We start from the raw sequence: 56,374 nt of genomic DNA on the forward strand, positions 1-56,374 counted from the left end.
CGCTTCGACCAAGCCATAGCGACCTTCGCCGAACGATACGCCGACCAGAACGACGCCGACTACGCCGCACTCAAGAACGCCGTCGACACCGGACGCGTCACCGCCGAAGTCGGACTCTAACCACCCGGACCAGACACCAGCGGCGATCGGTGCCTCCTGGGCACCGCCCTAATACATCATCCGCGGGTCGTCGTAGTGCTTGAACTCGAGCAGGTTCTGTGACGGGTCGGCCAGCACGAACGTGTCGTGCGCCTCGACGCGGTCATCGAACCGGCGGAACGGCTCGGCGAAGAACTTCAGGCCGCGGGCCCGGGCCAGCCGCAGGAGCCGGTCGAAGTCGCCGCGGTCGGCGAACGTGACGCCGAAGTGGCGCGGGTACAGCTGCGGTTCGCGGTCCCAGAGCTCTGACAAGTGGCAGACCACCTGGTCGCCGAAGAAGTCCAGCGTGATGCGGTCGTCGTAGCGACGGGCGAGCTTGCAGCCCAGCCCCGTCACGTAGAAGTCCTGCGCCTCGTCGAGGTCGGCGACGGGGATAGCCAGGTGGAAGGCGTCGTGCGTGGTCCGCATCAGAGCGTCTCGCACAGCATGGTGTCCGACCGCAGGCCAAGCCGCAGCGTCTCCAGCGCGATCACGTCGTCGGCGCGGATGTTGCCCAGGTTCACCGACGCGCCCAGGCGCTTGATGAAGAAGCACTGCAGCTCCGTGGTGGGCGCCTCGAACAACAGCCGGTCGACATCGAAACCACCGTCCAGGACGTCGTCGACGACGTCGGCGCGGGGGGTGCCGTCGGGGAGGCAGAGACCGCCACGCCCGCTCTCGCGAGCCTCGGTGATCACCAGGGTCGCGCCGGCGGCGAGGTCTTCGCCGATCGCGTCGACCCACTGGGCCGACGTCATCGTCGTCGCCCGGCCCTGGTCCTTGAAGCCGACCTCGCTGACGACGGTGAACTCCCCCGCGAGCCGCGCGACCCAGCGTGCCTTCTCCGCGTTCGACATCGGGATCGTGCCGTTCGAGACCTCTACGTGGGTGGCACCCATCGTGCGGCACAGGGCGCGCCAGTCGTCGACCATGCCGGACATGGCGAAGCGCTCGAACAGGGTGCCGCCGAGGTAGAAGTCGATCCCGGCCTCGTGCAGGATGTCGACCTTCCGCTTGATGTCGGGCGTGACCAGCGCCGTGCACCAGCCGAACTTGACCAGGTCGACGTACTGGCCGACGCTCTCGACGGCGTCGGCGAACCGCCCGGTGTGGAGGCCGGGGTCGATCACCATCGTCAGGCCGCGCCGGCGCGGTGCGCTCTCACGTGCGGGCAGCTCCAGCCGAGTGTCCATCATCTGCTCCTTCGTGCTCGCGCGCGTTCACCGGAAGATCCCAGGTCTAACGACGGTGGCTCCACCTCGCCTGTGGGCTCGCTGAGCGTCAGCCATGCGAGCGGCTCACGTGGACGGGCCTGCTGCGCGCCCGCCCAGGCGGCGTAGGCCACGGCGACGAGCCATCTCTGTGGCCGACTCGGGCGCGCTGTGCATCCTCGCCTCCGGGTACACGTCGTCCGTGGATCGTGGGCGGGGTGAAACTCCTTGCCGCTGAGGACCTCATGCGGTCAGAGTGACCGCGACCTCGCCGTTGCCATAGAAGGAGATGCCCATGGACACTCGCGCCGTCACGACAGATCTCGCTCCGGCAGCGCTGGGCCCCTACAGCCAGGCGGTTATCGCCGGGGGCTTCGTTTTCTGTTCAGGGACTGCCGGGATCGACCCGGTCACGGGTGCGATCGCCGACGGCATCGAGGCTCAGACCGAACAGGCCCTGCGCAACCTCGCCGCCATCCTCGACGAGGCCGGTAGCTCCCTGCGAGACGTGGTGAAGACGACGATCTTCTCTGCGGACGTCGACGACTTCCCGGTCCTGAACGCGGTCTACGCGAGGCACATGCCGGACCCGCCCCCAGCGCGCTCGGCACCGGCCAACGTCACCTTGCCCCGGGGCCTGCTGCTGTCGATCGAGGCGATCGCGGTGCTGACCGACGGGTCGTCGATCGCGGCCGCAAGCCCCGCAGTCTGACCAGGGCGTGCGCTGCCCCATCACACCTGCGCAGGGTGATTTCTGCCGGGATTCATGCGTGCCATCACCGGTCCGCCCGACCAGAAGGCCGCTGGTGGCCACGCTGCTGTTCGTCCTGCTTCCGCGTGCACCGAAGCGGAGAACGCGGCGAGCCCGGCGTCGACCGGGACCGGACCAGGAGCGGGCATCCTCCAACCGACTCCAGCACCCACGACGAGCGACTCGACGTCGGCGACGTGGCCCGGCGCCAGGGCCGTCCGGGAGGAGAACGCCAAGCCCGGGGAGGCGACGTGGGCCGCCGGCATCACCGAACCGCCCAGCACGCGGGTAGAGGGTTTCGCCGGCCGGGCCCGCGTGGCACCGGGAGAGTCTCTCCCCATCTTCATCCACTCGCTGGACGGCCCGGTGGTCGTCAAGGCCTACCGGATCGGCTGGTATGCCGGTGCCGGAGCGCGGCTGGTCTGGACGTCGCCCGATGTGACGCAGGTCGACCAGCCGAAACCGACGTTCGAACCGGCGACCCGCACGTGGCCGCGTCGAACTGGGGGCCGTCCGCGACCGTGCCCACCGACGACTGGCCGCCCGGCGACGATGTCCTGAAGCTCCTGGCCAAGATCGGCACGGTCAACCTGGTCCCGTTGCCGGTTCGATCCGCCACCACCCGCGATGCGGTCGTCATCGTCAACGAGAACACGACCTGGCACGCCTACAACCGATGGGGCGGCGCCAGCCTCTGCCGAGGTGCGACGGGATTCGCCGACCGCGCGTACGCCGTGTCGCTGGACCGCCCGATCGACGACGGGCTGGGCACTGGCGGCCCCGATCGGACGGCTGGCCGAGAAGCTGGGCCTGCCCGTCGCCTACGTGACCGACACCGACCTGCACCGACCCGCACCTGCTGGACGGAGCCCCAGCGGTCATCCCCCTCGGCCACGACGAGTACCACAGCCAGGCGATGTGGGACGCCCTCGTCGCCGCGCGAGACCAGCAGGGCACCAACCTGGCTTCCTCGGCGCGAACGCGATGTACCGGCACCTCCGACTCGGTCCCACACCGATCGGCGAGAACCGGCTGGAGACCGACGACAACGACGCCAGCATCGAACCCATCCTCAAGACGAACCCCGCCGAGGCCACCTCCCAGTGGCGTCAGCCGCCCGTGCCTCGGCCGGAGAGCGTGGTCACCGGCGTCTACTACCAGTGCAACCCGGTCAAGGCGGACATGGTCGCCGCACAGCCCGGCTCATGGCTGCTGGCCGGGTCGGGGCTCAGGCGGGCGACAAGCTCGCCCACCTGATCGGCTCCGAGTACGACCAGGTCAGGCCCAGCGTGCCCACGCCGCGCCCGATCGAGGTGATCTTCCACTCGCCGGTCACCTGCCTGGTGCACCACCAGTTCTCCGATGCGGCGTACTACACCACCGCGAGCGGCGCCGGAGTCTTCGCCTCCGGCACCAGCTCCTGGATCTGCGGCCTGGTGGACGAGTGCACCATCCACCCTCAGGAGCAGCACCTGGTCGACGTCGTCACCACCATCACCACCACCCTGCTTCAGGCGTTCGCCGCCGGCCCCGCCGGGAAGGCCCACCCCGCCCGCGACAACCTCGCCCCGCTCAACATCTCGGCTACCACGATCCGGGACATGACCCGCTAGTCGCTGACTGGAGGTGTGGGGAGAGTGACCTGGGCGCCGTGCGCGTCAGGGGGACACTGCCTCATCGAGCACGTCGGCGAGGGTTCGCCGGATCGACCCGGCCGCCAGGTCGGCGCTGGCGGCCCCCCCTGGTTCGGTGTCCATCTGCAGCGCGGCGCGGTTCTTCCGAGCGAAGGCAGGCGCGACGGGTCGGGTCACGGTCGCGAGGAGCCGCAGCACCTGCGGCGGGACGTGCCGCGGCAGTCCGGTCCATCCTCGAGCCCGTTGGAGGGCGTCGGCCAGCTCGTTCATGGTGAGCGGCGGGCCGGAGATCTCGAGGACCTGACTGCGGTATGCGACATCCGTGGCGGCGGCCGCCACCAGGGCAGCGACGTCCGCGGCCGAGACGAAGCCCAGCGGTTGCTCGCCGTGACCGAAGATCACTGGGCGACCTGCCTTTCCGGCGGTCTGGGTCAACACGTCGAGCCAGGTCTCGAGGAACGGTCCCGAGCGCACGATGGTCCATGACGCACCGCTGTGCGTGAGGTACCGCTCCGCCTCGCCCTTGGCCCGGAAGAGATCGACAGGGCTGTCCGTGGCCGCCGGAAGCACCGAGACGAGCACCATGTGGGCGCCGTTCGCACGGGCGGCGTCGGTGAGGTGCGCGTTGCCGCGGACGTCGACCTCGGTGGGACCGGCACCCCGACCCCCAAGGAACCCGTGTACGGCACTGACCACGGCGGATGCGCCCGCCACCAGCTGGCCGAGCCCGTCCGGTCGGCGCACGTCAGCGGCCACCACCTCGACCCGCTCCCCGACGACGGACTCGGCGTACGCGGCGTTGCGGGCGAGTACCCGGACTTGCTCGCCCGCTCTGGTCAGCTCGGAGACCACGGACCGCCCCAGCACACCGCTGCCTCCGGCGACGACGATCATGCCGACGTGCCGGAATGGATCTGGTCCGCAACGGCCTCGTGCACCGAGGAGGTCGCCTCGTCCACCGGCTCGAGGTAGAAGCGCGCCTGCGCCGCCCGTTCGCCGTCCACGCCGAAGACGATGACGCCTCGGAGGTGGTGCCGCGTGTGATCGAGACGGGTGCCGGTCATCTCCCATTCGGACCAGATCTGGTCCCCGTCGACCGCGTGGTTCACCACCTCGGCGTGGACGTCCGGGACGAACGCGAAGATCTGTCGCCAGTTCGACCGGACCTGCTCCCGCCCGCGAAACGCGCGGCTGGGATGGGCGGGAGCCTCGTTGCGGTACTCGGGGGTGAAGCAGTCGACCAGGGCGTCGAGGTCGTGCGCGTTGGTGGCGGTCACCAGCCGGCGGAGGAAGGGGTGGACGTTGGTCGGCATGGCCGCCTCATTTTCGTTACACTTGGTTACCTCTAATTCTGCGAGTATGGACGGGGGCCATGGCGGGCGTCAAGAGGCGATACGACGGAACGGCTCGGCGGGCCAAGGCCGAGCAGCTGGGGCAGGCGCTCATCGCTGCTGCATGGCGTCAGTTCGAGGCCGTCGGGTACGCCGCGACGACCGTCCAGACGGTCGCCGAGGCCTGCGGAGTCTCGGTCGAGTCCGTCTACCGCCGGTTTCCCGGGAAGCCGGCCCTGGTCCGGGCGGTCGTCGAACAGGCCCTGCGCGGCGAGGGTCCGATACCGGCCGAGGCCCGCTCCGACGAGCTGCCCTCGGCGGACCTCGAGGCGCTGCTGAGTGGGTGGGGTCATCTCTCGGCCGAGATCGCCCCGCGGGTGGCGCCCATGCTGCTCCTCGTTCAGGCGGCCGCCGCACAGCACCCCGAGCTCGACGACCTCGTCCACGAGCTCGACGAGAACCGGCGGATGCGCATGACCGACAACGCCGGCCGTCTCGCGTCCGCCGGGCACCTGCCCGCATCCGTCTCGGTGTCGATCGCCGCTGACCTGTTGTGGACGTACAGCTCCCCGGAGATCTACGACCTGCTGGTGCGACGGAGCGGCTGGAGCGTCGAGAGGTACCAGGACTTCATCGTGGCCGGACTCAGGGGCCAGCTGGCGTCTGAACCTGGGTGACGCGCTCCGATGACCTGGTGCCCCCGTCGGCGCTCTCACGTCGTGACGAGCGCCTGTTACTTCTGCCGGGGGCACCACGCCCACCCTGTTCGGCCTCGGTGCCCCGGCAGTGCGATGTCCTGAGACATCACATCGGTGCCCCCGGCAGGATTCGAACCTGCGCTTCCGCCTCCGGAGGGCGGCGCTCTATCCCCTGAGCTACGGGGGCCGGATGGTGGTCGTGCGCGGGCGGACCCGCTGGCATACCGGCCTTTTGGTGCCCGGTGAGGCTAGCAGCCTAGGGTGCCCTTCATGGAACCGGGAGGCAGCCCGCCGCCGGTCCGGACGGAGTCCGGAACCGGGTGGGTCCTCGTGTGCGACGACACCGCGTCGATCCGGCTGTTGATGCGGATCAACCTGGAGCTGGCCGGTTTCGAGGTGCTGGAGGCCGGCGACGGCCAGGCCGCCCTCGACGTGCTCGACCGGAACCCGGACCGGCTGCCGGCCGTCATCCTCCTCGACGCGCAGATGACGCCCCTGGACGGTTGGGGAGCCGTGGCGGCGATCCGTGCGGACCCCGCCCTCGCGCACCTGCCGGTCGTCATGGTGACGGCGAGCCTGCAGCAGCGCGAGAAGGAGCGGTCGATCGCGGCCGGCGTCGACGCCTTCGTCGCCAAGCCGTTCGAGCCGGAGGACCTCGTCGACCTGGTCGGCGACCTTGCGGTGTCGGGACGGCGCACGCCCCAGCCCTAGGCTGGACGCCATGCGGGCACACGAGGCCGGGGCGCTGCACGCCGACGGGTACGGCAGCCCGGCGTGGCTGGCCCTTCCCCGCGACGTCAACGCGCTGATCCCGTCCCTCTGGGCGTCGTCCGTCGGGCGCGGTACGGATGGCGCGCTGACGGTCGGTGGCGTGTCCGTCCACGACCTCGCACGCGAGATCGGCACCCCCGCCTACATCCTCGACGAGGCCGACTTCCGCGCCCGTGCCCGCGACTTTCGCGACACCTACACCGAGGTCTTCGCCGATCTCGGCGGGGGCGCCGACGTCTACTACGCCGGCAAGGCCTTCCTCTGCACCGAGGTGGCGCGGTGGATCCGCGACGACGACCTGCGGCTCGACGTCTGCACCGGCGGTGAGCTCGCGGTCGCCATGCGGGCCGGTATGCCAGGCGCCCGGCTCGGCCTGCACGGCAACAACAAGTCGGTCCCCGAGCTGGAGCAGGCGCTCCGCTACGGCGTGGGCCGGATCATCGTCGACTCCTATGACGAGATCGACCGGCTGACCGACGTGGCTCGCCGGCTCGACACCGTCGCGCGGGTCATGGTCCGGGTCACCGTCGGCGTCGAGGCGCACACCCACGAGTTCATCGCGACGGCCCACGAGGACCAGAAGTTCGGGTTCTCGCTCAGCGGCGGCGACGCGGCCGAGGCGGTCCGCCGCATCCTCGGGGCGGCCCCTCATCTCGAGCTGATCGGGCTGCACAGCCACATCGGCTCGCAGATCTTCGACACGTCGGGGTTCGAGGTGTCCGCCCGGCGGGTGCTCGCCCTGCACGCGGCCGTCGCCAAGGAGCACGGGGTCGAGCTCCCCGAGCTGGACCTCGGCGGTGGCTTCGGGATCGCCTACACGACCGAGCACGACCCGCTGCCGCCGAAGCACCTCGCGGCCGGCATGGCCGAGATCGTCGACCGCGAGTGCCGGGCCAGCGGGGTCTCCGTGCCCCGCATCTCGGTGGAGCCCGGTCGGGCCATCGCCGGGCCGAGCACCTTCACGCTGTACGAGGTCGGGACGGTCAAGGTGGTCGACCTGGACGGCGGCGCCGCCCGGGCCTACCTCTCCGTCGACGGTGGCATGAGCGACAACATCCGTACCGCTCTCTACGAGGCGAACTTCTCCTGCACCCTGGCCGGCCGGACCAGCACGGCGCCACCGCGCCTGTCCCGCGTGGTCGGTAAGCACTGCGAGAGTGGCGACATCGTCGTCATGGACGAGTTCCTGCCCGCTGACGTCGCGCCCGGCGACCTGCTCGCCGTGCCGGGTACGGGCGCCTACTGCCGGTCCTTGTCCAGCCAGTACAACCACACCCCACGGCCTCCGGTGGTCGCCGTGCGGGACGGTCGCGCACGGGTCCTGGTCCGCCGCGAGACGGTCGACGACCTGCTGGCCCTGGACGTCGGGTGACCGCCTCCGTGACCAGATCTCGAAACATGTCCGTCCCGATGGGTGGACGAACGGCAGGATCGACGCCGTGAGCGAGCCGAGACCGGACGAACCGCTGCGCGTTGCGCTGCTCGGCTGTGGTGTCGTCGGCTCCGCCGTGGCCCGGCTGCTCACCCAGCACCGCGACGACCTCGCGGCCCGGGTCGGCCGCCCGATGGACATCGTCGGCATCGCCGTGCGCCGCGCCGGCCGCGACCGCAGCGACCTCGGCCTCGACCCCGCGCTGTTCACGACCGACGCCGAGGACCTCGTCACCCGCGCCGACGTGGTCGTCGAGGTCATCGGGGGCATCGAGCCCGCCCGGTCGCTCATCCTGCACGCCATGAAGCACGGAGCCTCGGTTGTCACCGCCAACAAGGCGCTCCTCGCCCAGGACGGTCCCACCCTGTATGCGGCGGCGCAGGACGCCGGCGTGGACCTCTACTACGAGGCCGCGGTGGCCGGCGCGATCCCGCTGCTGCGTCCGCTGCGCGAGTCCCTGGCCGGCGACGACGTGCGCCGCGTCCTCGGGATCGTCAACGGCACCACCAACTACGTCCTCGACAAGATGGACTCGACCGGCGCCAGCTTCCACGACGCCGTCGAGCAGGCCCAGGCCCTGGGCTACGCCGAGGCCGACCCCACCGCCGACGTGGAGGGGTTCGACGCCGCCGCCAAGGCCGCGATCCTCGCGTCGCTGGCCTTCCACACCCGGGTCTCCGGCGCCGACGTCCACCGCGAGGGCATCACCGAGGTCACCGCCGCCGACGTGGCCGCCGCCAAGGAGATGGACTCGGTCGTCAAGCTGCTGGCCATCTGCGAGCGCACCGACGAGGGCGTCTCGGTCCGCGTCCACCCGGCCATGATCCCGAGGTCGCACCCGCTGGCCGGCGTGCGCGAGGCCTTCAACGCGGTGTTCGTCGAAGCCGACGCCGCAGGCCAGCTGATGTTCTACGGCCGTGGCGCGGGTGGCGACCCGACCGCCTCCGCGGTCCTCGGCGACGTGGTCGCCGTCGCCCGGCACCGGATCGGCGGCGGCCGCGGACCGGGGGAGAGCTCCTACGCCGACCTCCCGATCCTGCCGATGGGCCGGGCCCAGACGAGGTACCACATCAGCCTCGACGTGGCGGACCGCCCGGGTGTCCTCGCGGCGGTGGCGTCGGCCTTCGCCGACCACGAGGTGTCCATCGAGACCGTCCGTCAGCAGATCGTCCCGGCTACCGACGAGGAAGGGTCCGAGGGGCGCGCCAGCCTGGTCGTCGTCACGCATACGGCGCCCGACTCGGCGCTCTCGGCGACCGTCGAGGCGCTGGCGGCCATGCCCATCGTCCGCGCCGTCGACTCGGTCATGCGCGTCGAGGGGTCCTGACGTGGCTCACCAGTGGCGCGGCGTGATCCGCGAGTACGCCGAGCGGCTGCCCTCCCTGGACGGGATGCCGGTGGTCACCCTTCTCGAGGGTGGCACCCCGCTGATCCCGGCGGAACGCCTCTCCGCCCTGGTCGGGGCCGAGGTCTGGCTCAAGTTCGAGGGGCTCAACCCGACCGGCTCGTTCAAGGACCGGGGCATGACGACGGCCATCTCGGTGGCCGCGGGACACGGCGCCAAGGCGGTGATCTGCGCGTCGACCGGCAACACCAGCGCGTCCGCGGCGGCGTATGCGGCGAAGGCCGGCATGACGTGCGGCGTCCTCGTTCCCGAGGGCAAGATCGCGATGGGCAAGCTGAGCCAGGCGATCGCCCACGGCGCGACGCTGCTGCAGGTCGAGGGCAACTTCGACGCCTGCCTGACCCTGGCCCGCAAGCTCGCCGAGGCCTACCCGATCGACCTCGTCAACTCGGTGAACCCGGCCCGGATCGAGGGTCAGAAGACGGCGGCCTTCGAGGTCGTCGACGCCCTCGGCGACGCTCCCGACATCCACTGCCTGCCCGTCGGCAACGCCGGCAACATCACCGCATACTGGCTGGGTTACCAGCAGTACCAACAGAACTCGGCCCAGCCGGGGCCAGCGACGCACACGCCCAGAATGTGGGGATTCCAGGCCGCGGGAGCCGCGCCGATCGTGCTCGGGCACCCGGTCGACGAGCCGGAGACCGTCGCGACGGCGATCCGGATCGGGAACCCCGCCTCGTGGACACAGGCCGAGGCGGCGCGCGACGAGTCCGGTGGGCTCATCCACGCGGTCACCGACGAGCAGATCCTCGCTGCGCACCGCCTGGTCTCGTCCAAGGAGGGCGTCTTCGTCGAACCCGGGTCGGCGGCTTCGGTAGCGGGCCTCCTCGCCTCACACGAGGCCGGGCTCGTGCCCGCGGGCGCGCGGATCGTCTGCACGGTCACCGGACACGGCCTCAAGGACCCGCAGTGGGCGCTGCGTCAGGCCGACGGGTCCGAGCTCGTCCCGGTGCGGGTGTCGGTCGACGCCGTGTCCGCGGCCGTCGCGCTCGGCCTCGACGGATGAGCAGGGGTATGCCAGTCCGACCCGCTGTCCGCATCCGCGTCCCGGCCAGCACGGCGAACCTCGGCCCGGGGTTCGACTCCGTCGGGCTCGCCCTCGGCCTCTGGGACGAGTACGACGTCAGTGTCGGCGAGGACGACGGTCTGCAGGTGTCCGTCTCCGGTGAGGGGGCCGAGGAGGTTCCCCGGGACGCCACGCACCTCGTCGTCCGCGCCATGGCGCACGGGTTCGCCCGGCTCGAGTCGCCCATGCCCTCCGGCCTCTGCCTCGTCGCCCGGAACGGCATCCCGCACAGCCGCGGCCTCGGGTCCTCGGCGTCGGCCATCGTCGCCGGAGTCGTTGCGGCGCAAGTGCTCTCGGATCTAGAGGCGCTGGCCCGGACCGAGCCGGGGACCGTCGTCGACGTCGACCTCGACGTCGCCACCGACCTCTCGACCGAGCTCGAGGGCCACCCCGACAACGCCTCGGCGAGCGTCCGCGGCGGTATGACGGTGTCGTGGAGCCGCGACCCCGACGACCCCTCGCCGTCCGCGACCGGCACCGCATCGGTCGTGACCCATCCCGAGGTCACGGCGGTCGTCCTCGTACCCCGCGAGCAGCTCGCGACGCATACCGCACGGGCCGTCCTTCCGCCTCACGTCGACCACGTCGACGCCGCCCTCAACTCGGGCCGCGCGGCGCTGCTCGTCGAGGCGATGACCCGGCGTCCCGACCTCCTGCTGCCGGCGACCCGGGACTGGCTGCACCAAGGGTTCCGGCGGGCGGCGTTCGCGCCGTCCATGGACCTCGTCGACGCGCTCCGGAGTGAGGGACACGCGGCCGTGATCTCGGGAGCCGGACCCAGCGTCGTGGTCCTCACCACGCACGCCCGTGCCGGCGGCGTGCTGGTCCCGGCGAACCGTGTCGGGTGGACCCGGCTCGAGCCGGGCATCCCCTCCACGGGGGTGGAGGTGGTTCGGACCTGAGCCAGGCCGAGGCCAGCCCGTTGAGGAACACGAGGCACCCCGGCGGTGTTACTGTGATGCCGCGACGCACGGAAGGCCCCCCTCTGGTGGCCCGGCAGCGGCGACATCCCACGCGAAGGTGAGCGACAGCCTCCCGGAGCCGCAAGGCCCGGCAGCGTTCGCTTGCCCAGCAGCGTGATCCTCAATCACACCAGACGGTCGGACTCTCCGACCGACACCGGTGCCGCCCACGAGGGCCGCGCCGACGACGAGGGGGAAGGACCTTCGTGACAGACACCACCGAACGGGTGGCCACCATCGGCCGCTCAGGCTTGGCGACGATGAACGTCGTCGAGCTCAAACGCCTGGCTTCGGGGCTCGGCATCACTGGGTCGACGAAGATGCGCAAGGACGACCTCGTCGCGGCGATCACCGCGCGCCAGGTCGGCAGCGCTCCGCGTTCCGAGACGGGGGCCCAGCCGACGAGCCGGCCCGAGGCCGAGCGGGCGCCCGAGCCCGTCGAGACTCCGGCCGACCCGCCGAAGCACGTCGAGCAGCGGTCCGACTCGACGACCCGTGAGCGCACCTCGGTCGCTCCCGAGGTTGCGCAGGACGCCACTCGGACCACCACCGACACGACCACCGACACGACCACCGGCACGACCACCGGCACGACCACCGACACGACGATGCGGTCGGAACGCTCCGAGCGCACCCAGCAGCGGCCTCAGCAGGAGCGCCAGACCGACCGTCAGGCCGACCGCCGGCAGGATCGGCAACAGGACCGGCAGTCCGACCGGCAGCCGGACCGCCAGGCGAACCGGCAGGGCCAGACGGCACCGTCGTCCGCCCCGCCCGCGCAGCCGACGTCCTCATCAGCGGCGCAGAATTCCGACGACGACGACGAGACCCGCGGTGGCCGCCGGCGCAGCCGGCAGCGCAGCCGCGACCGGAAGCGCAGCCGCGGCACGACCGGGACGACGCAGGAGTACGAGCCCGAGCTCCAGATCACCGACGACGACATCCTCGTCCCGGTGGCCGGCATCCTCGACGTGCTCGACAACTACGCCTTCGTCCGCACCTCCGGGTACCTGCCCGGGCCCAACGACGTCTACGTACCGCTCGGCCTGGTCAAGCGCTACTCGCTGCGCAAGGGCGACGCCGTGACCGGCTCGATCAAGGCGCCCCGGGAGGGCGAGCAGCCGCAGAACGGCACCGGCGGCCGGCAGAAGTTCAACGCCCTGGTGCGCCTCGACACCATCAACGGCCTGCCGCCGGACCAGACCAGGACGCGGGTCGACTTCGGCAAGCTGACGCCGCTCTACCCGCAGGAGCGGTTGCGGCTGGAGACCGAGACCAGCAACCTCACGACCCGGGTCATCGACCTGGTCGCCCCGATCGGCAAGGGCCAACGTGGCCTTATCGTCGCGCCGTCCGAGGCCGGGAAGACGATGGTGCTGCAGTCGATCGCCAACGCGATCACGCAGAACAACCCGGAGTGCCACCTCATGGTCGTCCTCGTCGACGAGCGGCCCGAGGAGGTCACCGAGATGCAGCGCGCCGTGAAGGGCGAGGTCATCGCCTCGACCTTCGACCGCCCGGCCGACGACCACACCAGCGTCGCCGAGCTGTCCATCGAGCGGGCCAAGCGGCTCGTCGAGCTCGGTCACGACGTCGTCGTGCTCCTCGACTCGATCACCAAGCTGGGCCGCGCATACAACCTCGCCGCTCCCGCCTCGGGCCGCGTCCTGTCCGGCGGCGTCGACTCGGCGGCGCTCTACCCGCCGAAGAAGTTCTTCGGGGCGGCGCGCAACATCGAGAACGGCGGCTCCCTCACCATCATCGCCACGGCGCTGGTGGACACCGACTCGAAGATGGACGAGGTGATCTTCGAGGAGTTCAGGGGCACCGGGAACATGGAGCTGAGGCTCGGCCAGGACCTGGCCAACCGGCGGATCTTCCCGGCCGTCGAGGTCAACGCCTCGGGCACCCGGCGTGAGGAGCTGCTCCTCGGGCCGGAGGAGCTGAAGATCATGTACAAGCTGCGCCGCGTCCTCGGCGCCCTCGAACCACAGCCGGCGCTGGAGCTGCTCCTGGACCGGATCCGCCGGACCCGCACCAACATCGAGTTCCTGCGGCAGGTCCAGATGAGCTCGTCGAGCAAGCTCGACGCCGACGACTGAGCGCGCCCGCATCGGTCAACGCGGTGGTTCTTACACCCTCTGAGGGTACGAACCACCGCGTTGTCATGCGCGGCTCAGGCAGACGCTGGCCTGGAATGCCGTCACGACCCTCGACGTTTAGGGGATGTGTGCCCCCCTCTGGCACACTTTCCCGTTGGACCGGTTCACGGCAGCAGGGCGTCCAGAGCCCGCCGACCCGGCCTACCTGAGACTGAGGAGCCGTTTGTGAAGAAGGACCTGCACCCCACCTACGTGGAGACCACGGTCACCTGTACCTGTGGCAACACGTTCACCACCCGCAGCACGTCCGCGTCCGGCCAGATCCACGCCGACGTCTGCTCCCAGTGCCACCCGTTCTACACGGGCAAGCAGAAGATCCTCGACACCGGTGGCCGCGTGGCCCGGTTCAACCAGCGCTACGGCAAGAAGGCCGACGCCTCCAAGTAGCTCTCCTGATCGCCGGTCCCGGCCTGGGTTCACCCAGGTCCGGGGCCGGCGATCGTCTGTATATGCGGGTACCTGCCAGTTCGCGGAAGGGGTGCGGCGATGAGCGAGACGTCCCCAGGGTCCGTCGTCGACAGCGGGCGTGCGGTGCTCGAGGAGTACACCGACCTCGAGCAGCGCCTCGCCGACCCCGAGGTGTTCGGCGACCAGACGCTGGTCCGGACCCTCAACAAGCGGTACGCCGCGCTCGCCCCGACCGTCGCCGCGTACCGGGCCCTGGAGACCGCCGAGGGCGACCTCGCCGCGGCCCGCGAGCTGGCGCCCGAGGACGAGTCGTTCGCGGCCGAGGTACCCGCGCTCGAGGAGACCGCCTCGGCGGCTCGCGAGCACCTGCGGCATCTGCTGGTGCCGCGCGACCCCGACGACGACCGCGACGTCATCCTCGAGGTCAAGGCGGGTGAGGGCGGCGAGGAGTCCGCGCTCTTCGCGGGCGACCTGCTGCGGATGTACCTACGCTACGCCGAGAAGCGCGGCTGGCGCGCCGAGGTCACCGACGCCACCGAGTCGGACCTCGGCGGCTACAAGGAGGCTCGGCTGACCGTCAAGGCCAAGGGCACGCCGCCGCCCGGCGAGGCACCGTGGGCGATGTTGAAGTTCGAGGGCGGCGTGCACCGGGTGCAGCGGGTCCCGGTCACCGAGAGCCAGGGCCGGATCCACACCAGCGCGGCGGGCGTGCTCGTCATGCCCGACGTCGGGGAGACCGACGAGGTCGAGATCCACCCGAACGACCTGCGCATCGACGTCTACCGCTCGTCCGGCCCCGGCGGCCAGAGCGTCAACACGACCGACTCCGCGGTCCGGATCACCCATCTGCCGACCGGCATCGTGGTGTCCTGTCAGAACGAGAAGTCGCAGCTGCAGAACAAAGAGGCCGCCCTGCGGGTGCTCCGCGCCCGGCTCCACCAGGCGGCCAAGGAGCAGGCGGAGGCCGAGGCGTCCGCCGCTCGCCGCAGCCAGGTCCGGACCGTCGACCGCAGCGAGCGGATCCGCACCTACAACTTCGCCGAGAACCGGCTGAGCGACCACCGGACCGGCTTCAAGGCGTACAACCTCGACCAGGTGCTGGACGGCGACCTGGACGCCGTCATCGGTTCCTGCGTCGAGGCCGACGAGCAGGCCCGGCTGGCCGCGGTGGCGGGCGCGTGAGGCGTTGTGACTGAGCTCCGCGACGCGGTCCGGCGGGCGACCATGACCCTCGCCGAGGCCGGCGTCGAGTCCGCCCCGGTCGACGCCGTGCACCTCGCCGCCCACCTGCGCGGCGAGGACGTCAGCGAGACCCGGAGGCTCATGGTCCGGGGTGGGGTCGAGGCGCCGGACGGGTATGCGGACCTCGTCGCAGAACGCGCGAGCCGGGTGCCGCTGCAGCACCTCACCGGACGCGCGTACTTCCGGGGGCTGGAGCTCGAGGTCGGGCCCGGCGTCTTCGTGCCGCGCCCCGAGACCGAGCTGCTCGTCGACCTGGCCCTGCGCTCGCTCGCCGGCCGGGACGCACCGGTCGTGGTCGACCTCGCCACCGGGTCGGGCGCCATCGCGCTCGCCGTCAAGGCGGAGTGCCCGGCGGCGACGGTGTATGCGGTCGAGCTGACCGACCTCGCCCACGCGTGGGCGGTCCGGAACCGCGACCGGCTCGGGCTCGAGGTCAGTGTCGACCGCGGCGATGCGCGACACGCATACCCGGAGCACGTGGACGCCGTCGACGTCGTGACCTGCAACCCGCCCTACATCCCGGACGACCAGGTCCCCGTCGACCCCGAGGTCCGGGACCACGACCCGGTCGAGGCGCTCTACGGCGGCAGCGTCGACGGTTTGGCCCTGCCCCTGGCGATGGCCGGTCGTGCCGCCGAGCTGCTGCGCGACGGTGGCACCCTCGTCATGGAGCACGCGGAGACCCAGGGCGCGTCGCTGCCCCGGGCGCTGGCGGGCACGGGGGACTGGGACAGGGTCATCGACCATGTCGACCTGCTGGGCCGGCCGCGCTGTGTCGTGGCCACCCGTCATAGGGTGCGAGGTCGTGACGCGTTGGTGGGACAAGCATGAGTGAGGTCTTCGACTGCACCACACCCGAGGGTCTGACGGCAGGCATCGAGGCGGCCGCCCGGGCCGTCCAGTCCGGTCAGGTGGTCGTGCTCCCGACGGACACCGTCTACGGGATCGGGTGCGACGCGTTCGACGCGTCGGCCGTGACCGCCGTGCTCGCCGCCAAGGGCCGTGGTCGCGACATGCCGCCCCCCGTCCTCGTCCCGAACGCCCGGACGGTCGACGGCCTGGCGCGGTCGGTCCCTCCGTACGTCCGCCACCTGATCGACCGCTTCTGGCCGGGCGCCCTCACCCTGGTGCTCGAGTCGCAGCCGTCGCTGACCTGGGACCTCGGCGAGACCAACGGGACGGTCGCCCTGCGCATGCCCGACCACGAGATCGCCCTCGCCCTGCTCGGGCAGGCCGGCCCGATGGCGGTCACCAGCGCCAACCTCACCGGCCGGGCGCCGGCCCAGACCGTTGCGGAGGCCCAGGAACAGCTCGGCGCCTCGGTCGCGGTCTACCTCGACGGTGGCCCCGCTCCGGGCGGGTTCGCCTCGACGATCCTCGACTGCACCGGCGACGCACCAATCACCCTGCGAGAAGGGGCGCTGACCCGCGCCGAGGTCGATGCGGCGCTGGAGGAGGCGGCGAAGCGTGAGGCGGAGGAGGCGGCCCGGGCCGCCGCTGTCGCCGCCGCGGCCGCGAAGCCCCCGCGGAACCGGTCCGGCCCGCGGATCGCCGGCTCGCGCCGCCGCGGACGGAGCTGAGCGCGCGCGCCGGCAATGCGCGCACACGGCGATGCGGCCACGCTGGCGCCGCTCGGCAACGGCGGGGTCAGCGGACCGGTAGCCGGACCCGCATCACCGTCCGGCCCGGGACCGACTCGACCGAGATCTCACCGTGGTGGTGGTCCGAGATGATCCGGCGGGAGATGTCGAGGCCGAGCCCGGTGCCCTGGCCGACCGGTTTGGTCGTGTAGAAGGGTTCGAAGACGTGCTTGGCCGTCTCGGCGCTCATCCCCGGTCCGGAGTCCTCGACCTCGACGACCACCCAGCCCAGCTCGTCGAGCCGCGTCCGGATCCGCAGCGTCCCGCGACCGTCCATGGCGTCGACCGCGTTGTCGATGAGGTTGGTCCACACCTGGTTCAGCTCGGCGGCCATCGCCTCGATCCGGGGCACCTCCGGGCGGTAGTCGCGCTCCACCACGACGCCAGGGCCGATCTTGTGGTTGAGCATGACGAGGGTGCTGTCGAGGCCCTCGGGGATGTCGGTCGACTGCAGCGAGGCGCGGTCGAGCTGGGTGTAGGAGCGGACCCGCGCGACAAGGCCGGAGACCCGGCCGGTGGACTCCTTCACCTCGGCCAGCAGCCCGTCCATCGACTGCGCACTGGCCACCCAGTCGATGCCCGGTCCCAGGAGGTCGCCGGGCACGAGTTCCGCGACCCGTTCGCACCAGACCAGGTCCGCGCCGGCGGCCGCGAGGGGCGGCGCGAGCAGCCACTCCTCGGCGACGTCGTGGTCGGCCAGCCACGTGCTCAGGACGTCCTCCAGCTCGGACTCAGCGAGGGAGTCGGCCGGTGGCGTGCCGCCCTGGAGCTCCCGCCGCAGTAAGTCGAGACCGGCGAACTGCTCGGGGCTCATCTGCTGGGCCGCGAGCCGGCTCAGCGCTGCATACATGCGCGCGGACGTGGTGCTGAGCGAGTCGACGGCTCGGGTCGCTGCGGACGCCGGGTTGTTCAGCTCATGGGCGAGGCCCGCGGCCAGCGTTCCGAGGGCCACGAGGGCCTCGCGCTGGCGCGCGTGCGTCTCCACCCGGCGAACCGTCCCGACGTACCCCCGGATGAAGTGCACGCCGAACGCGAACCACTCGCCGGCCAGCGCGCCGAGGGCGTCGGCCTTCAGCGTGAACACCCGCCCGACGCCGTCGCCGCGTCCCGTGGCGAGGTAGCTCCCGAGCTCGTCCCACGCGGCGAACCCGCCGGCCCAGTGCCCGGGGCTGGTCAGCCCGCCCATCACGGTGTCCTCGGAGCCCACGTGCCGCAGCAGGGTGATCGACCCCCCCAGCAGCACCCACCAGAGGACCGCCGGCTCGCCCTCGTGCCAGAGCTCCTCGCCCTCGCGGAAGGTGCGGACCTCGCCCTCCCCGGCCAGCCAGGCCAGCTGGTCGTCGGCCAGGGAGTCGAACAGCGGTATGCCGCGCAGCTCAGTCGGATCCACCGGTCGCTCCATCAGGTGGTCGCGAGGTAGCGGTGGACGAGGTAGACGGCCATCGCGCCCTCGCCGACCGCCGACGCGACGCGCTTCATCGAGTCCAGCCGCACGTCGCCGGCGGCGAAGACGCCCGGCACGCTCGTCTCCAGCGCGAACGGAGCCCTGGCCGGCGCGCTGCCCTCGGGAGCGTGCAGGTCGCGGCCGGTCACGACGAACCCCTTGTCGTCCCGCTCGACCGCGTCGCCCAGCCAGTCGGTATGCGGGGAGGCGCCGATGAACGCGAACAGCCAGCTCCCGTCGACCTCCTCCCGGGCACCGGTGGAGCGGTCGGCCAGGGTCAGCCGTTCCAGGTGGCCCGAACCGTGGACCGCCGCCACCTCGGTGTTGAGGCGGACCTCGACGTTGTCGGCGTCGCGAATGCGCTGGACGAGGTAGGCCGACATGGTCGCGTCGAGCCCACCCCCGCGGACCAGCAGGACGACCCGCTTGGCGTAGCGCGCGAAGTTCAGCACTGCCTGCCCGGCGGAGTTCGCCGCGCCGATGACGTAGACGTCCTGCCCGGCGCACTGGAGCGCCTCGGCGGCCGACGCGCCGTAGTAGATGCCGCGGCCCACGAGCTCGGGGGCGCCCGGCGCCTCCAGCCGCCGGTAGGAAACACCGGTGGCCACGAGCAGGGCCCGGGCCTCGATCTCGCCGCCGTCGCGGAGGATGACCGCCCGCACCGGACCGCGCGCCTCGAACCGCACCACGTCGCGCGCGAGCACCGTCTCCGCCCCGAACCGGGACGCCTGGGCCACGGCCCGGTGGGTCAGGTCGGCGCCGGACAGCCCCCGCGGGAAGCCGAGGTAGTTCTCGATCGACGCGCTCTGCCCGGCCTGGCCGCCCGGTGCGTCTCGCTCGACGACCACCGTCGAGAGCCCCTCGGACGCCGCATACACCGCGGCCGCGAGCCCCGCAGGGCCGGAACCCACGATGCAGAGGTCGTAGAGCGGCTGCTGGGCCTGGGTGCGCAGGCCGAGGGCACCGGCCAGCTCGAGGTTCGACGGCGACACCAGCGCCGTGCCCGAGGGCATGACGACGACCGGCAGCCGCGCCGGGTCGAGGTCGCCGAGACCGGCCAGGTCGAGCAGCCGGCCGGCCTCGTCGTCGTGCTCGACGTCCAGCCAGCGGTAGGGCACGTGGTTGCGAGTGAGGAAGGTCTTGACCTCGTAGGTGTGCTCGGCCCACGGATGGCCCACCACCCGGACGTCCTGGGTCTCCGGCGGGTGGTCGCTGCTCCAGTCGTCGAGCAGCCCGTCGATGGCGGGGTAGAGCCGTTCCGAGGGCGGGTCCCACGGTTTGACGAGGTAGTAGTCGAGGCCGATCTCGTTGATCGCCGTGATCGCCACGTCGGTGTCCGCGTAGGCGGTGAGCAGGAGCAGCTTGGAGTCCGGGGACTGGCGGCGGACCTCCTCGAGCATCTCGATGCCGGTCATCCCGGGCATCCGCTGGTCGGACACGACCAGGGCCACCCGCCGGTCCTGCAGGGCGAGCCGGGCGAGATGGGTCAGTGCCTCGGCGCCCGAGGTGGCCCGCACGACGCTGTAGTCGGCGCCGTAGCGGGTGCTGAGATCGCGCGCGATGGCGCGCGAAGCGCCCGGGTCGTCGTCGACGGCGAGGATGGTCGGCTTGGCCATGACGTCAGGAAGTCTCACAGACCGGGCGGTCGCGCGGGAGGAGTTTCCGGGTCGGAGCCGTGTCGTAACCGGTGGGATCGGCGAGGTGGCCGGTCACGGCGGGCCTACAGTTGAGGTCGCCCTGCCCGACCGACCCGGAGACTGCCTTGACGCACCACGAGCCCACCTCGCCGGACGACACCTTCTACGGCTCCGACTTCGGCGCCCTCCAGGCCTTCGACCCCGACATCGCCGGCGTCCTGCTCTCCGAGCTCGGCCGCATCCGCGGCGGGCTGCAGCTCATCGCCAGCGAGAACATGTCGTCGCCCGAGGTCCTCACCGCGCTGGGCTCGACCCTCTCGAACAAGTACGCCGAGGGCTACCCGGGCCGGCGCTACTACGGCGGCTGCGTCGAGGTGGACAAGGCCGAGACGATCGCCATCGAGCGGTGCAAGGCGCTGTTCGACGCGGAGCACGCCAACGTCCAGCCGCACAGCGGCGCCAGCGCCAACCAGGCGGTCTACGGCGCGTTCATGCAGCCGGGTGACACGTTCCTCGCCATGGCGCTCCCGATGGGCGGCCACCTGACCCACGGCGCCAAGGTGTCCTTCTCCGGCAAGTGGTTCAACGCGGTGCACTACGGCGTCGACCGTGAGACCGAGGACATCGACTACGACCAGGTCGCCCAGCTGGCCCGCGAGCACCGGCCCAAGGTGATCCTCGCCGGCGGCAGCGCGATCCCGCGGCTCATCGACTTCGAGTTCTTCCGCAACCTCGCCGACGAGGTCGGCGCGATCTTCTGGGTCGACGCGGCGCACTTCATCGGTCTCGTCGCCGGAAAGGCGATCCCCAGCCCGGTCCCGTACGCGGACGTCGTCACCTTCACGACGCACAAGGTGCTCCGCGGGCCGCGCTCCGGCGCGCTGGTCTGCAAGGCGGAGCACGCCGCGGCGCTCGACAAGGCGGTCTTCCCGATGATGCAGGGCGGCCCGCAGATGCACACCATCGCCGCCAAGGCGGTGAACTTCAAGGAGTGCGCGACGCCGGAGTATGCGGAGTACGCCCGCCGGGTGGTCGAGAACGCCCGGCAGCTGGCCACCTCCCTCGGGGAGCACGGCATCCGGCCGACGACCGGCGGGACCGACACGCACCTGTCGCTGCACGACCTCCAAGGGGTCGGCGTCACCGGTGTCGACGCCGAGGCCCGGGCCGACGCCGCCGGGATCGTCCTGAACAAGAACGCAATCCCCTTCGACCCCCAGAAGGCCAACATCGCCTCGGGCATCCGGGTCGGCACACCGTGCACGACGACGCAGGGGATGGGCACCGAGGAGATGACGGCCATCGCCGAGCTCATCGCCACGGCGGTCATCAAGGGCGACGCCGACCCGGACCATGAGGTGTCTCGCGAGGTGCGCGCCGAGGTGACCGACCTGGTGACCCGCTTCCCCGCATACCCGCGTCCCTGACGTCCGGTCGCGAGGCCGACCCAGGTGTCCTGAGCAGAGCCCGTGCGCGAGTACTTCGTCATCTTCGTCGTCGCCGGGGCGATCACGTACTTCGCGACCCCGTTCGTCCGCGCGGTCGCCGTGGCGACCAACGCCTTCACCCCCGTCCGTGAGCGTGACGTCCACTCGACGCCGACGCCGCGGCTGGGGGGCGTCGCGATCTTCCTCGGGTTCGCTGCGGCCAGCCTGGTCGCACGGGAGCTGCCGTACCTCAAGGGGGTCTACAGCAGCGGCCAGATCTCCGGCGTCCTCATGGGCGCCGCGATCGTCTGTCTCGTCGGCGCCATCGACGACATCCGCGAGCTGGACTGGCTGACCAAGCTCGCGGGACAGATCCTGGCGGCCGGCGTCATGGCCTACAAGGGCGTCCAGCTGCTCTCCGTCCCATTCTTCGGGACCAGCACCGTCCTGCCGACACCGGTTCTGGTCGCCGTGACGGTCATCGTCGTCCTCGCGACGGTCAACGCCGTGAACTTCATCGACGGCTTGGACGGGCTGGCCGTGGGCGTCGTGGCCATAGCGGCCCTGGCCTTCTTCATCTACTCGTACTACATCTCCAACAGCTACAACCCGCCGAACGTCTTCTCCAACGCGACGTTCATCAGTGCCGCGGTCCTCGGCTGCTGCCTGGGGTTCCTGCCCCACAACTTCCATCCGGCGCGCCTGTTCATGGGCGACTCGGGTGCGCTGCTCCTCGGGCTGCTGCTCGCCGCCGCGACGATCTCGCTCAGCGGCAGTGTCGACCCCGGCTCCGCGAACGGGGGGAGCCTCACCGCCGCGCTGCTGCCGATCGCCGTTCCGCTCGCCGTGCTGAGCCTGCCGTTCCTCGACATGGTGCTCGCGGTCGCCCGGCGGACCCTGGCCGGTAAGAACCCGTGGGACCCCGACCGGAAGCACCTCCACCACCGGATGCTCGACCTCGGGCACGGCCACCGCAACGCCGTCCTCATCCTCTACATGTGGGCTGCGCTGCTGGCTCTCGGTACGGTGTCGCTCGCGTTCGTCGAGAGCTGGCGCGCGGCGATCGTCATCGGGGTCTGTCTGGCCGTGGTGGTGTCCCTGACCGTGTGGCTGCCCAGGTGGACCCGACCGAAGCGCTTGTGATAGTTTTCACAAGCACCTGGAAAGATCCTGAAAAGGGTTCTGCCACAACGACAGAGCAGGTTCGACATGAGCAGTGATGCCCGCGCCGGCGGTCAAAGCGACGCGTTCGGCGAGCTGCTGCGGGGCTCGCTCTGGCCGACGCTCGTGGCGGCGGTGGTCTGCGTCGTCGTGGGCCTCTTCTCCAGCCCGATGGCCGCCTGGTCGGCCGCGCTCGGCGCCACGCTCGTCGTCGGGTTCTTCAGCCTGACGCTGCTGGTCATGAAGCGCACCGCCGACCTGCCTCCGACAACGGTGATGCTCGTCGTGATGGTCAGCTACACGGTCAAGGTGATCGTCCTCGGGATCGTGATGTTCGCGGTGCGTGACGTCTCGTGGCTGTCGGGGTATGCGGTCGGCGTGACGATCACGGTCTGCGCGCTCGTGTGGCTCTTCTTCGAGCTGCGCGCCTACAAGCGGCTGCGGATCTTCACCTACGACCCTGACGGCGCCGCGGCGCTGCCCGGTCAGGAGGACCGCACGTGAGCCAGAATCGAGTCCGTCATGGCACCGTCCGACCCGCCCGCCGACCCGCCCTCCAGCCCGTCGTCGCCGGAGCCCGAACCGCCGCGCGAGCTGACGTCCGAGGAGAAGGCGGAGGAGCTGCGCGCCTTCAACACCCGGGAGCAGGATGCGGCCTGGAGGTCGGTCGCTTATCTCATCAGCGGACCGCTTGTCTACGGCGGGATCGGCTATCTGCTCGACCGATGGTTGGGCACGACCTGGATCGTCGGCGTGGGAATTGTTGGCGGAATGGCGCTGTCGCTCTACCTGATCTGGTTCAGGTACGGTTCTCACTGAACTCGGCGGACGCTGAGGACGGCGGTTTGGCTCCAGTGAGTTTGGCGGTCGAGCGGTCGTCCCAGATCCGGCGCTCGACCCATCTGCACTGCAGTGTCCCGCGCGTACGAAGGAGTCACCCGTGAGCATCCTCGCTGCCGCAGTTCCCGCGGACTACGAGGCTCCTGGTGTGTCCGACTTCTGGCAGCCGCTGATCGGTTCGGGTTCGACGGCGATCACTCGCGCGTGCTTCGTCGCGGTCATCTCGGTCGCGCTCATCGCCTGGTTCCTGTTGGCCACGACGAAGAAGAAGGCGCTCGTCCCGGGCAAGGGACAGATGGCCACCGAGGCGGTCTACGGCCTGGTCCGTAACGGCGTGGCCCGCGACCTGATCGGCAGCAAGGAGTTCCTGCGGTTCGTCCCGCTGCTCTTCACGTTCTTCATGTTCATCCTCGTGAACAACCTCTTCGGCGTCCTGCCGCCGTTCCAGTTCCCGACGATGAGCCGGATCGGCTTCCCCATCGGACTGGCGCTGATCTCGTGGATCACGTTCCACGTCGTGGGCTTCCGCAAGCACGGATTCGTCGGCTACTGGAAGTCGCTGGTGCCCTCCGGCCTACCCGGTTGGATCGTGCCGGTGATCTTCTTCCTCGAGCTGATCACCGACCTCTTCACGCGACCGGTGACCCTGGCGCTGCGGCTCTTCGGCAACATGTTCGCCGGACACATCCTCATCGTCCTGTTCATCACCGGCGGCTGGTACATGCTGACCAGCGGCGGCATCCTCCTCCCGGCCGCCGGAGCCGTGACCTGGATCTTCGGGTTCGTCATGACCCTCTTCGAGCTCCTGGTGGAGTTCCTGCAGGCCTACGTCTTCACCCTGCTCACCGCGCTCTACATCGCCGGCGCCGTCGCCGACGAGCACTAGGACCCGCAGTACGGAAAGGCCCCGGGGGCATCCGCTCACGGGACACCACACAAGAAACGGAAAAAGTCATGACCGGCAACATCGCCATCCTCGGTTACGGCCTGTCCGCCATCGGCCCCGGTATCGGTGTCGGCCTGATCTTCGCCGCGTACATCAACGGCGTCGCCCGTCAGCCTGAGGCCCGCGGCATGCTCCAGCCGATCGCGTTCCTCGGCATGGCCATCACCGAGGCGCTGGCCATCTTCGGCATCGCGCTCGCGTTCGTCTTCCGCGGCTGACGCGGTTCCCGACACCGCCCCGACCGCCCACCCACCGTTGGTGAGGAGAACCCCATGTATGCCGTGACGCTCCCTCTGTCAGGGCCACTCGCGCTGCCGGCCGCCGAAGGCGGGGAGAGCGGCGACTTCTGGTCATCGGCCTACCCGATCCTCCCGCACCCGGTCGAGCTGATCTTCGGGCTGGTGACCTTCGGGATCCTCTACTGGATCGTGAGGACGCGGGTCGTGCCCCGCCTCGAGGAGATCTACGCCGAGCGCACCGCGGCGATCGAGGGCGGCATCTCCAAGGCGGAGGAGGCCCAGGCGGCCGCGCAGGCCGCGCTGGACCAGTACAACCTGCAGCTGCAGGAGGGCCGGGAGGAGGCCACCCGCATCCGGGAGGACGCCAAGGCGCAGGGTGCTCAGATCATCGCCGAGCTGCGGGAGAAGGCCAACCAGGAAGCCGGCCGGATCACCGAGAGCGCGCACAAGCAGATCGAGGCCGAGCGCCAGCAGGCGATCATCCAGCTGCGCGGCGAGGTCGGCCGCCTGTCGACCGACCTGGCCAGCCGGATCGTCGGCGAGTCACTGGAGGACGAGACGCGTCAGCGCGGAATCGTCGAGCGGTTCCTCGCCGAGCTCGAGGCCGGCAACATCACACCCGAGAAGGTGAGCCAGCCGGCCGGCGCCGAGTCGGTGGGCGACGCGGGCAGCGCCGGCGCACCCGGGTCGCAGGACACCTGATGCGCGGTTCGTCCCGCACCTCCGCCCGCGCCGTCCAGGACACGTTCCAGAGCGTCCTGGACGGACAGGTCGACCGGGCCCGTCTCGGCGAGGACCTGTTCGGGATCACCGACGCCCTCGACGGCACCATCGCGCTGCGCCGGGCCGTGAGCGACCCCTCGCGTGACGGGGCGGACAAGGCGAGCCTCGTCGAGAAGCTGTTCGGCGGGAAGGTGAGCCCGGAGGCGGTCGTCGTCGCGAAGCAGGCGGCCGGCCAGCGCTGGGCGGCCGAGCGGGACCTCACCGACACCCTGGAGTCGCTGGCGGTGGCGGCGGTCGTCGCCGCCGCGGAGGCGCAGGGGCGGGCCGACCAGATGGAGGACGACCTCTTCCGCTTCGAGCGGATCGTCGCCGGCAACCCCGGACTGCGCGACGCGCTGACCGACCGTCGGGCCGACGCCGGGAGCAAGGAGGCCCTCGTCGGCTCGCTGCTCGAGGGCAAGGCCAACCCCGAGGCGGTGCGGCTCGTGCGACAGGCCGTCCGCTCGCCGCGCGGCCGCCGGTTCGACCGGGTGCTGGACGGCTACCTCGCGGTCGCATCGACCCGGCGCGACCAGCTCGCCGCCACCGTGACTACAGCCGTCACACTCGACGAGGAGCAGCGGCGCCGGCTGGCCGCGGCGCTGTCCGGCTACTACGCCGGCAAGACGGTCCACCTGAACGTCGTCATCGACCCCGCGGTCATCGGTGGCATCCGGGTGCAGGTCGGCGACGACGTCGTCGACGGCACCATCCTTCGCCGCCTCGAGGCCGCGAAGCGCCACCTCGGCACCTGACGCACCCTCGACTTACTCGCATACCCGACCTACAGGAGAAGTGACACCATGACGGAGCTTTCGATCCGTCCGGAGGAGATCCGGGACGCGCTGGACACCTTCGTCCAGTCCTACGAGCCGGGTGCCGCCTCCCGCGAAGAGGTCGGCCGCGTCATCGACGCCGGTGACGGCATCGCTCACGTCGAGGGCCTGCCCTCGGCGATGACGAACGAGCTGCTGCGGTTCTCCGACGGCACCCTCGGCATCGCGCTGAACCTCGACGTGGCCGACATCGGTGTCGTCGTTCTCGGCGACTTCAGCGGCATCGACGAGGGCCAGGAGGTGACCCGGACTGGCGAGGTGCTCTCCGTGCCCGTCGGCGACAACTTCCTGGGCCGCGTCATCGACCCGCTCGGCGAGCCCATCGACGGCTTGGGGCCGATCGAGGCGGAGACTCGTCGCGCGCTCGAGCTGCAGGCGCCCACCGTCGTGCAACGCCAGTCGGTGCACGAGCCGATGCAGACCGGCCTCAAGGCGGTCGACGCGATGACGCCGATCGGCCGTGGCCAGCGCCAGCTCATCATCGGCGACCGGCAGACCGGCAAGTCCCAGATCGCGGTCGACACGATCATCAACCAGAAGCGCAACTGGGAGTCGGGCGACCCCAAGCAGCAGGTGCGCTGCATCTACGTCGCGATCGGCCAGAAGGGCTCGACCATCGCGGGCGTCAAGGGCACGCTCGAAGAGGCCGGCGCGATGGAGTACACGACCATCGTCGCGGCCCCGGCCTCCGACGCGGCCGGGTTCAAGTACCTCGCGCCCTACACCGGCTCGGCCATCGGCCAGCACTGGATGTACCAGGGCATGCACGTGCTCATCGTCTTCGACGACCTCAGCAAGCAGGCCGAGGCCTACCGTGCTGTGTCGCTGCTGCTGCGCCGCCCCCCGGGCCGCGAGGCCTACCCCGGCGACGTCTTCTACCTGCACAGCCGGCTGCTCGAGCGCTGCGCCAAGCTGTCCGACGAGCTCGGAGCCGGGTCGATGACCGGCCTGCCCATCATCGAGACCAAGGCGGGCGACGTGTCGGCCTACATCCCGACCAACGTCATCTCGATCACCGACGGTCAGATCTACCTCCAGTCGGACCTGTTCAACGCCAACGTCCGCCCGGCCATCGACGTCGGTGTCTCGGTCTCCCGGGTCGGCGGCAACGCCCAGATCAAGGCGATGAAGGACGTCGCCGGCCGGCTCAAGCTGGACCTCGCGCAGTTCCGGGCCATGGAGGCGTTCGCGATGTTCGCCTCCGACCTCGACCCGGCGTCGCGGGCCCAGCTGGCGCGTGGCGCTCGCCTGGTCGAGCTGCTCAAGCAGAAGCAGAGCAGCCCGTTCCCCGTCGAGGAGCAGGTCGTCAGCGTCTGGGCCGGCACGACCGGCAAGCTCGACAAGATCAAGGTCGAGGACGTCCGCACCTTCGAGGAGGACTTCCTCGGCTTCCTCCACCACAAGTACCAGGGCGTGCTCGACGGGATCCGGGAGACCGGCAAGCTCGACGACGACGCGAGGGACACCCTGGACAAGGCGATCACCGAGTTCGGCAAGGAGTTCGCCTCGGAGGAGCCGGTCGACGACCGGCGCACCGACGTGGGCACCGAGGCGGAGGCCGAGGACCTCGACGCCGGCTCGGTGGACCAGGAGCAGATCAAGCGGCAGCGACGCTGAACCCTTCGGGGAGCTCGGGGCGGAGCCCCGAGGGTTGGCATCCCAACGGTTCTGACCGACACCAGACGAGACACGAGAGAGAGGCGGCGACATGGGAGCGCAGATGCGGGTCTACCGCCAGCGCGTCCGGACCGTCCAGGCGACCAAGAAGATCACCCGGGCGATGGAGCTCATCGCTGCGTCGCGGGTGGTCAAGGCGCGCCAGCGGGTGCTCGCATCGGCGCCGTACACTCACGCGCTGACCCGGGCGCTGTCCGCCCTGGCGACGTACTCCAACGAGGACCACCCGCTCACCACCGAGCGGGAGAAGGTGCGTCGCGCCGGTGTCGTCATCATCGCGGGCGACCGGGGCCTCTCGGGGGCCTACAACGCGTCGGTGCTCAAGGAGAGCGAGCAGCTGGTCCGCAAGCTCCGCGAGGAGGACAAGGAGCTCGTCGTCTACCTCGTGGGCAACCGCGCGATGAACTTCTACAAGTTCCGTCGGCGCGAGTATGCGCAAGCCTGGGGTGGGTTCTCCGACCAGCCGACGCACGACGCGGCCAAGGAGATCGGCGAGCGGATCGTCACGGACTTCCTCAAGGACTACGACGAGGGCGGGACCGAGGAGGTCCACGTCGTCTACACGCGGTTCAGCTCGATGGTCGTGCAGGAGCCGCGCGCGCTGCGTCTGCTGCCCATCGAGATCGTCGACGAGGACGAGGACGACGCGCCGGCGAACAACGAGGTGCTGCCACTCTACGAGTTCGAGCCGAGCATCGGCCGGGTTCTCGACGAGGTCCTGCCCAAGTACGTCACGGCCCGGATCTGGACCTGTCTGCTCGGTGCGGCGGCCTCGCAGCTCGCCGCCCAGCAACGGGCGATGAAGTCGGCGACCGACAACGCCGACGCGCTCATCAAGACCTACACCCGGTTGGCGAACCAGGCCCGCCAGGCCGAGATCACCCAGGAGATCAGCGAGATCGTCGGCGGCGCCGACGCGCTGGCCGTCAAGAAGTAGCTTCAGTACCCCTCCGCCGGAGAGAAGGAACGACACATGACCGCAACCGCCACCGACGAGCGCCAGGAGACCCAGCCCGGCGCCACCGGACGGGTCGCCCGCATCACCGGCCCCGTCGTCGACATCGAGTTCCCGGCCGACGGGATCCCGGAGCAGTACAACTTGCTGACCACGCAGGTCGAGCTCGGCGGCGAGACGTCGAACGTCAACCTCGAGGTCGCCCAGCACATCGGCGACAACATGGTCCGCGCCATCTCGCTGCAGCCGACCGACGGCCTGGTCCGCGGAGCGGCGGTGCTCGACTCCGGCGGCCCGATCACTGTGCCCGTCGGCGACGTCACCCTCGGCCGGGTGTTCAACACCACCGGTGTCTGCCTCAACCTCGAGGAGGGCGAGACCCTCGACGTCAAGGAGCGGTGGGGCATCCACCGGTCGGCTCCGGCCTTCGACCAGCTCGAGTCCAAGACGCAGATGTTCGAGACGGGGATCAAGGTCATCGACCTGCTGACCCCCTACGTGCAGGGCGGCAAGATCGGCCTGTTCGGCGGCGCCGGCGTGGGCAAGACGGTGCTGATCCAGGAGATGATCGCCCGCGTCGCGCGCGACCACGGCGGTGTGTCCGTGTTCGCCGGCGTGGGGGAGCGGACCCGTGAGGGCAACGACCTCATCGCGGAGATGGAGGAGGCCGGCGTCCTCGGCCAGACGGCGCTCGTCTTCGGTCAGATGGACGAGCCGCCGGGCACCCGCCTGCGCGTGGCCCTCTCGGCGCTGACGATGGCGGAGTACTTCCGCGACGTGCAGGGCCAGGACGTGCTCCTCTTCATCGACAACATCTTCCGGTTCACCCAGGCGGGCTCCGAGGTGTCGACGCTGCTCGGCCGGATGCCGTCCGCCGTGGGGTACCAGCCGACCCTCGCCGACGAGATGGGCGTGCTCCAGGAGCGGATCACCTCGACCCGTGGGCACTCGATCACCTCGATGCAGGCGATCTACGTGCCGGCCGACGACTACACCGACCCGGCACCGGCGACGACGTTCGCCCACCTCGACGCGACCACCGAGCTCTCCCGCGAGATCGCCTCGCTCGGCATCTACCCCGCGGTCGACCCGCTGGCCTCGACGTCCCGGATCCTCGACCCGCGGTACATCTCCGAGGCGCACTACAACACCGCGGTCCGGATCAAGCAGATCCTCCAGAAGAACAAGGAGCTGCAGGACATCATCGCGATCCTCGGTATCGACGAGCTGTCGGAAGAGGACAAGATCCTCGTCAACCGGGCCCGCCGCATCCAGCGGTTCCTCTCACAGAACACCTACGTGGCCAAGCAGTTCACCGGCCTCGAGGGATCCACGGTTCCGATGGACGAGTGCATCGAGGCGTTCACCAAGATCGCCGACGGCGACTACGACCACGTGGCCGAGCAGGCGTTCTTCATGTGCGGTGGCCTCGACGACGTCGAGCGCCAGTGGGCGGAGATCCAGAAGAACCTCTGACCCTCGGCAGTGGTCGACGCGGAAGTTCGCACCCCCGCGCAGGGGTGCAGACTTCCGCGTTGAACGTCTCGGCGGCGCGGCCCGCGTGCCGTGGACAGGGCGGCCGGAACGACCTCCCACGGCGGTTAGACTGCGGGGAAACGCCGGACCGCCCCGTCAGGCAGCACGAACCGGAGGACATCGTGAGCTCACTGCAGGTCGAACTCGTCGCGGCCGACCGCCGGGTCTGGACCGGCGAGGCCACCATGGTCCGCGCCCGCTCCGTCGACGGTGAGCTCGGGATCCTGCCCGGACACACTCCGCTGCTCGGGGTCCTCGTGGCCGGCGACGTCGTCATCCACGGCGAGGGTGGCGAGCAGACGACGACCATCGACAGCGGGTTCATCTCCGTCGAGCACGACCGCGTGACCATCATCGCGGAGTCGGTAGGCGCCGCCGGTCAGAGCTGACCGGCCCGCGTCTGCCGCATACGCCCATGCCGACCGCACTCCTCTCCGTCGAGATCGCGGTCGTTGTGGTGCTCGTCCTCCTGGCGGTCTTCCTCGCCACGACGTATGCGCGTCGGCGGGTGATCTCCCGCGGCGCCATCCTCTTCGTCCCCTGCGGCTGGCGGCCCAACCGCCGCAACCGGTGGCGTCTGGGCCACCTACGGCTCGGGAACACCCGGCTGGAGTGGTTCAGCCTGCTCGGCGTGTCCTCGCGGCCCCAGCGCGGCTGGGACCGCGTCAGTGTCGACCTCGAGTCTCCGCGTGCTGTCCGACGTTCTGACGTCATCGACTTCATGCCCGACGCCGTCCCCGTGCCGTGCACCGACAACGGGGTGACCTTCGAGCTGGCCCTCACGCCGGGCGCCTACACCGCGCTGCGGTCCTGGTCCGAGGCGTCGCCGCCGGGGTCCACCGCCAACGTGGCGTAGACAACTCGACTAGGTCCGGCGCGGCCGCTCGGGCTTCTCCACCCGGCCGCCCCCCGGCTGCCACAGCACGTCCCCGCCCCGCTCGACGTTGGCGACCCGGGCGAGGATGAACAGCAGGTCGGAGAGGCGGTTGAGGTACGTCGCCGTCAGCCGGTTGACCCCGCCGACGCCTTTCTCGGTGCCCGGCTGGTCGCCGTGGGCAGCGATCGCGGCCCAGGCGCTGCGCTCGGCCCTCCGCACGATCGTCGTGGCGACGTGCAGGTATGCGGCGCCCGGGCTCCCGCCGGGAAGGATGAACGAGCGCAGCGGCTCGACCCGCTCGAGGTAGCGGTCGCAGTCGGCCTCGAGGTCGTCCACCCAGGGCTCGGCGACCCGCAGCGGCGGGTACTCGTACGACGCCTGGAGGGGGTTGCACAGGTCCGCCCCGACGTCGAACAGCTCGTTCTGGACCCGGGTCAGCGTCGCGGCGACCTCCTCGCCGAGGTCGCCGGCGGCGAGGGCGACGCCGATCTGGGCGTTCGCCTCGTTGGTGTCGGCGTAGGCGGCCAGGCGCGGGTCGTTCTTCGACGTCCGGCTGAAGTCACCGAGCGACGTGGTGCCGTCGTCGCCGGTGCGTGTGTAGATCCGCGTGAGGTTGACCATGGGCCAAGCGTGCCACCCGTTCTCGGAGCGACGCGACGGGCCGCCGCACCCCCGCGGTCGCTACGGTTGGCGGGTGCGGGAACGGTTCCGGGTCTCCGGCGGCGCCAGCCTCCGGGGACAGGTCCGCGTCGTCGGAGCCAAGAACAGCGCGCTGAAGCTGATGGCCGGCACGTTGCTCGCCGTGGGGCGCACCCGACTCACCAACGTCCCGAACATCGTCGACGTGACGATCATGGCCGAGCTGCTCCGGCGGCTGGGCTGCGACGTCGACTGGCGGCCGGAGGACGGTGTCGTCGAGATCGGCGTCCCCGAGCGCATCGGGCACCGGGCCGACTACGAGCTGGTCCGTGCGCTGCGGGCCTCCATCTGTGTCCTCGGACCCCTCATCGCGCGCGTCGGCGAGGCGGACGTCGCGGTGCCCGGCGGCGACGCCATCGGCTCGCGCGGCCTCGATCTGCACGCCGAGGGCCTCGAGGCCCTGGGCGCGAAGGTCCACGTCGCCCACGGGTACCTCATCGCCGCAGCCCCCCAGGGGCTGCACGGCGCGAGCGTGCACCTGGAGTTCCCGAGCGTCGGGGCCACCGAGAACGTCCTCATGGCCTCGGTGCTCGCCACCGGGCACACCCGTATCGAGAACGCCGCCCGCGAGCCGGAGATCGCCGACATCGCCGAGTTCCTCGTCTCCATGGGCGCCCACGTGAGCGGGGCCGGTACGTCGACCATCGAGATCGACGGCGTCGACGCGCTCCACGCGACGGAGTACCACGTCGTGCCCGACCGCATCGCCGCCGGCAGCTGGGCGTTCGCGGCGGCGACGACGCGCGGGGACGTGGAGGTCGTCGGTGGCCGGGCCGAGCATCTGGAGATCTCGCTCGACCTGCTGGCCGGCGCCGGGTCGACCGTGACCGTGACGCCCGACGGGTTCCGGGTGGTCGGTCCTCAGGGCCGCCCGTGCTCGGTGGACGTCGCGACGTTGCCCTACCCCGGGTTCCCGACCGACCTGCAGCCGTTCGCCCTGACCTACAACGCGGTCGCGGACGGCAGCGCCATGATCACCGAGAATCTGTTCGAGGCCCGGTTCCGGACGGTCCAGGAGCTGGCCCGGCTCGGAGCCGACGCCCGGATCGACGGCCACCACGTCATGGTCCACGGCGTTCCGCTGCTGTCGGGGGCGCCGGTCGAGGCCAGCGACATCCGCGCCGGCGCAGCGCTCGTCGTCGCGGGTCTCGTCGCGGACGGGGTGACCACGGTGAGTGGCGCCCACCACGTCGACCGGGGGTACGACCGGTTCGAGCGGCAGCTCCAGGGGCTCGGCGCCGACGTTGTCCGCGAGCCCGACGACGACCTCTACGGCTGAGCCGCTCCACCGGATCGTCACGCATTCGTCACACGAGAGCGTGCGTGTCATGGCGTTTGCCCGCGGTGGCTGGCCGTAGCGTCGTTGGTACCGAACCACCGTTCCACCAGCGCACGTATCACCCGTCGAGGACCGCACTCCTGCGAAGTAGTCCGGATCGTTACCGCCGGACTCGCGTGCGCGCGGTGTCGCACATGAGTGAATGAGGCCCACACGGGCCGGGGGCCCACAAGGGGGACCAGATGGCACTGCAGCCGACAGCGACCGTACCGGTTCGCGTCCTCGACTCCGCCCGGGGCCAGGAGGTCGTGATCGACGGACGCATCGACGTCCGCTCGGCGGCTGATCTGCGCCTCGCTCTCCACGCCGCGATCGACGACGGCGTCGGCGACCTGTTCCTCCACCTCGGCGATGTCGAGATCGGGGACGCGACCGGGCTCGGCGTCCTGCTCGAGTCCCACCGCCGCGCCCGCCGCGAGGGTCGTCGCCTCGTGCTCGCCAGCATCACCCCCCGCACCGCCCGGCTGTTGCGCGCCGCTCGCCTGCACCGCGTCTTCCACCTGGACGTGGCGGCCGACCGGCCGGCCACTGTGGCGCCTCTCACCGCCTGAGGACCTGCCCGGGCGGGTTACCCGCCGGTACCGTCCATCGGTATGCCGGACGACGTCGCCTCCTCGCACACCGAGGCGCGCCGCCGAGAGCCTGACCGGCCGTGGGTCATGCGCACGTACGCCGGTCACTCCAGCGCCGCGGCCAGCAACGCGCTCTACCGGACCAACCTGGCCAAGGGCCAGACCGGCCTGTCGGTCGCCTTCGACCTGCCCACTCAGACCGGTTACGACCCGGACCACCCACTCGCCCGCGGCGAGGTGGGCAAGGTCGGGGTCCCCATCAGCCACGTCGGCGACCTGCGGGCGCTCTTCGAGGGGATCCCGCTCACCGGGATGAACACCTCAATGACGATCAACACGACGGCCATGTGGCTGCTCGCGCTCTACCAGGTCACCGCCGAGGAGCAGGGCGCCCCCGTCGCGGGGCTGGCCGGCACGACCCAGAACGACATCATCAAGGAGTACCTCTCGCGCGGGACCTACGTGTTCCCGCCCGGTCCGTCGCTGCGGCTGATCACCGACATGGTCGCCTACACGGTCCGCGAGATGCCGCGCTGGAACCCGATCAACGTCTGCAGCTACCACCTGCAGGAAGCGGGCGCAACGCCGGTGCAGGAGATCGCGTATGCGATGTCGACGGCGGTCGCCGTGCTCGATGCGGTGCGTGACTCGGGCCAGGTCGACCCCGCGGACTTGGGCGAGGTGGTCGGCCGGATCTCGTTCTTCGTCAACGCGGGCGTGCGGTTCGTCGAGGAGATGTGCAAGCTGCGCGCCTTCGCGCAGCTCTGGGACGAGCTGACGTCGATGCGCTACGGAGTGACCGACCCGAAGCTGCGTCGGTTCCGCTACGGCGCGCAGGTCAACTCGCTAGGCCTGACCGAGGCCCAGCCGGAGAACAACGTGCAACGGATCGTCCTGGAGATGCTCGGCGTGACGCTGTCGCGCGACGTCCGGGCTCGCGCGGTGCAGCTGCCGGCGTGGAACGAGGCGCTCGGGCTGCCGCGGCCGTGGGACCAGCAGTGGTCGCTGCGGCTCCAGCAGGTGCTGGCCTACGAGTCGGACCTCCTCGAGTACGAGGATCTCTTCACGGGGTCAGTGGTGGTCGAGGCGAAGGTGGCCGAGCTGGTCGAGGGTGCACGGACGGAGATGGCCCGAGTGGCCGACCTCGGTGGCGCGGTCGCCGCGGTCGAGTCCGGCTACATGAAGTCCGCACTGGTGGCCTCGCACGCCGCCCGCCGGGGCCGGATCGAGTCGGGCGACGAGGTCGTCGTCGGTCTCAACCGGTTCACCACGACCGAACCGAGCCCGCTCACGGCCGACCTGGGCTCGGCGATCCAGGCCGTCGACGCCGACGTGGAGGAGGCTGCGGTGGCGGCCGTGCGCCGCTGGCGGGCGGAGCGCGACGCGGACCCGGCCCGGCGCATACGGGCGGAGCGAGCGCTCGAGCGGCTGCGAGCCGAGGCTGCGAGCGCGACCAACCTCGTCCCCGCGACCCTGGAGTGCGCCCGCGCCGGTCTGACGACGGGGGAGTGGGCCGGAGCGCTGCGGGAGGTGTTCGGGGAGTTCCGGGCCCCGACCGGGGTCTCGTCGACGGTGGCTCCGCGTGAGGCAGCGGGCGACCTCGCGGCGGTGCGGAGCGAGGTGGCGCGGACCAGCGCCGAGGTCGGCCGCCGGTTGCGGGTGCTGGTCGGCAAGCCCGGCCTCGACGGGCACAGCAACGGCGCCGAGCAGATCGCGGTCCGGGCGCGCGACGCGGGGTTCGAGGTGGTCTACCAGGGGATCCGGCTGACTCCGGCTGAGATCGTCGCGGCCGCGGTGGCCGAGGACGTGCACCTGGTCGGGCTGTCGATCCTGTCCGGGTCGCACCTCTCGCTGGTTCCCGACGTGCTGGACGGTCTGCGTGCGGCGGGCGCCGGCCACGTGCCGGTCGTCATCGGCGGGATCGTCCCGGAGGCCGACGCGGCGGTGCTGCTCGACCTGGGGGTAGCGGCGGTGTTCACGCCGAAGGACTTCGCGATCACCGACATCATGGGCGACTTCGTCCGGCTCATCCGTGCGGCCCACGGCCTCGACGCCGCGGTTCCGGTCAGCTGACGCCGGTCGCGGACTCCCGGCGCGAGTCTGCGGCGGCGCCGAGCGTGCCGTCGTCGCGACGGTAGGCGGCCGCAACACCACCGAAGAACATCGAGCGGCGCGGGTGGACCACCGCCTCGAGCCCCGCTTCCTGGACCGCCGTCACCAGATCGTCGTCGTCCTCGACCTGGACCACGGTCACGGGTTCGTCCAGCGGCAGCGCGGTCTCGTCGCCGGCGTCCGCCGCGGCCGCACTCGGGTCGGCGAACTCGCCGCGGAACGTCACGTGGATCCGGGCCCGGTCGATCGCCTCGGCCAGGTCGAGACCATCGAGGCAGAACCGGCCGAGCACCTGCATCAGGGCGGTCGTGATCCGGTCGGCGCCGGGTGACCCGATCGCGAGCACCTGTCCCACGCCCGACGGCGGACCGGCGGCCCGGCCCACGGTCGGCGACATGTTGGAGGCCAGCCGCGTCCCCGGGACGAGGGCGTGGAGCCCGAGCCGGTTGAGCTCCGGTTCGCCGAGACAGTTGTTGAGCATCAGCCCGGTACCCGGCACCGTCGCCCCCGAGCCGTACCCGGCGGACGCCGTGATGGCGCAGGCCGTCCCGGCCGCGTCGACGACCGACACGTGGGCGGTCGAGCCGGACGTCGGCAGCCCCATCAGCCCGTGGCGCTCCACGAGGGCCAGCAGGTCGTACCCGTCCTTCTCCAGGTCGCGCGAGAAGTCGTGGACGCCGAGACGGTGGCTGAGGACCCGTTGCTGGATCTCGAGAATGTCGTCCACCTCGACCCGGCCGCGACGCACCAGCTCCCCGAGCATGACGGCGAGGACGGGGCCGCCGATCGACGGTGGCGCGTTGGTGGCGAGGTCCCAGCTCCCGGCGCGGAGCCGGAGCGGGTCGCGGACGACGGGGCGGTATGCGGCGAGGTCAGCCCGGGTGACGAGGCCGCCGCGGTCCTCCTGGTCCGCGGCGAGGGCAGCGGCCAGGTCGCCGGTGAACAGGTCGCCGGCGCCGGCGTCTCCGATCCGGTCGAGGGCGGCCGCGAGGTTCGGGTCGACGATCTTCTCGCCGGCCACCTTCGGCTCGCCCCCAGAGTGCAGCAGGAGCGCCGCCGTCTGAGGATCCCAGGCGAACAGCGAGTCGCCGGTGATCGCGAGGTAGCTCGCGGCCGCCGCCCCGAGGGGGAAGCCTTGGCGGGCAGCGTTGGCGGCCGGCGCGACGACCTCGCGCCAAGGAACCCGGCCGTGCCGCTCGTGAGCGAGGCCGAGACCGCTGATGGCGCCGGGCGTCGCGACGCTGCCCGGACCCGCATACACGGTGATCCCGCCGCCGTAGGACATGGAGAACTCGACGAGCCCCTCACCGAACCGCTCCGCCGGCAGTCCTCGGCCCGGCATCTCGACATTGGCGTCGATGACCTCGGGGTCGCCGTCGTGCGGCCAGACCGCGACGAACCCGCCACCGAGCGGGGAGACCACACCCGGCTCGGTGCACATCGCCACGAGCATCGCGGCGACCGCGGCGTCCACGGCGGTGCCGCCGGCCTCGACGACATCCAGGCCCGCTCGGACGGCGAGGGAGTTCGGTGCGGCGACGGCAGCGGTCACGAACCCGATTCTGCCGCGTGTCGGTGGCCAGCGGTTGACTGGACCGATGAAGGAGACGGACGAGGAGCTGACGGCGCTCCAGACCCTGCTGGACCGGTCGCACGCGGGGGCGAGCGACCACCTGAAGAGCATTATCGACGACGGACGCACCCTGTCGGCCCGCGAGATCGCCGGGTTGATGACCGGTATGCGGGTGATGAGCTTCGCCACGGTCACCGCTCGGGGCGAACCGCGGGTCAGTGCGCTGGACGGACACTTCCTGCACGGGCACTGGACGTTGAGCACGTTGCGGACGTCGCCCAAGGGTCGGCAGCTGGTGGCCAACCCCGCGGTCAGCGCGGCATGCATCGAGGGGGAGGAGGTCGCGGTGTTCACCCACGGCCACGCGGTGGTGCTGGAGGGTGACGAGCTGGCCGAGGTCGACGCGCACTGGACCGCCCACTACGGCTCGTCACCGCTGTCGTGGGGTGACGTCGTGTTCTTCCGGCTCGAGCCGACGTGGATGGTCGGGTATGTGGCTAACCGCGCTGAGGTGCTCGCGAAGCGCGGCGTCGAGGAGGAGGCCCGGCCGCTGGCGTGAGCCCGGGCATACGGTGAGGTCGTGAGCGACCTGCAGTGCCCGGCCCGCTTCCTCGTCGCGCGGCACGGTGAGGCGACGTACGCCCATCCGGAGCTGCTCAGCGACGAGGGCGGCCGCTTGACGGACCTCGGCAAGGAGCAGGCCGCCGGTCTCGCCGACCGGCTGCGCGGTGAGCGGGTGGCGGCGGTCTACACCAGCCGGCTGGCCCGAGCTCGGGAGACGGGCGCAGTCGTGGGTGACCGGCTCGGCCTCACGGCAGCCACCGTCGAGGGCGTGCAGGAGTTCTCGGTGGGGTCGCTGGCGGGGACGCCGGCCATGGGCCCGGACGCGCGAGAGGTGTTCGTGGCGTGGGTGAACGGTCAGCTCGACCGGCGGTGGCCCGGGGCCGAGACGGGGTCCGAGGTGGTGGCCCGGTTCGTCGCGTCCGTCGAGGCGCTCGCCGACCGCCACCGCGGCGAGACGGTCCTCGTCGTGAGCCACGGGGGAGTGATGACCCTCGCGATCCCGAACACCGCGGAGAACGTCCGGCCCGAGCTGGCCCTTGACGCCATGATCCCGAACTGCGCCATGGCCGAGGTCGAGGTCGACGCGGACGGCTGGCGGCTGGTGGGGCCGTGGCCGGGCCGGCGCTTCGAGGAGCCGGAGCCCGACGTGGGCGCTCCGGGCGCGGCCGACTAGTACGGGCCGTCAGAACAGGCGGGCACCGACGTCGTCGATCCCGCGCAGCGCGTCGTAGTCGAGGACTACGCAGCGAATCCCCCTGTCCTCGGCCAGGACTCGGGCCTGCGGCTTGATCTCCTGCGCCGCGAACACGCCGACGACCGGCGCGAGGTGGGGGTCGCGGTTCATCAGCTCGAGGTAGCGGGTGAGCTGCTCGACCCCGTCGATCTCGCCACGCCGCTTGATCTCGATCGCGACGTGCTGCCGCGAGTGGTCGCGGGCGAGGATGTCGACCGGCCCGATCGCCGTCATGTGCTCGCGGCGGACCAGGCTCCACCCGTCGCCCAGGGTGTGGATGTGCTCAGCGAGGAGCTTCTGGAGGTGCGCCTCGACCCCGTCCTTGACCAGCCCGGGGTCGATCCCGAGGTCGTGGTGGGAGTCGTGGAGCACCTCGTGCAGGCATACCCGGAGCCGGTCCTCCGACTTGGTGTGCTGGACGAGCCACACCTGCGTGACGCCGTCGGTGGCCTCCTCTTGTGTCGGCGGCACCTCGGCCATCGCGCAGGGCGGGGACATCCAGTTCAGCGGCTTGTAGGAGCCGCCGTCGCTGTGGACGAGGACCGACCCGTCCGCCTTGACCATGAGGAGGCGGGTCGCGAGCGGGAGATGTGCGGTCAGCCGGCCGTCGTAGTCGACGTGGCACCGGGCGATGACGAGACGCACCCGGGAAGACTAGGTCACCCCACGAAGTTCTCCGCTCCGATACGTCGCGGGGAACCGACCGCTCCGGTCAGCGGGCGTTCTCGTCCTCGGGGAGCGGGAGTGCGGCCATGAGGCTCGGCGGGACCGGGCTGGGGCGCCGCGGCTCGCGGACCCCGGCGCGGCCGCCGCCCTCGTCCGGACCCGGGTCCTGGGTCCAGCCCTGCAGGGTCAGCACTGCGACGCGGCGTCGTTGGCGGAAGACTCTCGGTGGGCGCAGACCGGCTCTGGGCACGTACCCCATGGTCTCCGAACCGGCGCGCCTCGTCCAGTCCACCGCCGGTACGAGTGTGAGCACCGTCGCGTCCGCCATCCCTACCCACCGGTAGCCCCGGCTGCCACCCTTGCCGACATGGTCGACAGAGCGGCTAGGGACTTCGCTCGGGTGGGCGTCATCGGACTGGGGACGATGGGCGCGGGCATCGTCGAGGTGGTGGCCCGGACCGGGCTGGACGTCGTCGCGGTCGAGGTCGACCATGCTGGCACGGCCCGGGGCCGGGAGGCGCTGGAGCACTCGACGGCGAGGGCGGTCGAGCGCGGGAAGCTCACGCCCGACGAGGCCGCGGCCGTGCACGCGCGGGTCCGGTATGCGACGTCGCTGGACGCCGTGGCCGGCTGCGGACTGGTGGTCGAGGCGGTTCCCGAGCACCTGGAGCTCAAGAAGGACATCTTCGCGGCCCTGGACCGGCTCGTCGGTCCCGAGACCGTGCTCGCGACCAACACCTCCTCGCTGTCGGTGACCGAGATCGCCGTGGCCACGGCGAACCCGCGGCGGGTGGTCGGGCTGCACTTCTTCAACCCGGCACCCGTGCTGTCGTTCGTCGAGGTGATCCGGACCGTCGTCACCGACGAGGGGGTCGTGAGTGACGTCGTCGAGCTGGCCCGTCAGCTCGGCAAGCAGCCCGTCGTCGTCGGCGACAAGGCCGGGTTCATCGCCAACGCGCTGCTGTTCGGGTACCTCAACCACGCGGTGTCGATGTACGAGACCCGGTATGCGTCGCGCGAGGACGTCGACGCGGCGATGCGGCTGGGGTGCGGGCTGCCGATGGGCCCGCTGGCCCTCATGGACCTCATCGGGCTCGACACCGCATACGAGATCCTCGACACGATGTACCGGCAGGGTCGCGACCGGCTGCACGCCCCGAGCCCGCTCATCAAGCAGATGGTCTCCGCGGGGCTGCGCGGCCGGAAGACCGGTCGCGGCTTCTACACGTACGCAGAACCGGGCTCGTCCGCGGTGGTGCCGGACGCGCTGACGCCGAGCGCGTCGGTGTGGGGGGCCGGTCGGTGCGGCCGGTGACGCGCGTCGGCGTGGTCGGTTAGGGGACGATGGCGTCGGGGATCGTGGAGGTGTTCGCGCGGTCCGGGTACGCGGTGACGGTCGTGGCGCGGTCGCCGGAGAAGGCGGCGGGCGTCGTCGCGGGGATGTCCCGGTCGGTGAAGCGGGCCGTGGAGAAGGGGCGGATGTCGGCCGCCGATGCGGAGGTGGCGGTCGAGCGGGTGACGCCCTCGACGTCGACCGACGACCTCGCCGAGGTGGACCTCGTGGTCGTGGCGGTGGTCGAGGACCTCGGCGCGAAGCAGGAGCTGTTCCGGACCCTCGACAAGGTGTGCCGCCCGGGCACCATCCTCGCCACCACCACGTCGTCGCTGCCGGTGATCGACCTGGCCGCGGTGACGGCGCGCCCCGAGGACGTGGTCGAAATGCACTTCTTCAACCCCGCGGCGCTGATGAAGCTCGTCGAGGTGGTGTCGACCGTCTCGACCGCGCCGGACGTGTCGGCGACGGTGGTCGGTCTGTGCGGAACGCTGGGCAAACACCCGGTGTCGTGCGCGGACCCGGCGGGGTTCATCGTCAACGCGCTGCTGTTCCCCTACCTCAACGACGCCGTGCGGACGCTCGAGGCGCACTACGCGACGGCGGACGACATCGACACGGCGATGAGGACGGGGTGCGGGTACCCGATGGGCCCGTTCGAGCTGCTCGACGTCGTCGGGCTCGACGTGTCGCTGGCCATCCAGCGCGAGCTCTACCTCGAGTTCCGCGAGCGCGGGTATGCGCCGGCGCCCCTGCTCGAGCACCTCGTGACCGCCGGCTACCTGGGTCGCAAGACCGGCCGCGGCTTCCGCACCTACCCCTGACTGGTTCGATGGAGCAAAGTCGGTGCTATCGCGCTGACGTTGCTCCACCGGGAGACCCCAGCCGGAAAGCACACCCTTGGCGACGACAGGTGCGGCCCGGGTCCCGCCAGCCGCGGCTTCCAAGGATCGCTGCGACCTCGACAGCCAGCTCGCACGGCGTGACGGCGACATCCGGCCAGAAGGCGCGCACCGTGAGCCATCCGCCTGCGGCGCTTCGTCGGTCGCGTCTGCCGTCCTGGACGCGGGCCTCGCGACCTTCGTGACCCAGCCGTCCGTCCAGCTCGACCAGGACCCGCTGTTCCGGAAAGCCGACGTCGTGAAGTTCACGCCGGTCGGGAGAGGTCGAGCGCTGCCGTACGCCGATCGGGAGACCATGCGGTCGCAGGACATCTCGCACGAACCGCACCTCCATGGCACTCTTGGCGCCGTCGGCCGCGTCCGCGAGCACCAGCTGCAGCAGCTCACGCCGACGATGTCGCGTGCGCGCTGCCAACCGCGCGAGCACCGCCTGCTCCGTGGTGAGACGGCGCTGGAACGCTCGACCGAGGATCGCGAACATCTCGTCGACCGACCCGACAGCACTGACATCGAGCACGGTCTCCTCCACCGTGGTCCGCCATGGCCAGTGCAGAGGATCGACGGCGTCGTCGGCCTCCGCTCGTCGATGCAGCACGACCCGTCGCGGCCGGATCCGGTGTTGCGCGTCGATGACCACGTCGATCTCCTTCGGCGGGACCGCGTTGAGGCCGTGAACGAACGCGGCCGTCCGGTGCGACCACGCCGAGCCGTCGACCGCCAGCTGAGCGGCGAGGGCGCCGGTGCGCCAGTCGTCCCGACCCCGCACCGTGAGATAGACGCCATGGTGGAGGGCGATCCAGTGGCCTCGGCTCAGCCGCCAGCGGATCGCTGGGTCGGTCATGCCGGCGGCCAGGCATTGCGCCCGGGTGAGCATTCCGCTCTGCTCGGCTGCGACGGACATCAGTGACGCCTCGTCGTGCGGCAGGACGGGGGCGCCGAGCATTCGCGTGTCCGGTTCCTTCATCTGGCCACGGTGGCTCATGTCGGGCGACGCCCGCCGTCGTCATCCACAGCCCCACTGGAGCGAAGTCGGCGTAATGACGCTGACTTCGCTCCGCTGAGACTCCTCCGCGCGCGAGTGGGGGTCCTTGCATACGATCGCCGGGTGACGGAACGGACCGGACACGGCGCGCCTCGGTGGTTCCGCCGGACCGTCACGATCCTCGTCACCGTGGTGGCCGTCCTCGCCGCCCTGGTCATCGGACTGACCGTGCTGCCCTACAACCCGCCGGTCGCCGTCAGCCCGGGCGCCCTGACCGCCGAGCAGGCAGAGGCGGGCTACGCGGACCTCATCGCCAAGGACACCGCCAACCCGACCGTCCTGCCGGAGTGCAAGTCCCTCGACGTGCACCCCACCGTGCCCCAGCTCGGCGTGGTCCTGCTGTTCCACGCCTACACCAGCTGCCCGAACCAGTTCTCCGCGCTCGCGGGCCGCCTCGCCGCCGCCGGGTACCGGGTGCTCGTCCCGCGCTGGCCCGAGCACGGCATCGCCGACACCAACGCCGAGCCGGTCCCGGTCGACCCCCAGGATCTGGCCAACTTCGCGATGCGTACCACGGCCATCGCCCTCGGCCTCGACCAGCGCACCGTCGTCGGTGGGCTCTCCGGCGGGGCCACTCTCGCGCTCTGGGCGGCCGAGCACAACGCCGGCGTCCAGCGCGTCGTGGCCCTCGCGCCGTTCCTCAGCCCGGCCGCGGTCCCGACGCGCCTCTCGCACGCCGCGGGCAACCTGATGCGCTACGCGCCCAACCTCGACGTCTGGTGGGACTTCTCGCTCAAGGAGGCCGACCAGGTCCCGCGCTACAGCTACGCCAAGTTCGCGACCCGCAGCCTCGCCGGCCTGATGAGCATCGCCTCGACGTTGGGCACCACGCGCAGCAACGCCTACGTCGTCCACGTGCTTAACGCGGGCGACGAGTCGGTCGACCCGGCGGCCATCCGGGTGCTCGTCGGCCAACAAAGAGACGCGGGTGATCTGGTGAGCGTCTACGAGTTCCCCGCCTCGTTGCACGCCCCCCACGAGTACGTCGACCCCGACGACCCGGCCAACAAGATCGAGCAGACCTTCCCGGCGCTGGTCGACCTGTTCACCACCGGCGCCACCGGCCTGCTGACGCCGAGCTGAGCACGGGACAATCGTCGGTATGCCCCGCGCCAACCGCCGCCGCCATGAGCACCGCCCGCTCGCGGCCGGAGGGTTCGGGGAGACGACGACCGAACGGTATGCGGGTTCGCTCTGGACCGTGCGCCGGGTCAGCGGCGCCCGGGCGACCCGGACCTACCTCTGCCCGGGCTGCCAGCAGGAGGTCGCGGTGGGGACACCGCACGTCGTCGCCTGGCCCGCTGAGGGTGTCGGCGGGCTCGGGGACCGGCGGCACTGGCATACCGGCTGCTGGTCCCGTCGGGACGCCAGACCGGCGGGCAACGCGTACCGCTGACCGCACCTCGATAGCCTGCCCACCATGAGCCGCGACCCTGACGAGATCCGGGCCAGCTCGATTCTTCCCGCCCGGCGCGCCGAGGTCGTGCTCCACACCGCGGACGACCTGCGGCTGGTGGGTGAGCTTGCGCTCCCGGCGGACCGCGACCCGGTCGCCACGCTCGTCACGCTCCACCCGCTGCCGACGCACGGCGGGTTCATGGACAGCCACGTGTTCAAGAAGGCGGCGTACCGCCTGCCCGCACTCGCGGACCTCGCCGTGCTCCGGTTCAACCTTCGAGGGGTGACGTCACCGCGGGGCACGTCCGACGGGACGTTCGACAACGCGGACGCCGAGCGGTTCGACGTCGCCGCGGCGATCGAGTACGCCGAGTTCCACGAGGCGCCCGAGCTGCCCAACCGCTGGTTGGTCGGATGGTCGTTCGGCACCGACCTCGCCCTGATGTACGGCAACGACCCGTCGGTCGGCGGGGCCATCCTGCTCAGCCCGCCACTGCGGTACTCCAGCCCGGAACACCTTGCCGCCTGGGCGGACTCGGGCAAGCCGATGCTCGCTCTCGTCCCCGAGCTCGACGACTACCTGCGGCCGGCCGAGGCTCTCGAGCGGTTTGCCGCCGTCCCCCAGGCCGAGGTCGTCGGCGTGGACGGTGCGAAGCACCTGTGGGTCGGCGAGCCGTACGTGCGGCGTGTGCATGAGGAGATCGTCCGTCGCGTCAACCCGGCCGCGCTGCCGCTGAGGACGACCTGGCCCGCCGCCGACCAACAGCACGAGCCCTCCCCGGCGACCCGCCTCGGGTGACCGCGAACCTCACCAGGACGTGTGCAGCGGGGCGCCCTCCGCGAACCCGGCGGTGCTCTGCAGCCCGACGACCGCGCGGTCGTGGAACTCCTCGACCGTGCGGGCCCCCGCGTAGGTGAAGGCCGACCGCACACCGGCGGTGATGGCGTCGAGGAGGTCCTCCACGCTCGGTCGCGCCGGGTCGATGAACATCCGCGCGCTGGAGATGCCCTCCTCGAACAGCGCCTTGCGGGCCCGGTCGTAGGAGGACTCGGTCGCCGTCCGGGTCCGGACCGCGCGCGAGGAGGCCATCCCGAAGGACTCCTTGTATGAGCGTCCGTCGGCCGTCGCCTGCAGGTCGCCGGGGGACTCGAGCGTCCCGGCGAACCACGAGCCGATCATCACGTTCGACGCACCGGCGGCCAGGGCCAGGGCCACGTCCCGTGGATGCCGCACCCCACCGTCGGCCCAGACGTGCGCCCCGAGCTCGCGGGCAGCGGTCGAGCACTCCAGCACCGCCGAGAACTGGGGGCGGCCCACGCCGGTCATCATCCTCGTCGTACACATCGCGCCCGGCCCGACCCCGACCTTCACGATGTCCGCACCCGCTTCGACGAGATCCCGAACCCCCTGTGCCGCAACGACATTGCCCGCACAGATCGGCATCTCGAGGCCGAGGTCCCGGACGGCCCGCAGCGTTTCGAGCATCTTCTCCTGGTGGCCGTGCGCGGTATCGACGACGAGCAGGTCGATGCCCGCCGCTGCGAGCTCCTTGGCCCGTCCGACCACGTCACCGTTGATGCCGACGGCCGCGGCGACGCGAAGCCGGCCGTGCTCGTCGACGTTGGGGCGGTAGACCGTCGCCCGCAGGGCGCCCTGACGGGTGAGGATCCCCACCAGCCGGCCGTCCGCGTCCACCGCCGGGGCGAGCCGGTGACGGGCTGTGCTGAGCCGGCTGAACGCGTCCTCGGCTGACTCGTCGGCGCCGATCGTGACGACGTCGCGGCTCATCACGTCGCGGACCTGGGTGAACCGGTCGACGCCGCTGAGGTCGGCCTCGGTCACCAGGCCGATCGGGTGGTGGCGCTCGTCGACCACGACGGCGGCGCCGTGGGCCCGCTTCTGGAGCAACGTCAACGTGGCGCCGACCGTCTCGACCGGGTCCACGGTGATCGCGGTGTCGTGGACGAGGTGCCGCGACTTGACGAAGGCCACGACGTCGCCGACCACGTCGGTCGGGATGTCCTGGGGGATCACGCTGAGACCCCCGCGCCGGGACACGGTCTCGGCCATCCGTCGCCCCGAGACGGCGGTCATGTTCGCCACGACGAGGGGGATGGTGTTGCCCGAACCGTCGGAGCACGACAGGTCGACGTCCATCCGGGAGGTTACCGACGAGCGGGCCGGGACCATGAAGACATCGTCGTAGGTCAGGTCGAACGCCGGCCCGAGGCCGTTGAGGAACCGCACCGCACGACTTTACCGGCGCGCGGTCACACCCGGCGTTGTCGCGGGACGAGCACCTCGTCGTAGAGCAGCAGCAAGCCGGCTGCCGCAGGGATCGCCAGCAGGGCCCCCAGCATCCCCAGCAGCGTCCCGCCGATGAGCGCCGCGACGATGGTGACCGCCCCCGGCACCGACACGGTCCGCTGCATGATGCGTGGCGCGACGAGGTAGTTCTCGGTCTGCTGGTAGACGATGAAGTAGATGAGCGCGATGACCGCCTTGGTCGGGTCGTCGAACAGCGCCACCACCGCGACGAGGACCGCCCCCAGCGTGGCGCCCACCATCGGGACCAGCCCGAGGAACCCCACGGCCACGGCGAGCACCGCCGCGTACGGGATCCCGACGATCGACATCATGATCCATGCGCAGAACGCGTTGACCGCCGCGACAGCGACCTGCCCGATCGCGTAGGAGCCGACCCGCCGCATGATCTCCTCCGAGAGCGAGATCACCCGGGGGCGGCGGCTGGCCGGCACGACCGCATACGCCGCCTGCTTGAGCGTCGGCAGGGACGAGAGGAAGTAGAGGGTCAGGACCAGGACGGTCAGCGCCGAGAAGACCCCCTCGGCCACGATCCGTCCCGCGCCGAGGACGCCGCCGGCGACCTGCGACATGAAGTCGCTGTCGGTCAGCCGCTTGTCGACCTCCTCCTGGATCTTGTCGACCACGTGGTAGTGCTGGTCGATGTCCTGGACGCGGGGGTTGCTGAGCACGTCGTTGAGGTAGCCGGGGGCACTCTGGGCCAGCTCGCCGGCCTGCTGCGTCACCGGCGGCACGACGACGAACCCCAACAGCACGAACGCGCCGACCGCCAGGGCGAACACCGCGGCCACCGCCCCGCCGCGCCGCAGCCCACGGCGGACGAGGAGCTCCACCACCGGGTTGAGGGAGAGGGTGAGGAAGAAGGCGACGGTCAGCAGGGTCAGCACCGTGCCCAGGGACGACACGGCCTGCCACAGCGCGTAGGCGGCGAGCACCCCGATGGCGCCGACGAACCCGACGTAGAACGGCGACTGCCGGTTGAGCGGTCGTCCGGCCTGTCCGAAGGCGCGCCGCGCCCCTCGGCCGTCGGGCTCGGCGGTCGTCGGCTCGGTGTCCTGCCGGGGCAGCGTGTCGGCCAGCAGGGAGTGCGTCAGCTGCTCGTCGTCACCGCCGCGTTCGCCACCGAGGTCGGCCAGCGGACGCCGCCGGCTCTCCTCCACGCGCTCGCGCTGCCGCGCCCGGAACGCCCGCTCGCGGTCCCGGAGACCGCGGAGCCGGCCGACGACGTCGAGCATGCTTCGACGCTAACCGCGCCCCGCGCCGGGTCGGCGGAGGCGCGGCCGTCACCCGTCGCGGAACCAGCCGAGCTCGTCGCCGAACCGGTCTCGCTTCTCGGGATCGGTGACGCCGAGGCCCTCCCGGGGCGCGAGCGTGAGGACGCCGACCTTCCCCTGGTGCAGGTTCCGGTGGACGTCGTACGCCGCCTGACCCACGTCCTCCATCGGGTACGTCCGGCTCAGGGTCGGGTGGATCAATCCCCGGTCGATGAGGGCGTTGGCTTCCCACGCCTCGCGGTAGTTCGCGAAGTGCGAGCCGATGATGCGCTTGAGGTTCATCCAGAGGTACCGGTTGTCGTACTCGTGCAGGTACCCCGAGGTCGAGGCGCAGGTGACGATCGTGCCGCCCTTGCGCGCCACGAAGACGCTCGCGCCGAACGTCTCGCGACCGGGGTGCTCGACGACGATGTCGGGGTCGTGGCCGCCGGTCAGCGCGCGGATCTTCGCACCGAACCGGCGCCACTCCGACTGGTCCTGTGTCGCGTCGGGAGCGTCGCCGGTCCAGAAGCGGTACCCCTCACCGGTGGCCGCCGACCGGTCTATGACCAGCTCGGCGCCCATCCGGTGGCAGATCTCGGCCTTGTCCGGGCTGGACACCACGCACACCGGCGTGGCGCCGCCCGCGAGCGCCATCTGCGTCGCGTACGAGCCGAGCCCGCCGCTGGCGCCCCAGACGAGGACGACGTCGCCGAGCTTCATGCCCGCCCCGTTGCGGGAGATCAGCTGCCGGTATGCGGTGCTGTTCACCAGCCCTGGGGAGGCCGCCTCCTCCCAGGTCAGGTGAGGGGGTTTGGGCATCAGCTGGTTGGTCTTGACGATGGCCAGCTCGGCCAGGCCACCGAAGTTCGTCTCGAACCCCCAGATTCGCTGCTCCGGGTCGAGCATGGTGTCGTTGTGGCCGTCGGCCGACTCCAGCTCGACGGAGAGGCAGTGGGCCACGACCTCCTGGCCGGGGTGCCAGAGGTGCACGCCGGGTCCGGTTCGCAGGACGACGCCGGACAGGTCCGACCCGACGACGTGGTACGGCAGGTCGTGTCGCTTGGTCTCCGTGGAGAGGCGGCCGTAGCGCTCGAGGAACCGGAACGTCGAGAGTGGCTCGAAGATCGAGGTCCAGACGGTGTTGTAGTTGATGGCGCTCGCCATGACGGCGACGAGCGCCTCGCCGGGCGCGAGCTCCGGGACAGGGACGTCGTCGACGTGGAGCGACGTGCGAGGGTCCTTGTCGCGACTGGGCAGGCCCTCGAACAGGCCCTCCTCGTCGCGATGCACGGTGACGGCGCGGTAGGAGTCCGGTACCGGGAGCGCCTGCCACGCAGCGGCGGTGCGCTCTCCGGCGATGATCGCGTCGCGGATCTCGTCCATAGGACCCCGGCTCCTGTTCCGTCGGCGGCAGGTGGCCCGACCGTACTGGCGAGTAGCCTTTGCCCCTCGAACGGTGAGACGGCCGTCACGGCGTGACCTGGCTCACGCGCAGCTCAGTCCTGCAGGACCCCTTGGCGACGCGCGATCGCCGCCGCCTCGGTGCGTCCGGCCGCGCCGAGCTTGGCCAGGATGTTGGAGACGTGGACGCTCACCGTCTTGGTGCTGATGAACAGCTGGCGGCCGATCTCGCCGTTGCTCCGGCCCTGCGCGACGAGGCCGAGGATCTCCTGCTCACGGGCGGTGAGCGTGACCGACTCGGCGGGGTGATCCTCCCGTCCGCGACGGCCGGTCGTGCCGGCCACGGTGCGCAGCTCGGCCAGCAGCGGTTCGGCCCGCAGCCGCCGGGCGGTCTCCCGCGCGACCGTCACCAGCCGCCGGGCCTCGGGGGCCTCGCCCGCGGCGTGGAGGGCGGCGGCGAGCCGCGTCTGGGAGCGGGCGACCTCGAAGGTGTGCCCCATCTCCTGGAAGGCCTCGACACTCGCCCGCCAGGCGGAGACGAGCTCGGCCGAGGACGGCGGCTGGACGTCGGCCAGCCACCGCAGCCGGAGGATCTCCGCCTTGCTGCGGACGTACCAGGCGCGCGCCTCGACCCGCGACGCACCCTCCAGCGAGACCGAGGCCGCAAAGTCGCGGTTGCCCTCGGCGTGGCGTTCCCCGAGAGCGGCCCACTGGGCCCGCTCCGAACGGGACAGCGCCGGGACGTGGGACGCGATCTGGCCGACGAGAAGGGCGCTCAGTCGCACCCGGAGCCACATGATGCTGCCCGGCCAGAGCCGGTGGAGCGTGGCGATGGAGTCGTCGTGGAAGTCACGGGCCGCCTCGAGGTCGCCACGGTCGCCATAGGTGTCGATCGCCGCGGTCGTGCAGTAGAGCACCATGGCGCCGTCCCGCTCCCAGAACGGGCGGACGGCGGCGATGTGGTCGAGAACCTCCGCCATCCCGCGTCCGGCCTCCACGTCGAGGGCCACGGAGCGCAGGTAGGCCTCCGCCAGAGGCGGCGGGGCCTCACCCGAGGTGTCGGTGATGGCGAGCACGTCGTCCCAGTCGCCGAGGATGTAGGCGGCGAGTCCGGCGACAGCCCGGGCGTCGAGCCCCCACGGGGACCAGGGCCGCCCGCTCGCCTTGGACCGCGCCAGGGCCTCGAGGTAGAGACGTCGAGCGTCGGCGAACTTCCCGATGCCGAAGTGCACGGTGGCCAGCTGGTGCAGGGCCCGGATCTCGACGTCGACGTCCTCACCGGCCTCGCCGAGAACCTTCTGGAGCCGCGCGATGGCGTCGTCCGGCTGGCCGGAGAGGTCGGCCACCTTGGCGAGGACCAGCGAGGCGGCCCGGGCCAGCCCGGGGTAACCCAGCTCGGTGGCCATCTGCACCGCCGCGGAGGCCGCCGCGGCCGCACCCGCCGTGTTGTGGTGCCAGCGCTGCGACTGGGCGTGGATCATCAGGGCCCGAGCCCGGAGCTTGGACGGTGGCTCCTCCGGGATCAGCGCCAACGCCGAGGTCGTGAGGTCGAGAGGGTCGAAGTCGACCTCGGTGGTGAACGCCGACTCGGCCTTGGCGAGGAGCAGCCGGGCGCGCGACTCGACCGGCGCGGTGTCGGGCAGCATCGTCAGGTGGGCGGACACGAGCTTGACCGCGCGGTAGGCATCACCGGCGTCGACGAGCGCGTCGGCGGCGCTCGCGACGAGGCCGACCTCGACGGCGGCCCGTGGACCGAGCATCTCGAGCGCGGACTGGTAGTGCTGGGCGGCCTCCTCGGGCGCTCCGACCCGCATCGCCTCGTCACCCGCCTCGGTGCTCGCGGCGATGGCGGTCTCGATGTCGTTCGCCGCCCGCGCGTGCAGGGCCAGCTCCGCGGACGTGCCGGGGATGCTGCCGTCCCGCAGGGCGGTGACGTAAGCGGTGTGCAGGCGGGCGCGCTCGCCGGGGAGGAGGTCGTCGTAGACCGCCTCCGAGAGCAGGGCGTGGCGGAACGCATACCCCGGTTGGCTGCCCGCTTGACGGGGCTCGAGGATCAAGGCGTCCACCGCCTGGCGCAGGCCGAGGTCGAGGTCCCGGGCGTCCGACCCGGAGGCCGCGAGTACCCGGGCCAGCAGGTCGTGGGAGACCCGGCGGCCGGCCACCGACGCGGCGCCGACGACGCGCCGGGACGGCTCGTCGAGGCGGTCGAGCCGGACCAGGAGCAGGTCGGCGAGATCGACCGGGAGGGTCGCGGCGCTGGAGAGACCCTCCATCCCGCTGAGCTCCTCGACGAAGAACGCGTTGCCGTCGGCCCGGGAGATGATCGCCCGGACCTGCTCGTCCGTGAGCGGGTCGGGGTGCAGGGCGTGGACCATGATCCGGACCGACGCCTCGGACAGGGGACCGACCTGGAGTCGGTGGAGCGTCGGGAGCCGGGACCACTCCGCGAGGGTCGGACGCAGCGGGTGGCGGCGGTGGACGTCGTCGCTGCGGTAGGACACGACGAGCGAGACGGGCGCCTCGAGCTGTCGCGCGAAGAGGTAGCTGAGCAGCTCGCGGGAGGACTGGTCGGCCCAGTGGGCGTCCTCGATCACGACGAGCAGGGGCTGGGTGCGGGCGGCCTCCTCGAGCAGGGCGTGGATCCCCGCGAAGAGGTCGGACCGGCTGGACCGGTCGTCGGCGCCGGACGCGTGCTCGGCGGCCTCGACGCCCTCGGGCGTGGTCTGGGCGACCCGGACGCGCTGGCGGGGGAGCAGGCGCACGATCGCGGGGTAGGTCTGGGCCACGGTGTCGACGACGGCGGGGAGCTCGTCCTGGAGCCTGCCCAGGATCTCGGAGAACGGGAGGTAGGGCAGGGCGCTGTCACCGAAGTCGAGGCTGTGCCCGACCACGACGAGCCGGCCGGCGGCCACCGCGCGGTCACGCAGGGCCAGCAGCAGCCGGGTCTTGCCGACCCCGGCGTCGCCGCCGATGAGGACCGACGCACTGCCCTCCGGGTCGTCGACCGCCGAGAACGACGCCAGGTCGGCGAGGAGCTCGTCGCGACCGACCAGGGGCGCGCGTCGGTCCAGGGTGGTCATGGGGTCCATCATCGTGGCTGGCGGCGACATCGCGGACAACGACGAACCCCGCGACGGCTCCTGGACGGAGGTCGCGGGGTTCGCGGTCTGCTCCTGGTGGTGTGACTCGCCGACGACCGTGGCGGTCGGCGGCGAGGTGCCCTCACGGGCCACCCGGCTCAGCGCCCGAAGACGGGACGAAGCACCGGGCGGTGCCCCTCGACGGGGCGGGACGAGTCGTCGGCGTCGGGGCCGGCGGTCTGGTGGCGGCGACGCGACCAGCCGCGGTAGCCCTCGAGACGACGGCTGCGGTCCGTGGAGACGGTGTCGACGGTGGTGATGGGGAACATCGCAGCACTCCTTGTGCGGTTTGCCGGACCTGGTTGTCCGACGCCATTGAGAGTGCGCTGCTGAGGTACCCCGGGACATGAGGAGGACGCCCTATCTTCTCCGGGCGCAGCTACCTCAGACGGCCGCCGTTTCCAGGTACCTCAGACGGGTACCTCAGACGCGGGTGCCAACCCGTTCAGTGGTGCCCGGGGGGCTCCACGAGCTCCACGAGGACACCGCCGGCGTCCTTGGGATGGACGAAGTTGACCCGGCTGCCCGCGGTACCGCGCCGCGGGGCGTCGTACAGCAGCCGAAGCCCGCGCTCGCGCAGCATCGTGCTGGCCTCGTCGACGTTCTCGACGCGGTAGGCGACCTGCTGGACCCCGGGACCGCTGCGGTCGAGGAACTTGGCGATCGTGGACTCCGGGCTGAGCGGGGCGAGCAGCTGCACGCACGAGCCCGAGTCGCCGACCGACATCATCGCCTCGCGGACGCCCTGCTCCTCGTTGACCTCCTCGTGGACCAGCCGCATACCGAACGTCCGCTCGTAGAAGCGCTTGGCTTCGTCGAGGTCCGCGACGGCGACGCCGACGTGGTCGATCGCCGTGAAGAGGTGCGGGAACTCGCTCATGCGGCGAGGGTATTCCCGCGAGGGCGACCCTGCAGGTGATGGTCAGCCCACGGTGGCCGGTGTGCTGACCGTCACCTGGACCGGGTCGGTCGCCTGGCCGAACCAGTGCACCGACTCGCGGAGCAGCTGTAGCTGCAGGGTCGGCGAGCCGGAGAGCGGCGCCCGTAGCGACACGGTCTGCGTCGAGACCCGGCCGGGGTCCACGCTCTCGGACAGCTCGAACCGGGGCGTGCCCCACTCGGTGTTGTCGGGGGGCGACTGGGTCCCGAGCCGGTAGCCGCGACCGGACTCGAAGGTCGTCGACCCGGTGTTGTCGATGGTCACCGCGAGGTTCAGGGTCTCGCCGGGCGAGACCGACGTCGGGACGCCGCCGGCGACGGTGAGCAGCCCGTCGTCGACGTAGGCGGGGCTCGGGTCCTTGCGCTGGTACGGCAGGACGAAGAAGCCGCGCACGTGGCCGGACTGGCCGGCCGTCGACGTGCCGTTGGTGAGGATCGGCCGGGCGGGCGCAGAGGAGCCGACGTCGAGGGTGATCGTGACGTTGTCGCTGCCCTCGTAGTTGCAGTCGTAGACGTGCAGGGTCAGCTGGGTCCCCACGAGGTCGTACCCGTAGACCAGCTCGACGTGGTTCTGGAAGACGTCCCACGGCCACGCGCTCTGGGCCAGGACGACCCCGATCGGGACCAGGCCACCGGCGTCGACGTAGCGCATCACCTGGCGCGCGGCGTCGACCGTCTCCGCATACAGGCCCTTGCCCCAGAACCATGTGCCGTGGTCGAGCTCCTGGGTCGCGTGGATCCAGTAGGGGATGACGCCCGGACCGAGGAAGCTGTCGAGCAGCCGCGAGAGGATGTGCCGTCCGAGCGGCAGAGGGATGCCCTGGGAGATCGTGGACCGAAGCTGCGGCGCGCCTGACTCGTGAATGTCCCGCGCCAGGAACGACATTCCGCCGCAGAGGCCCATCTTCGTGACGTCGATCGACGCCGACGGCAGCCCGGCCAGAGAGATCCGCAGGTCGAGGCCGGCCGGCCACGGACCGTTGTGGAACAGCGGGGCGGAGCGGCTCGGCAGGAATCCGCTGACGTAGGGCATGGCGACCTCCGGGGACAGATCATGCGCTGGGGGCGATGACCGTGGGGAGGAGTCCAGCGTGCTCCCTGATACGGCCCCTGAACAGGGGTTGGACACGTCGGTCACTCGGGCGGTCGATGTGGGGAGGGCCACCCTCCGGCGGGGGCGGAGGGTACGCGTCGCGAGACTAGAGTTGATGCTCGTCCACCGACGTCGTTGACCCCCGCAGGAGGCCCCCAGATGACCAGCGCCAGCGCCGATCCCACCGTCATCGTCGGGGGTGCCCGTACCGGGATGGGCCGCCTGCTCGGGTCGCTCAAGGACTTCTCCGCGACCGACCTCGGCGGGTTCGCGATCGCCGGTGCGCTGGCGAAGTCGGGTGTCTCGCCCGAGGAGGTGGACTACGTGATCATGGGTCAGGTGCTCCAGGCGGGCGCCGGCCAGATGCCCGCCCGCCAGTCCGCGGTCAACGCCGGGATCCCCATGGACGTCCCCTCGATCACCATCAACAAGGTCTGCCTGTCAGGGCTCGACGCCATCGCGCTGGCCGACCAGCTGATCCGCGCCGGAGAGGTCGAGATCGTCGTCGCCGGAGGGCAGGAGTCGATGACCAACGCCCCACACCTGCTGCTCAAGACGCGCGAGGGCTACAAGTACGGCGACGTGACGATGCGCGACCACATGGCCTACGACGGGCTCTGGGACGTGTTCACCGACCAGGCGATGGGCGCCCTCACAGATCAGGCCAACACCGGCGAGTATGCGTTCAGCCGGGAGGAGCAGGACACCTTCGCCGCGCGCTCGCACGAGCTCGCCGCCAGGGCGTGGAAGGACGGCGTCTTCGACGACGAGGTCGTCTCGGTCTCGATCCCGCAGCGGAAGGGCGACCCGCTCCAGTACAAGGCCGACGAAGGCGTCCGCGCCGACACGTCGGTCGAGGCGCTGGGGCGGCTGCGGCCGGCCTTCTCCAAGGACGGCACGATCACCGCCGGTTCCGCGTCGCCGATCTCCGACGGTGCGGCCGCCGTGGTCGTGATGAAGCGATCCAAGGCCGAGTCGCTGGGCCTCACCTGGCTGGCCGAGATCGGCGCCCACGGCATCGTCGCCGGCCCGGACTCCACCCTGCAGGCGCAGCCGGCCAACGCGATCCGCAAGGCCTGTTCCAAGGAGGGCATCGACCCGGCGGACCTCGACCTCGTCGAGATCAACGAGGCGTTCGCCTCGGTCGCGCTGGCGTCGACCAAGGACCTCGGCATCGACCTGGACAAGGTGAACGTCAACGGTGGGGCGATCGCGACGGGCCACCCGATCGGGATGTCCGGCGCCCGCCTCGTCCTGCACCTCGCGCTGGAGCTCAAGCGGCGCGGCGGCGGAGTCGGCGCGGCGGCGCTGTGCGGGGGTGGCGGTCAGGGTGACGCCCTCGTCGTCCGCGTCCCGGCCGCCTCCTGACCGGCCGCTTCTCTCCCCGCCGAACTCAGATGTTTGTCTGTTTCGCGGCTCCCGCCGTCCGGAACGGGGAAACATCTGAGTCCGGTCGGTGAACCTGGTCGGTTCGCCGTTCGCTAACGTCCCTCCGGTGGCGTCCCGACCGGTCGATGTCCCGGCGCTGGTGCAGTCGGCCCGGGACGGGTCGCCGCGTGCCGTCGCGCGGCTGATCTCGCTGGTCGAGGACGAGCATCCGGCACTGCGCGAGGTCATGGCGGCCCTGGCTCCGCACGCCGGCAACGCGCACATCATCGGGATCACCGGGAGCCCCGGCGTGGGGAAGTCCACGTCGACGAACGCCCTGGTGGCCGCCTACCGCAAGCGCGGGCAGCGGATCGGCATCCTGGCTGTCGACCCCTCGTCGCCGTTCTCGGGCGGTGCGCTGCTGGGGGACCGGGTTCGGATGCAGGACCACGTGCTCGACCCCGAGGTCTACATCCGGTCGATGGCCTCGCGCGGACACCTCGGCGGACTGTCGTGGACGACGCCGCAGGCGCTGCGCGTGCTGGACGCGGCCGGCTGCGACATCGTGCTCGTCGAGACGGTCGGCGTCGGCCAGTCCGAGGTCGAGGTGGCCGGCCTCGCCGACACCACGGTCGTCCTGCTGGCCCCGGGAATGGGCGACGGGATCCAGGCGGCGAAGGCCGGGATCCTCGAGATCGGCGACGTGTTCGTCGTCAACAAGGCCGAC

General features: G+C 71.2%; 56 protein-coding genes, 1 tRNA gene and 2 pseudogenes (1 of these 59 cut by a window edge). 40 read left to right on the forward strand and 19 right to left on the reverse strand.

The features are described from left to right. Positions 1–168: 168 nt before the first annotated feature. Positions 169–567: a VOC family protein gene (locus VIG79_RS18220; RefSeq protein WP_331888225.1), complete on the reverse strand. Its 399-nt coding sequence runs from the start codon at positions 565–567 to the stop codon at positions 169–171. After that, positions 567–1,331, reverse strand: a complete 765-nt coding sequence (locus VIG79_RS18225; protein ID WP_331888227.1) for a phosphosulfolactate synthase — start codon at positions 1,329–1,331, stop codon at positions 567–569. The genes VIG79_RS18220 and VIG79_RS18225 overlap by 1 nt, the downstream gene beginning before the upstream one ends. Positions 1,332–1,644: 313 nt before the next feature. On the opposite strand from VIG79_RS18225, the gene VIG79_RS18230 reads away from it, so the two are divergent. From VIG79_RS18230 to VIG79_RS19920, 4 genes and pseudogenes are all read left to right on the forward strand, one after another. Then, complete coding sequence (locus tag VIG79_RS18230) at positions 1,645–2,061, forward strand: Rid family detoxifying hydrolase (RefSeq protein ID WP_331888229.1); 417 nt, start codon at positions 1,645–1,647, stop codon at positions 2,059–2,061. Between the two features lie 54 nt (positions 2,062–2,115). Next, positions 2,116–2,661, forward strand: coding sequence for a hypothetical protein (locus VIG79_RS18235; protein ID WP_331888231.1), 546 nt, complete (start codon positions 2,116–2,118; stop codon positions 2,659–2,661). Next, positions 2,622–2,810: pseudogene (locus tag VIG79_RS19915) on the forward strand (N,N-dimethylformamidase beta subunit family domain-containing protein); the annotation flags it as partial. The gene VIG79_RS18235 and the pseudogene VIG79_RS19915, both read left to right, overlap by 40 nt. Positions 2,811–2,980: 170 nt before the next feature. Beyond that, a pseudogene (locus VIG79_RS19920) lies at positions 2,981–3,713 on the forward strand (N,N-dimethylformamidase beta subunit family domain-containing protein). 45 nt (positions 3,714–3,758) lie between these two features. On the opposite strand, the gene VIG79_RS18250 reads toward VIG79_RS19920, so the two are convergent. Both VIG79_RS18250 and VIG79_RS18255 read right to left on the reverse strand, forming a co-directional pair. Next, the gene (locus tag VIG79_RS18250; protein WP_331888237.1) at positions 3,759–4,628 is read right to left on the reverse strand and encodes an SDR family oxidoreductase; all 870 of its coding nucleotides are present in this window, start codon (positions 4,626–4,628) and stop codon (positions 3,759–3,761) included. After that, a complete protein-coding gene (locus VIG79_RS18255) occupies positions 4,625–5,047 on the reverse strand; it encodes a nuclear transport factor 2 family protein (RefSeq protein WP_331888239.1) in 423 nt (140 codons plus the stop codon). The genes VIG79_RS18250 and VIG79_RS18255 overlap by 4 nt, the downstream gene beginning before the upstream one ends. 59 nt (positions 5,048–5,106) lie before the next feature. Between VIG79_RS18255 and VIG79_RS18260 the strand changes: the two genes are divergently transcribed. After that, complete coding sequence (locus tag VIG79_RS18260) at positions 5,107–5,742, forward strand: TetR/AcrR family transcriptional regulator (RefSeq protein ID WP_331888241.1); 636 nt, start codon at positions 5,107–5,109, stop codon at positions 5,740–5,742. Positions 5,743–5,878: 136 nt separating this feature from the next. Here VIG79_RS18260 and VIG79_RS18265 read toward each other — a convergent pair. Then, positions 5,879–5,950, reverse strand: a tRNA-Arg gene (locus VIG79_RS18265). Positions 5,951–6,033: 83 nt separating this feature from the next. On the opposite strand from VIG79_RS18265, the gene VIG79_RS18270 reads away from it, so the two are divergent. The 10 genes from VIG79_RS18270 (at position 6,034) to VIG79_RS18315 (ending at position 16,794) form a co-directional block, all read left to right on the forward strand. Then, complete coding sequence (locus VIG79_RS18270; RefSeq protein WP_331888243.1) at positions 6,034–6,474, forward strand: response regulator; 441 nt, start codon at positions 6,034–6,036, stop codon at positions 6,472–6,474. A 10-nt stretch (positions 6,475–6,484) separates the two neighbouring features. Beyond that, positions 6,485–7,906, forward strand: a complete 1,422-nt coding sequence (gene lysA / locus VIG79_RS18275; protein ID WP_331888245.1) for a diaminopimelate decarboxylase — start codon at positions 6,485–6,487, stop codon at positions 7,904–7,906. Positions 7,907–7,973: 67 nt separating this feature from the next. Continuing rightward, positions 7,974–9,293: a homoserine dehydrogenase gene (locus VIG79_RS18280; RefSeq protein ID WP_331888247.1), complete on the forward strand. Its 1,320-nt coding sequence runs from the start codon at positions 7,974–7,976 to the stop codon at positions 9,291–9,293. Between the two features lies 1 nt (position 9,294). Next, positions 9,295–10,380, forward strand: a complete 1,086-nt coding sequence (thrC, locus tag VIG79_RS18285; RefSeq protein WP_331888249.1) for a threonine synthase — start codon at positions 9,295–9,297, stop codon at positions 10,378–10,380. An 8-nt stretch (positions 10,381–10,388) separates the two neighbouring features. After that, positions 10,389–11,342, forward strand: a complete 954-nt coding sequence (locus VIG79_RS18290) for a homoserine kinase (protein ID WP_331888251.1) — start codon at positions 10,389–10,391, stop codon at positions 11,340–11,342. Positions 11,343–11,662: 320 nt separating this feature from the next. After that, positions 11,663–13,504 carry a transcription termination factor Rho gene (gene rho, locus VIG79_RS18295; protein WP_331888351.1) on the forward strand — a complete coding sequence of 614 codons (1,842 nt, stop codon included), beginning with the start codon at positions 11,663–11,665 and terminating at the stop codon, positions 13,502–13,504. Positions 13,505–13,729: 225 nt separating this feature from the next. Continuing rightward, positions 13,730–13,951, forward strand: coding sequence for a 50S ribosomal protein L31 (rpmE, locus tag VIG79_RS18300; protein ID WP_331888253.1), 222 nt, complete (start codon positions 13,730–13,732; stop codon positions 13,949–13,951). A gap of 99 nt (positions 13,952–14,050) precedes the next feature. Continuing rightward, on the forward strand, positions 14,051–15,154 hold the full coding sequence (gene prfA / locus VIG79_RS18305; RefSeq protein ID WP_331888255.1) for a peptide chain release factor 1: 1,104 nt from the start codon (positions 14,051–14,053) through the stop codon (positions 15,152–15,154). 6 nt (positions 15,155–15,160) lie between these two features. After that, entirely contained in the window at positions 15,161–16,045 is an 885-nt protein-coding gene (prmC, locus tag VIG79_RS18310) for a peptide chain release factor N(5)-glutamine methyltransferase (protein WP_331888257.1), read from the forward strand. Continuing rightward, positions 16,042–16,794, forward strand: coding sequence for an L-threonylcarbamoyladenylate synthase (locus VIG79_RS18315; RefSeq protein ID WP_331888259.1), 753 nt, complete (start codon positions 16,042–16,044; stop codon positions 16,792–16,794). The genes prmC and VIG79_RS18315 overlap by 4 nt, the downstream gene beginning before the upstream one ends. Positions 16,795–16,861: 67 nt before the next feature. Here the strand turns inward: VIG79_RS18315 and VIG79_RS18320 are convergent, their stop codons facing one another. Continuing rightward, the gene (locus tag VIG79_RS18320; protein WP_331888261.1) at positions 16,862–18,244 is read right to left on the reverse strand and encodes an ATP-binding protein; all 1,383 of its coding nucleotides are present in this window, start codon (positions 18,242–18,244) and stop codon (positions 16,862–16,864) included. Between the two features lie 11 nt (positions 18,245–18,255). Next, positions 18,256–19,914 carry an FAD-dependent oxidoreductase gene (locus VIG79_RS18325; protein WP_331888263.1) on the reverse strand — a complete coding sequence of 553 codons (1,659 nt, stop codon included), beginning with the start codon at positions 19,912–19,914 and terminating at the stop codon, positions 18,256–18,258. A gap of 146 nt (positions 19,915–20,060) precedes the next feature. Between VIG79_RS18325 and glyA the strand changes: the two genes are divergently transcribed. The 13 genes from glyA to VIG79_RS18390 all read left to right on the forward strand — a co-directional run bounded on the left by glyA (position 20,061) and on the right by VIG79_RS18390 (position 31,170). Then, positions 20,061–21,362 (forward strand): serine hydroxymethyltransferase, encoded by a 1,302-nt coding sequence (glyA, locus tag VIG79_RS18330; protein WP_331888265.1) that lies wholly within the window; start codon positions 20,061–20,063, stop codon positions 21,360–21,362. A gap of 42 nt (positions 21,363–21,404) precedes the next feature. After that, positions 21,405–22,505 (forward strand): MraY family glycosyltransferase, encoded by a 1,101-nt coding sequence (locus VIG79_RS18335; protein ID WP_331888267.1) that lies wholly within the window; start codon positions 21,405–21,407, stop codon positions 22,503–22,505. Between the two features lie 66 nt (positions 22,506–22,571). Continuing rightward, positions 22,572–23,027, forward strand: a complete 456-nt coding sequence (locus VIG79_RS18340) for a hypothetical protein (protein WP_331888269.1) — start codon at positions 22,572–22,574, stop codon at positions 23,025–23,027. Between the two features lie 18 nt (positions 23,028–23,045). After that, positions 23,046–23,342, forward strand: a complete 297-nt coding sequence (locus VIG79_RS18345) for a hypothetical protein (RefSeq protein ID WP_331888271.1) — start codon at positions 23,046–23,048, stop codon at positions 23,340–23,342. A gap of 121 nt (positions 23,343–23,463) precedes the next feature. Beyond that, entirely contained in the window at positions 23,464–24,249 is a 786-nt protein-coding gene (gene atpB / locus VIG79_RS18350) for a F0F1 ATP synthase subunit A (RefSeq protein ID WP_331888273.1), read from the forward strand. A gap of 68 nt (positions 24,250–24,317) precedes the next feature. Then, a complete protein-coding gene (atpE, locus tag VIG79_RS18355; RefSeq protein WP_331888275.1) occupies positions 24,318–24,527 on the forward strand; it encodes an ATP synthase F0 subunit C in 210 nt (69 codons plus the stop codon). Positions 24,528–24,581: 54 nt separating this feature from the next. Then, positions 24,582–25,250, forward strand: a complete 669-nt coding sequence (locus tag VIG79_RS18360; protein WP_331888277.1) for a F0F1 ATP synthase subunit B — start codon at positions 24,582–24,584, stop codon at positions 25,248–25,250. Further along, positions 25,250–26,065 (forward strand): F0F1 ATP synthase subunit delta, encoded by an 816-nt coding sequence (locus VIG79_RS18365; protein ID WP_331888279.1) that lies wholly within the window; start codon positions 25,250–25,252, stop codon positions 26,063–26,065. The genes VIG79_RS18360 and VIG79_RS18365 overlap by 1 nt, the downstream gene beginning before the upstream one ends. A 48-nt stretch (positions 26,066–26,113) precedes the next feature. After that, positions 26,114–27,763 (forward strand): F0F1 ATP synthase subunit alpha, encoded by a 1,650-nt coding sequence (gene atpA, locus VIG79_RS18370; RefSeq protein WP_331888280.1) that lies wholly within the window; start codon positions 26,114–26,116, stop codon positions 27,761–27,763. Between the two features lie 91 nt (positions 27,764–27,854). Beyond that, positions 27,855–28,760 carry a F0F1 ATP synthase subunit gamma gene (locus VIG79_RS18375; RefSeq protein WP_331888281.1) on the forward strand — a complete coding sequence of 302 codons (906 nt, stop codon included), beginning with the start codon at positions 27,855–27,857 and terminating at the stop codon, positions 28,758–28,760. Positions 28,761–28,796: 36 nt separating this feature from the next. After that, on the forward strand, positions 28,797–30,254 hold the full coding sequence (atpD, locus tag VIG79_RS18380) for a F0F1 ATP synthase subunit beta (protein WP_331888283.1): 1,458 nt from the start codon (positions 28,797–28,799) through the stop codon (positions 30,252–30,254). 182 nt (positions 30,255–30,436) lie between these two features. Further along, the gene (locus VIG79_RS18385) at positions 30,437–30,703 is read left to right on the forward strand and encodes a F0F1 ATP synthase subunit epsilon (protein ID WP_331888285.1); all 267 of its coding nucleotides are present in this window, start codon (positions 30,437–30,439) and stop codon (positions 30,701–30,703) included. Positions 30,704–30,729: 26 nt separating this feature from the next. Continuing rightward, complete coding sequence (locus VIG79_RS18390) at positions 30,730–31,170, forward strand: DUF2550 family protein (protein WP_331888286.1); 441 nt, start codon at positions 30,730–30,732, stop codon at positions 31,168–31,170. A gap of 9 nt (positions 31,171–31,179) precedes the next feature. On the opposite strand, the gene VIG79_RS18395 is transcribed toward VIG79_RS18390, so the two are convergent. Then, positions 31,180–31,812 (reverse strand): cob(I)yrinic acid a,c-diamide adenosyltransferase, encoded by a 633-nt coding sequence (locus VIG79_RS18395; protein ID WP_331888288.1) that lies wholly within the window; start codon positions 31,810–31,812, stop codon positions 31,180–31,182. A 73-nt stretch (positions 31,813–31,885) separates the two neighbouring features. Between VIG79_RS18395 and murA the strand changes: the two genes are divergently transcribed. The 3 genes from murA (at position 31,886) to VIG79_RS18410 (ending at position 35,874) form a co-directional block, all read left to right on the forward strand. Continuing rightward, complete coding sequence (gene murA, locus VIG79_RS18400; protein ID WP_331888290.1) at positions 31,886–33,169, forward strand: UDP-N-acetylglucosamine 1-carboxyvinyltransferase; 1,284 nt, start codon at positions 31,886–31,888, stop codon at positions 33,167–33,169. Between the two features lie 242 nt (positions 33,170–33,411). Further along, positions 33,412–33,780, forward strand: coding sequence for an STAS domain-containing protein (locus tag VIG79_RS18405; protein WP_331888292.1), 369 nt, complete (start codon positions 33,412–33,414; stop codon positions 33,778–33,780). A gap of 108 nt (positions 33,781–33,888) precedes the next feature. Beyond that, positions 33,889–35,874, forward strand: a complete 1,986-nt coding sequence (locus VIG79_RS18410) for a protein meaA (RefSeq protein WP_331888353.1) — start codon at positions 33,889–33,891, stop codon at positions 35,872–35,874. Here VIG79_RS18410 and VIG79_RS18415 read toward each other — a convergent pair. After that, complete coding sequence (locus VIG79_RS18415) at positions 35,867–37,465, reverse strand: gamma-glutamyltransferase (RefSeq protein WP_331888294.1); 1,599 nt, start codon at positions 37,463–37,465, stop codon at positions 35,867–35,869. The two genes, VIG79_RS18410 and VIG79_RS18415, sit on opposite strands and share 8 nt — an antisense overlap. Before the next feature lie 46 nt (positions 37,466–37,511). Here VIG79_RS18415 and VIG79_RS18420 point away from each other — a divergent pair, with 46 nt between their 5' ends. Then, positions 37,512–38,045, forward strand: a complete 534-nt coding sequence (locus VIG79_RS18420) for a pyridoxamine 5'-phosphate oxidase family protein (protein WP_331888296.1) — start codon at positions 37,512–37,514, stop codon at positions 38,043–38,045. Between the two features lie 21 nt (positions 38,046–38,066). Beyond that, positions 38,067–38,723: a histidine phosphatase family protein gene (locus VIG79_RS18425; RefSeq protein ID WP_331888298.1), complete on the forward strand. Its 657-nt coding sequence runs from the start codon at positions 38,067–38,069 to the stop codon at positions 38,721–38,723. Between the two features lie 9 nt (positions 38,724–38,732). On the opposite strand, the gene nucS is transcribed toward VIG79_RS18425, so the two are convergent. Further along, positions 38,733–39,428 (reverse strand): endonuclease NucS, encoded by a 696-nt coding sequence (nucS, locus tag VIG79_RS18430; protein WP_331888300.1) that lies wholly within the window; start codon positions 39,426–39,428, stop codon positions 38,733–38,735. A 67-nt stretch (positions 39,429–39,495) separates the two neighbouring features. Continuing rightward, positions 39,496–39,699 carry a hypothetical protein gene (locus VIG79_RS18435; protein WP_331888302.1) on the reverse strand — a complete coding sequence of 68 codons (204 nt, stop codon included), beginning with the start codon at positions 39,697–39,699 and terminating at the stop codon, positions 39,496–39,498. Between the two features lie 117 nt (positions 39,700–39,816). Here VIG79_RS18435 and VIG79_RS18440 point away from each other — a divergent pair, with 117 nt between their 5' ends. Both VIG79_RS18440 and VIG79_RS18445 read left to right on the forward strand, forming a co-directional pair. Then, the gene (locus VIG79_RS18440) at positions 39,817–40,764 is read left to right on the forward strand and encodes a 3-hydroxybutyryl-CoA dehydrogenase (protein WP_331888304.1); all 948 of its coding nucleotides are present in this window, start codon (positions 39,817–39,819) and stop codon (positions 40,762–40,764) included. 29 nt (positions 40,765–40,793) lie between these two features. After that, positions 40,794–41,606 carry a 3-hydroxyacyl-CoA dehydrogenase family protein gene (locus VIG79_RS18445; RefSeq protein WP_331888306.1) on the forward strand — a complete coding sequence of 271 codons (813 nt, stop codon included), beginning with the start codon at positions 40,794–40,796 and terminating at the stop codon, positions 41,604–41,606. 25 nt (positions 41,607–41,631) lie between these two features. Here the strand turns inward: VIG79_RS18445 and VIG79_RS18450 are convergent, their stop codons facing one another. Beyond that, entirely contained in the window at positions 41,632–42,648 is a 1,017-nt protein-coding gene (locus VIG79_RS18450) for a type IV toxin-antitoxin system AbiEi family antitoxin domain-containing protein (RefSeq protein WP_331888308.1), read from the reverse strand. Between the two features lie 141 nt (positions 42,649–42,789). On the opposite strand from VIG79_RS18450, the gene VIG79_RS18455 reads away from it, so the two are divergent. From VIG79_RS18455 to VIG79_RS18465, 3 genes are read left to right on the forward strand one after another with little or no spacing between them, the layout of a single operon-like run. Further along, the gene (locus VIG79_RS18455; protein ID WP_331888310.1) at positions 42,790–43,809 is read left to right on the forward strand and encodes an alpha/beta hydrolase; all 1,020 of its coding nucleotides are present in this window, start codon (positions 42,790–42,792) and stop codon (positions 43,807–43,809) included. 19 nt (positions 43,810–43,828) lie between these two features. Further along, entirely contained in the window at positions 43,829–44,122 is a 294-nt protein-coding gene (locus VIG79_RS18460) for a hypothetical protein (protein ID WP_331888312.1), read from the forward strand. Between the two features lie 24 nt (positions 44,123–44,146). Next, positions 44,147–44,923 carry an alpha/beta hydrolase gene (locus VIG79_RS18465; protein WP_331888314.1) on the forward strand — a complete coding sequence of 259 codons (777 nt, stop codon included), beginning with the start codon at positions 44,147–44,149 and terminating at the stop codon, positions 44,921–44,923. A gap of 9 nt (positions 44,924–44,932) precedes the next feature. On the opposite strand, the gene VIG79_RS18470 is transcribed toward VIG79_RS18465, so the two are convergent. The 7 genes from VIG79_RS18470 to VIG79_RS18500 form a co-directional block, all read right to left on the reverse strand. Then, positions 44,933–46,372, reverse strand: a complete 1,440-nt coding sequence (locus VIG79_RS18470; RefSeq protein ID WP_331888316.1) for a GuaB1 family IMP dehydrogenase-related protein — start codon at positions 46,370–46,372, stop codon at positions 44,933–44,935. Between the two features lie 23 nt (positions 46,373–46,395). Next, on the reverse strand, positions 46,396–47,685 hold the full coding sequence (locus VIG79_RS18475) for an AI-2E family transporter (RefSeq protein ID WP_331888318.1): 1,290 nt from the start codon (positions 47,683–47,685) through the stop codon (positions 46,396–46,398). 48 nt (positions 47,686–47,733) lie between these two features. Then, on the reverse strand, positions 47,734–49,089 hold the full coding sequence (ccrA, locus tag VIG79_RS18480) for a crotonyl-CoA carboxylase/reductase (RefSeq protein ID WP_331888320.1): 1,356 nt from the start codon (positions 49,087–49,089) through the stop codon (positions 47,734–47,736). 113 nt (positions 49,090–49,202) lie between these two features. Continuing rightward, positions 49,203–52,187: a helix-turn-helix transcriptional regulator gene (locus tag VIG79_RS18485; RefSeq protein ID WP_331888322.1), complete on the reverse strand. Its 2,985-nt coding sequence runs from the start codon at positions 52,185–52,187 to the stop codon at positions 49,203–49,205. 158 nt (positions 52,188–52,345) lie between these two features. Next, entirely contained in the window at positions 52,346–52,516 is a 171-nt protein-coding gene (locus VIG79_RS18490; protein WP_331888324.1) for a hypothetical protein, read from the reverse strand. 176 nt (positions 52,517–52,692) lie between these two features. Beyond that, a complete protein-coding gene (gene mce, locus VIG79_RS18495; RefSeq protein WP_331888326.1) occupies positions 52,693–53,127 on the reverse strand; it encodes a methylmalonyl-CoA epimerase in 435 nt (144 codons plus the stop codon). 42 nt (positions 53,128–53,169) lie between these two features. Next, positions 53,170–54,219, reverse strand: coding sequence for a hypothetical protein (locus tag VIG79_RS18500; protein WP_331888328.1), 1,050 nt, complete (start codon positions 54,217–54,219; stop codon positions 53,170–53,172). Positions 54,220–54,438: 219 nt separating this feature from the next. Between VIG79_RS18500 and VIG79_RS18505 the strand changes: the two genes are divergently transcribed. Continuing rightward, a complete protein-coding gene (locus VIG79_RS18505; protein ID WP_331888330.1) occupies positions 54,439–55,647 on the forward strand; it encodes an acetyl-CoA C-acetyltransferase in 1,209 nt (402 codons plus the stop codon). Positions 55,648–55,774: 127 nt separating this feature from the next. Continuing rightward, positions 55,775–56,374: the 5' portion of a methylmalonyl Co-A mutase-associated GTPase MeaB gene (meaB, locus tag VIG79_RS18510; protein ID WP_331888332.1), read on the forward strand. 363 nt of this gene lie beyond the right edge of the window; the window shows 600 of its 963 coding nt (coding positions 1–600); its start codon is at positions 55,775–55,777; its stop codon lies beyond the right edge, outside the window.

Origin of the sequence: Lapillicoccus sp., assembly GCF_036559105.1 — a bacterium.
Classification (GTDB): Bacteria; Actinomycetota; Actinomycetes; order Actinomycetales; family Dermatophilaceae; genus Lapillicoccus.

Coding starts and splice junctions, on each gene's coding strand:
- VIG79_RS18220 (WP_331888225.1), bottom strand. CDS start 567: ATGCGGACCACGCACGACGCCTTCCACCTGGCTATCCCCGTCGCCGAC.
- VIG79_RS18225 (WP_331888227.1), bottom strand. CDS start 1,331: ATGGACACTCGGCTGGAGCTGCCCGCACGTGAGAGCGCACCGCGCCGG.
- VIG79_RS18230 (WP_331888229.1), top strand. CDS start 1,645: ATGGACACTCGCGCCGTCACGACAGATCTCGCTCCGGCAGCGCTGGGC.
- VIG79_RS18235 (WP_331888231.1), top strand. CDS start 2,116: ATGCGTGCCATCACCGGTCCGCCCGACCAGAAGGCCGCTGGTGGCCAC.
- VIG79_RS18250 (WP_331888237.1), bottom strand. CDS start 4,628: ATGATCGTCGTCGCCGGAGGCAGCGGTGTGCTGGGGCGGTCCGTGGTC.
- VIG79_RS18255 (WP_331888239.1), bottom strand. CDS start 5,047: ATGCCGACCAACGTCCACCCCTTCCTCCGCCGGCTGGTGACCGCCACC.
- VIG79_RS18260 (WP_331888241.1), top strand. CDS start 5,107: ATGGCGGGCGTCAAGAGGCGATACGACGGAACGGCTCGGCGGGCCAAG.
- VIG79_RS18270 (WP_331888243.1), top strand. CDS start 6,034: ATGGAACCGGGAGGCAGCCCGCCGCCGGTCCGGACGGAGTCCGGAACC.
- lysA (WP_331888245.1), top strand. CDS start 6,485: ATGCGGGCACACGAGGCCGGGGCGCTGCACGCCGACGGGTACGGCAGC.
- VIG79_RS18290 (WP_331888251.1), top strand. CDS start 10,389: ATGCCAGTCCGACCCGCTGTCCGCATCCGCGTCCCGGCCAGCACGGCG.
- rho (WP_331888351.1), top strand. CDS start 11,663: ATGAACGTCGTCGAGCTCAAACGCCTGGCTTCGGGGCTCGGCATCACT.
- prfA (WP_331888255.1), top strand. CDS start 14,051: ATGAGCGAGACGTCCCCAGGGTCCGTCGTCGACAGCGGGCGTGCGGTG.
- VIG79_RS18315 (WP_331888259.1), top strand. CDS start 16,042: ATGAGTGAGGTCTTCGACTGCACCACACCCGAGGGTCTGACGGCAGGC.
- VIG79_RS18325 (WP_331888263.1), bottom strand. CDS start 19,914: ATGGCCAAGCCGACCATCCTCGCCGTCGACGACGACCCGGGCGCTTCG.
- VIG79_RS18340 (WP_331888269.1), top strand. CDS start 22,572: ATGAGCAGTGATGCCCGCGCCGGCGGTCAAAGCGACGCGTTCGGCGAG.
- VIG79_RS18345 (WP_331888271.1), top strand. CDS start 23,046: ATGGCACCGTCCGACCCGCCCGCCGACCCGCCCTCCAGCCCGTCGTCG.
- atpE (WP_331888275.1), top strand. CDS start 24,318: ATGACCGGCAACATCGCCATCCTCGGTTACGGCCTGTCCGCCATCGGC.
- VIG79_RS18360 (WP_331888277.1), top strand. CDS start 24,582: ATGTATGCCGTGACGCTCCCTCTGTCAGGGCCACTCGCGCTGCCGGCC.
- VIG79_RS18365 (WP_331888279.1), top strand. CDS start 25,250: ATGCGCGGTTCGTCCCGCACCTCCGCCCGCGCCGTCCAGGACACGTTC.
- atpA (WP_331888280.1), top strand. CDS start 26,114: ATGACGGAGCTTTCGATCCGTCCGGAGGAGATCCGGGACGCGCTGGAC.
- VIG79_RS18375 (WP_331888281.1), top strand. CDS start 27,855: ATGGGAGCGCAGATGCGGGTCTACCGCCAGCGCGTCCGGACCGTCCAG.
- atpD (WP_331888283.1), top strand. CDS start 28,797: ATGACCGCAACCGCCACCGACGAGCGCCAGGAGACCCAGCCCGGCGCC.
- VIG79_RS18390 (WP_331888286.1), top strand. CDS start 30,730: ATGCCGACCGCACTCCTCTCCGTCGAGATCGCGGTCGTTGTGGTGCTC.
- VIG79_RS18395 (WP_331888288.1), bottom strand. CDS start 31,812: ATGGTCAACCTCACGCGGATCTACACACGCACCGGCGACGACGGCACC.
- VIG79_RS18405 (WP_331888292.1), top strand. CDS start 33,412: ATGGCACTGCAGCCGACAGCGACCGTACCGGTTCGCGTCCTCGACTCC.
- VIG79_RS18410 (WP_331888353.1), top strand. CDS start 33,889: ATGCGCACGTACGCCGGTCACTCCAGCGCCGCGGCCAGCAACGCGCTC.
- VIG79_RS18420 (WP_331888296.1), top strand. CDS start 37,512: ATGAAGGAGACGGACGAGGAGCTGACGGCGCTCCAGACCCTGCTGGAC.
- VIG79_RS18440 (WP_331888304.1), top strand. CDS start 39,817: ATGGTCGACAGAGCGGCTAGGGACTTCGCTCGGGTGGGCGTCATCGGA.
- VIG79_RS18445 (WP_331888306.1), top strand. CDS start 40,794: ATGGCGTCGGGGATCGTGGAGGTGTTCGCGCGGTCCGGGTACGCGGTG.
- VIG79_RS18450 (WP_331888308.1), bottom strand. CDS start 42,648: ATGAAGGAACCGGACACGCGAATGCTCGGCGCCCCCGTCCTGCCGCAC.
- VIG79_RS18460 (WP_331888312.1), top strand. CDS start 43,829: ATGCCCCGCGCCAACCGCCGCCGCCATGAGCACCGCCCGCTCGCGGCC.
- VIG79_RS18465 (WP_331888314.1), top strand. CDS start 44,147: ATGAGCCGCGACCCTGACGAGATCCGGGCCAGCTCGATTCTTCCCGCC.
- VIG79_RS18475 (WP_331888318.1), bottom strand. CDS start 47,685: ATGCTCGACGTCGTCGGCCGGCTCCGCGGTCTCCGGGACCGCGAGCGG.
- ccrA (WP_331888320.1), bottom strand. CDS start 49,089: ATGGACGAGATCCGCGACGCGATCATCGCCGGAGAGCGCACCGCCGCT.
- VIG79_RS18485 (WP_331888322.1), bottom strand. CDS start 52,187: ATGACCACCCTGGACCGACGCGCGCCCCTGGTCGGTCGCGACGAGCTC.
- VIG79_RS18490 (WP_331888324.1), bottom strand. CDS start 52,516: ATGTTCCCCATCACCACCGTCGACACCGTCTCCACGGACCGCAGCCGT.
- mce (WP_331888326.1), bottom strand. CDS start 53,127: ATGAGCGAGTTCCCGCACCTCTTCACGGCGATCGACCACGTCGGCGTC.
- VIG79_RS18500 (WP_331888328.1), bottom strand. CDS start 54,219: ATGCCCTACGTCAGCGGATTCCTGCCGAGCCGCTCCGCCCCGCTGTTC.
- VIG79_RS18505 (WP_331888330.1), top strand. CDS start 54,439: ATGACCAGCGCCAGCGCCGATCCCACCGTCATCGTCGGGGGTGCCCGT.